We start from the raw sequence: 55327 nt of genomic DNA, 5'->3' as shown, positions 1-55327 counted from the left end.
CAGGGCGTCCGCGTCGTCGCGCATGGCCGCCAGTTCGGAGCGCTCCAGACGGCTCAGCGCCGTCCAGATGGTCTCGTTGAGGGCATCCCGATCGGTGGCCGCCTGAACCCGCATCAGCGACTCGGCGGCGGCGCGGTACTCGCCGATCTCGGCCAGCGCCTTGCCCTGGCGTTCACGCAGGATCAGGCTGGCGTCGCGCGGCAGCTCGAGCTCGTCGAGCAGTTGGCCGGCCTGGATCACCGCCGAGGGATCGCCCTCGGCCTCGCCGAGCTCGGAGAGCAGCATGGCCCAGCGCAGACGCTGATCGTCGGGAAGCTGGCGGTCGTCGAGCTGGCTGGCGATATCCAGTGCCTGGGTGCGCTGACCCTGGCGTGCTAGGATATCGGCCGCCTCGAGCCGGCTGATCGCCGCCTGCTCGGGCGCCTGGTCACGGGCCTGTTCGAGCAGCACGCTCGGGTCGTCGGGGAGGCGTTCGACCGGCCCGGGCTGGTAGGCGCAGCCGCCGAGCAGCAGCGCTGCGAACGCAGCGGCCAGCAGGCCGCGTGGCGTCTTGTCCATGGATACATGTCCCTTCGTCGTCTTCGCTTGCCGGGAGCCCTTCATGTCAGACTCGAGCTCAGGCTCATTGTACGTGGTCGCCACGCCGATTGGGAATCTGGACGACCTGAGTCCGCGGGCCGCCCGCGTGCTGGGTGAGGTGGCGGTGGTCGCTGCCGAGGATACGCGTCATACCGCGCGGCTGCTGCACCATCTGGGGCTTAGCGTGCCGATGCTGTCGCTGCATGAACACAATGAGGCGGCGCGCGTCGACCAGCTCGATGCCCGGCTGGTCGCCGGCGAGGATGTCGCCCTGGTCAGCGATGCCGGCACGCCGCTGATCAGCGACCCCGGCTTCGTGCTGGTGCGGGAATTGCGCGCCCGGGGGCGGCGCATCGTGCCGCTTCCGGGGCCCTGTGCCCTGGTGGCGGCGCTTAGTGCCGCCGGTTTGCCCACCGACCGCTTCCTGTTCCAGGGCTTCCTGCCGGCCAGGGGAAGCGCTCGTCGGGCCCGCCTGGAAGCGCTGGCGGGCCGCGAGGAGACCCTGGTGTTCTACGAATCGCCCCATCGCATCCGCCATACCCTGGCCGACCTCGATGCCTGCCTGGGCGAGCGTCGCCTGGTGCTGGCGCGCGAGCTGACCAAGGCCTTCGAGACCTTCCTCGATGGCACCGCGAGGTCGCTGCTCGCGCGGATGGATGACGACCCGGACCAGGCTCGCGGAGAGTTCGTGATCATGGTGGCGGGAGAGGCGCCGCGCGAGGACGAGGAGCGGGTGGCAGTGGAAGCAGAGGCGCTGCTCAGCGCCCTGCTGGCCGAGGGGGTCGGGGTCAAGCAGGCCGCAGCGGTGGCCGCCCGGCTGCTGGGAGGGGCGAAAAAACAGTGGTATGCCCGCGCCCAGGCCCTCAAGGAGCGGCACTCGAGGAGCGAGGAAAGTCGTTGAGGGGGGGCAGTGGCACTGGTATTCTTGCTCGCGGAGTCGGCCAGACGGTCGCCGCCGGTACCGATCCTCGCGATGGGGGCCGGGGGAGGAAAGTCCGGGCTCCACAGGGCAGGGTGCCAGGTAACGCCTGGGCGGCGCGAGCCGACGGAAAGTGCAGCAGAGAGCAGACCGCCTACGTCTCCTGCGGGAGGCCGGCAAGGGTGAAAGGGTGCGGTAAGAGCGCACCGCGCGCCTGGTAACAGTGCGTGGCACGGTAAACCCCACCCGGAGCAAGACCAAATAGGCCCCCAATGGTGTGGCCCGCACTGGGGGCGGGTAGGTTGCTTGAGGGCCGCGGTGACGCGGCTCCTAGATGAATGGCTGTCCCCGACAGAACCCGGCTTATCGGCCGACTCCCTCCGTATTTTCGCGCCGCGTCCCGGCCATCGCCTCCCGGCTCGTCGGGACGCGGCGCACCATGATCCTTGAATCGAGAAGCGCATGTCGTCATCCGCCCCTGAATCGGCCCCTCGCGGCTTTCGCCATGCCAGCGTGCTGCTCGACGGTGCCGTCGAGGCGCTCGTGCACGACCCGCTTGGCAGCTACCTGGACGGCACCTTCGGTCGTGGCGGCCATTCGCGGGCGATACTCGCGCGCCTGGCGCCCCAGGGGCGCCTGCTGGCCATGGACCGCGATCCCCAGGCCATTACCGAGGCCGCTGCCATCGAGGACCCGCGCTTCACCATTGCCCAGGACGAATTCGCCCGGCTGGGCGACTTCGCCCGGCGGGAGGGGCTTCACGGCCGTCTTGCCGGCGTGCTGCTCGACGTGGGCGTCTCCTCGCCGCAGCTCGACGACCCCGAGCGGGGCTTCAGCTTCCTGCGCGACGGGCCGCTGGACATGCGCATGGATCCCAGCCGCGGCGAGAGCGCCGCCGACTTTCTGGCCCGCGCCAAGGAGGCCGAGATCGCCGAGGTCTTCAAGCGCTACGGCGAGGAGCGCTATGCCCGGCGCCTGGCGCGGGCGGTGGTGGCGCGCCGGGGCGAGCGCCCCTTCGAGCGCACCGCGGACCTGGCTGAGGTGATCAAGGCCGCACATCCGGCCTGGGAGAAGGGGAAGCATCCGGCAACCCGCGTCTTCCAGGCCCTGCGCATTCATGTCAACGGTGAGCTGGACCAGCTCGATGCGGCCCTCGCGGCGGCGCTGGAGGCGTTGGCGCCGGGCGGTCATCTGGTGGTGATCAGCTTTCACTCCCTGGAGGATCGCCGGGTCAAGCGCTTCATTCGCGAGCATGTACGCGGCGATACCCGGTTGCCACGCGGCATGCCGATCCGCGAAGATCAGATCGAGCGGCGGCTGGAGGCCCTGGGCAAGGCGCAGCGTCCGCACGCCGCCGAAGTCGACGCCAATCCGCGCGCCCGCAGCGCGGTGATGCGCGTAGCGCGCAAACGGGGCTAAAGCAGCGCATGACACAAGGACGATCCACTCCCGCCACCCTCCGCTTCGGCGGCTCCCTGCGCCAGCTGCTCAATGCCCGGCTGGTGGTGGTGGTCGCACTGGTGTTGGCGTGCCTGGTCAGCGCCACGGCGGTGGTCGGCACCAGTCATCTGACCCGTGAGCAGTACGCTCGCCTGCAGCAGCTCGAACGGGAGCGTGACCAGCTGCAGACCGAATGGGGGCAGCTGCTGCTGGAGGAGAGCGCCTGGTCGTCGCCAGCGCGTATCGAACGCCTGGCCGTGGAGCGTCTGGAGATGCGCCTGCCCGATGTCGATGAGGTCGAGGTGATCCGGCCATGAGGGCCGAGCCGCGCAGCGGCGTCACGCCGCGTGGACGCCCTCCGTCGGCGCCCATGGGGCAGGCGCGCTACCGGCTGGTGCTGGGGCTGGTGGTGATTGGCCTGCTGCTGCTGAGCGGGCGGATCGTCACCCTGCATGTCATCGATCGCCCCTTCCTGCAGGGGCAGGGCGATGCGCGCATCCTGCGCACCCAGGCCCTGAGCGCCCATCGCGGGATGATCAGCGACCGCCACGGCGAGCCGCTGGCCATCTCGACCCCGGTGGTGACCCTCTGGGCGAATCCCCAGGAGGTACCGGAAGACCCGATCCAGCGTCTGCAGCTGGCGCGCGCCTTGGCGCTCTCCCTGGACGATCTCGATGCGCGACTGGAGCGCTTCGCCTCCCGGGAATTCATGTACCTGCGCCGCCAGCTGACCCCGGACGCCGCCCAGCGGGTCATCGACCTGCGCGTGCCCGGCGTCTATGCCCAGCACGAGTACAAGCGCTACTACCCGGCCGGTGAGGTGGCCGCCCAGCTGCTGGGCGTGACCAACGTCGACGACAAGGGGCAGGAGGGGCTGGAGCTCGCCTACCAGCCCTACCTGGCCGGCACCCCCGGACAGCGCCGCGTGATGCAGGATCGCCGCGGTCGCCTGGTGCGTGACCTTGCGCTGCTGCGCGAGGCGCAGCCTGGCGGCGAGCTGACCCTGGCCATCGACCAGCGGCTGCAGTACATGGCCTATCGCGAACTCAAGGCCGCCGTGGCCGAGCATCAGGCGGATGGGGGCGTGGTGGTGATGATGGACGCCCGCACCGGCGAGGTGCTGGCCATGGCCAACCAGCCCTCCTACAACCCCAACAACCGCGCCGGCCTCGACCCGCGGGGGCTACGCAATCAGGCCATCGTCGATGTCTTCGAGCCGGGTTCGGTGGTCAAGCCGCTGGCCATGGCGGCGATCATGGAGAGCGGGCGCTTCGACCGCGATGTGGTCGTCGATACCTCGCCGGGCTGGATGATGCTGGACCGCTTCACCATTCGTGACATTCGCAACTACGGCGAGCTGGACCTGGCCGGTATCCTCGAAAAATCCTCGAATATCGGCATGTCCAAGCTGGTGCTGGAGCTCGACGAGCCCCTGGTGCCGGATCTCTATCGGCGCCTGGGCTTCGGCGAGAGCCCCGAGACCGGCTTTCCCGGCGAGTCCACCGGCACCCTGCCGGCGCCGGTGCGCTGGTCGCGCAGCCAGTGGGCCGCGCTCTCCTACGGCTACGGCCTGTCGACCTCGGCCCTGCAGCTGGCCAGCGCCTATACCGCCCTGGCCAACGGCGGGGTGCGTCTGCCCCCGTCGCTGCTCAAGCTGCCCGAGCCGCCGCCCGGCACCCAGGTCATCGACCCGGCGGTGGCCCACGATCTACTGCGGGTCATGGAAGAGTCCGTCCAGCCGGGCACCGGCGGCCGACGGGCCGGGGTGCCCGGCTATCGGGTCGCCGGCAAGACCGGCACGGTGCGCAAGACCTCGGCGCGGGGCTATGAGCGGGAGGCCTACCGGAGCCTGTTCGCCGGGGTAGCGCCGGTCTCCGACCCGCGCATCGTCACCATCGTGATGATCGATCATCCGCGCAGCGGCGACTACTTCGGCGGCGCGGTGGCGGCGCCGGTGTTCTCGCGAGTCACCGGCGGCGCCCTGCGGCTGCTCGACGTGCCCCCCGACCAGCGCTCGCGCTGAGCCTTCTCCCACTCCCGACAGAGGTGTCCTCATGCAGGTCAGTGCTTCCCGTCTCCAGACCGCGATCCACCGCTACTGGCCCAGCCTGTCCCGGTCCGCCGTCGACCTGGAGGGCAGCGTCGGGCTGGTGCTGGACAGCCGCCGCGTGACTCGGGGCGATGTGTTCCTGGCCGTGCCGGGGGTGGCCGCCGACGGTCGCGACTACCTGGAGGCCGCGCTGGAGCGCGGCGCCGCCTGCGTGCTCTACCACCTCGATCGCAATGAGTCGCTTCCCGAACCGGCTCAGGACCCGCGGGTGCTGGGCCTGCCCTTTCTGCGTCAGCGCCTCGGCGAGCTGGGCCATGACCTCTTTGCGGTACCCGCCTCGCTGGCGCTGATCGGGGTGACCGGCACCAACGGCAAGAGCTCGGTGACCCACTATATCGCCGAGCTGAGTACCGCCCTGGGCTGCGACGCCGGCGTGGTCGGCACCCTCGGGCACGGACGGCCGGGGGCGCTGAGCGGAGGAGAGCTGACCACTCCCGGGCCGCTGGTGCTGCAGGCCGCGCTCGGCGAGATGGCCGACGCCGGCCTGCGGCGGGTGGCCATGGAGGTCTCCTCCCACGCCCTGGAACAGGATCGCCTGGAGGGCTGCGAGGTGACCGCGGCGGTGTTCACCAACCTCAGTCGGGACCATCTCGACTACCACGGCAGCATGGCCGCCTATGCCGCGGCCAAGGCGCGCCTGTTTCGCCGCTCGGAGCTGTCGCTGGCGGTGGTCAACGGCGACGATCCCCTGGCGCGGCTGATGCTGGCCGGCGTGACGCCGGGGGTGCGCGTGCTGGCGGTAGGCGATGACCCGGCGGCAACGCTGCGGGTGGTCGACTGGCAGGCGAGCACCGAGGGCCAGCTGGCCCTGATCGCCACGCCCGAGGGCGAGATGCCGCTGGAACTGCCGCTGCTGGGCCGCTTCAGTCTCGACAACCTGCTGCTGGCTATCGCCACCCTCTATGGGCTGGGCGAGCCGCTGCCGGCGCTGTTCGACGCCGCCGCCCGGGTGAGCGCGGTGCCGGGACGCCTGCAGCCGCTGATTCGTCCGGGGTGCCCCACGGTGATCATCGACTACGCCCATACCCCCGACGCCCTGGAGAACGCCCTGCTGGCGCTGCGCGCCCATCTGCCCGGGAAGGGGCGCCTCTGGTGCCTGTTCGGCTGCGGCGGCGAGCGCGATAGCGGCAAGCGGCCGCAGATGGCGGCGGTGGCCGAGCGACATGCCGACCGCCTGGTGATCAGCGACGACAATCCCCGCGGCGAGGCGCCGGCCGCCATTCGCGAGCAGATCCTGGCCGGGCTGTCCCCCGAGGCCCGCGCCGCAGCCTGGAACCTCGAGGGGCGGGCCGCGGCCATCGCCCGTACCCTCGCGGCCGCGGCGCCGGACGACGTGGTGCTGATCGCCGGCAAGGGCCATGAGCGCTATCAGGAGGTCGCTGGCGTGCGCCACGCCTTCAGCGACCTCGCCGAGGCCGAGCAGGCGCTAGACGGCCGTGCCGGGGTGCGCTCATGAGCGCACCCGGGTTGGAGACGCTCGCCGCCGTGGCCCAGGCGCTGGGCGCCACGGCGGCGCTGCCCCCCGAAAGCGGCAGCCTGAGGGTGGGCGAGATCGTCACCGACTCGCGCCGCCTGGCCCCGGGCGCGCTGTTCGTGGCGCTGGTCGGCGAGCGCTACGATGCTCATGACTTTCTCGCCGCTGCCCGTGATGCCGGCGCCGTGGCGGCCCTGGTGGAGCGCCCGGTGGATGACCCGCTGCCCCAGCTGGTGGTGCCGGACACCCGGCTGGCGCTGGGGCTGCTGGGGCGCGCCCGACGCCGCGCCTGGGGACGGCCGCTGGTGGCGGTGACCGGCAACAGTGGCAAGACCAGCGTCAAGGAGATTCTCGCCGCGCTGCTGAGTCGCCGCGGGGCAACGCTAGCCACCCTCGGCAACCTCAACAACGACATCGGTGCGCCGCTGACGCTGCTCTCCCTCGACGCCGCGCATCACCAGGCGGTGGTCGAGCTGGGCGCCAACCACCTGGGCGAGATCGCCTGGACCACGACCCTGGCCGAGCCCCAGGTGGCGGTCATCACCAACGTGACCGGCGCCCACGTCGGCGAGTTCGGCGGCATGGGCCGCATCGCCCAGGCCAAGGCGGAGATACTCGCGGGGCTGCCCCTCGACGGCGTGGCGGTGCTCAACCGCGACGACGCCTATTTCCCGCTCTGGTCGCAGCTGGCCGGGTCCCGGGAGGTGATCGATTTCGGGCTGGGCGGGGACGCCCGGGTCGGCGCCACAGCGCTGGCCTGTGACGCCCTGGGACGCTATGCTTTCACGCTTGTCGTGGACGGGTACGAGGCGGGCCGGGTGCCGCTTGCGCTGCTGGGCCGCCACAGCGTGGCCAACGCCCTGGCAGCGGCGGCCGCGGCGCTGGCCCTGGGCGTACCGGCCGAACAGCTGCCGGAGGGCCTCGCGGCGGCGGTGCCGATGCCGGGCCGGCTCAGCCTGCTGGCCGGGATGCGTGGCACCCGCCTGCTGGACGACACCTATAACGCCAACCCCGGGGCGGTCAAGGCGGCGCTGGCGCTGCTTGCCGAACTCCCGGGGCCGCGCTGGTGCCTGCTGGGTGCCATGGGCGAACTGGGCGCTGATTCGGATCGGCTGCACGCCGAGATCGGGCGCCACGCACGGGAACTGGGAATCGACGTGCTCGGCACCTGCGGGGCGCTGGCAAAACCGGCCAGCGACGCCTTCGGGGCAGGCGGGTGCCATTTCAACGACCGCGAGGCGCTGACGCGCCATGTCCTGGACCAACTGCCCGCGGGGGCCAGCGTGCTGATCAAGGGCTCGCGAAGCGCCGGCATGGAACGGGTCGTGGCGGCGCTGAGCGCTGACGCATCAAGGTGAACGCAACACATGCTGCTTTTTCTGGCCGAATTTCTGGCGCAATTCCAGAGCGCCTTCAACGTTTTTCACTATCTGACCCTGCGCATGATCCTGGGCACCCTGACCGCTCTGCTGCTGTGCCTGTGGCTGGGGCCCTGGATGATTCGGCGGCTGGTCGAGCGCCAGATCGGTCAGGCGGTGCGCGACGACGGTCCCCAGTCCCACCTCTCCAAGGCCGGCACCCCGACCATGGGCGGGGCGATGATCCTGATGGCCATCGCCGTCAGCACCCTGCTGTGGGCCGATCTCGGCAACCACTATGTCTGGATCGTGCTCGTGGTGACCCTGGGGTTCGGCGCGATCGGCTGGGTTGATGACTACCGCAAGGTGGTGGAGAAAAATCCCCGCGGCCTGCCGGCACGCTGGAAGTATTTCTGGCAATCGGTGATCGGGCTGCTGGCGGCGGTGGTCCTCTACGCTACCGCCGGCAATCCCGTGGAGACCAGCCTGATCGTGCCGCTGTTCAAGGATATCGTGCTGCCGCTGGGGGTGTTCTACATCGTGCTCACCTACCTGGTGATCGTCGGCAGCTCTAACGCCGTGAATCTCACCGACGGCCTCGACGGCCTGGCCATCATGCCCACGGTGATGGTGGCCATGGGCCTGGCGGTGTTCGCCTACGCCAGCGGCAACGCGGTGTTCGCCAACTACCTGCAGATTCCCAATATCGTCGGCGCGGGCGAGCTGGCGGTGTTCTGCGCCACCATCGCCGGGGCCGGGCTGGGCTTTCTGTGGTTCAACACCTATCCGGCCCAGGTCTTCATGGGGGACGTGGGGGCGCTGGCGCTGGGCGCGGCGCTGGGCGTGGTAGCGGTGATCGTACGTCAGGAGATCGTGCTGTTCATCATGGGGGGGATCTTCGTCATGGAGACCATCTCGGTGATCCTCCAGGTGGGCTCCTACAAGCTCACCGGCCGGCGCATCTTCCGCATGGCGCCGCTGCATCACCACTATGAGCTCAAGGGCTGGCCGGAGCCGCGGGTCATCGTGCGCTTCTGGATCATTACCGTGGTGCTGGTGCTGGTCGGCCTGGCCACGCTCAAGGTTCGCTGAGCGGCGTCGAGCGACCGCGATGCTGTCCACAGGAGATGCGATGATCAAGGTGCCGAAGGGAACCACGCTGGTGGTCGGGCTCGGGGTCTCTGGGCGGGCCATCTGCCGACACCTGAGCCGCCTGGGCGTCCCCTACATGGTGGCCGACACCCGCGCGGTGCCGCCGGGCGTCGATGACTTCCATGCCGCCCACCCCGGCGTGACCATCCACTGCGGTCCGCTGACGGGACTCGATCTCAGCGAGGTGGAGGAGGTGGTGCTCAGCCCCGGGATCGACCCCCGGACCCCGGGGCTGGATGCCCTGGCCGGGCGGCAGCGCGAGGCCAACGGCGAGCCGCTGGTGATCGGCGAGATTGCGCTCTTCGTGCGCGCCTGCCACGCCCCCATCGCGGCGATCACCGGCTCCAATGCCAAGTCCACGGTGACCACCCTGCTTGGCGAGATGGCGCGCGAGGCGGGGCGCCGCGTCGCCGTGGGCGGCAACCTCGGCACCCCGGCCCTGGACCTGCTCGACGATGAGCCGGATGCCGACTTCTACGTCCTCGAGCTCTCCAGCTTCCAGCTCGAGACCACCCCGCGGCTGGGCGCCGAGACCGCGGCCTTTCTCAATCTCTCCGAGGACCACCTCGATCGGCACGGCGACATGGCCGGCTACCGGGCCGCCAAGCTGGGCATCTTTCGCGGTGCACACCACGGCGTGGTCAACGCCGAGGATCCCATGACCTGGCCGGAGCGGCGCCTGCCCGCCCAGGACAGCTTTACCACCCGGCCGCCGGAGTGCGGGGAGTGGGGCATCGCCCAGCGCGAAGGGCGCGACTGGCTGATGCACGGGGAGACACCGCTGATGCCTGCCGACGAGGTGCGCCTGGCGGGGCGCCACCACCAGGCCAATGCCCTGGCGGCGCTGGCCATGGGTGAGCGCCTGGAACTGCCCCGGGCGGCCATGTGCCGGGTGCTGCGCCGCTTTGCCGGCTTGCCGCACCGCGGGGAGGTGGTCGCCGAGATCGAGGGGGTGCGCTGGATCAACGACTCCAAGGGCACCAACGTGGGGGCCACTCTGGCCGCCATCGCCGGGCTGGGGCCCGCCCTGTCGGGGCGCCTGATTCTGCTCGCTGGCGGCGTGGGCAAGGGGGCCGACTTTCGCCCGCTCGCCGAGCCGCTGGCGCGCTACGGTCGTGAGGCGATCCTGTTCGGCCTGGACGGCGAACGCCTGGCGCGCGCCCTGCGCGACCGGCTGGCGGTGACCCAGGTCGACGACCTGGAGGCTGCCCTGGCGCGGGCCTGGGAGATCGCCGAGCCCGGCGACTGCGTGCTGCTGTCGCCGGCCTGCGCGAGTCTCGACCAGTTCGCCAACTATCAGGAGCGCGGTGAGGTCTTCCGGCGCTGGGTGACCCGACGCGCCCCGGAGGTGCAGGCATGAAGCGTCTCGCCGTCCTTCGCCAGCGGCTCTCCACCCGCGACCAGCCCTTCGACGGCTGGCTGCTGTTCGCGGCCCTGGCGCTGATGCTGGTGGGCTGGGTGATGGTCACCTCGGCCTCCACCGAGGTGGCGTCCGGGCTGACCGGCAACCCCTGGTACTTCAGCCAGCGCCACGCGCTGTTCATGGGCATGGCGCTGCTGGCCGCGGCGGTGGCCCTGCGCGTGCCGCTGGCCTGGTGGCGCGCCAACGGCCCGCTGCTGCTGCTGGTCGGCATCGCGCTGCTGGTGCTGGTGCTGCTGGTGGGCCGTGAAGTCAACGGCAGCAAGCGCTGGCTGTCGATCCCCGGCATCCCCTTCAACCTTCAGGCGTCGGAAGTCGCCAAGCTGTGCCTGATCGCCTATATGGCGGGCTATCTGGAGCGCTTCCTGCCCCAGGTGCGCCGCCAGTGGGGCGCCTTCCTGCGACCGCTGCTGGTGGTGGGGCTGATCGCGGTGCTGCTGATTCTGGCGCCCGACTACGGTGCCTCGGTGGTCATGGTGGGCTGCGTGATGGGCATGCTGCTGATGGCCGGTGCCCCCTGGGGGCGTTTCGTGCTGATCCTCGGCGCCGTCGGCCTGCTGGGGTTCTACCTGGCCATTGCCGAGCCCTATCGCCTGGCGCGGCTGACCAGCTTCGCCGATCCCTGGGCCGACCAGTTTGCCAGCGGCTACCAGCTGACCCAGGCGCTGATTGCTTTTGGCCGCGGCCACTGGCTGGGCATGGGGCTGGGCAACAGCGTTCAGAAGCTCTTCTACCTGCCCGAGGCCCATACCGATTTTGTCTTTGCGGTGCTGGCCGAGGAGCTGGGCCTGTTCGGCGCAGTGGGGGTGGTCGGGCTGTTCGGCCTGCTGATCTACCGGGCCATGGCGGTGGGGCGGCGGGCCGAGCTGGCCGGCCTCGCCTTCGCCGCCTATATGAGCTACGGCATTGCCCTGGTGGTCGGGGCCCAGGCCTTCATCAACATCGCCGTGAGCACCGGGATGCTGCCCACCAAGGGCTTGACCCTGCCGCTGCTCAGCTACGGCGGCTCCAGCCTGCTGGTCAGCGCCGTGATGATGGCGCTGCTGCTGCGGGCCGATATCGAAACCCGTCGGGTGGTCCGGCGCACCCGTCCCGCTGCCCCGCGCGAGTCGTCGAAGATGGCGCCTGGGACGCGCCTGGAGGAGCAAGGAGTGAGCAAGGAGTGAGCAAGTGAGCAAGGACGAGACCCGCCGCGTTCTGATCATGGCTGGCGGTACCGGGGGGCACGTGATGCCGGCCCTCTCCCTGGCCCGGGGACTGGCGGCCGAGGGCGTCGAGGTGCACTGGTTGGGCAGCCCCCGCGGCATCGAGAATCGCCTGGTGCCCGAGGCCGATATACCGCTGCATCGTATCGCCGTGAGCGGGCTGCGTGGCAACGGTGTGGCGGGCTGGCTGCTGGCCCCTTTCAACCTGACCCGGGCGGTGTGGCAGGCGGCCGGCATCGTTCGCCGCCTCGAGCCGGCGCTGGTGGTGGGCATGGGCGGTTTTGCCAGTGGCCCGGGCGGACTTGCCGCCTGGCTGCTGCGTCGCCCGCTGCTGATTCACGAACAGAACGCCGTGGCCGGGCTGACCAACCGGGTGCTGGCACGGCTGGCGCGGCGCCTCTACGCCGCCTTTCCCCAGGCCTTTGCCGGGCGCGGCGAGGTGGTGGGCAACCCGGTGCGCGAGGCGATTGCCGAGCTCGGCGAGTCACCGCGCCAGTCCGATGCCATGCGCGGCCGTCGGCTTCGCCTGCTGGTAGTGGGGGGCTCGCTGGGGGCCCTGGCGCTCAATCAGCGGCTCCCCGAGGCGCTGGCAGCGCTGCCGGCGGAGCGCCGCCCCGAGGTGCGCCACCAGGCCGGTCGCGACAAGGACACCGCGACCCGGGAGGCCTATGCCGCCCAGGGCGTGGAGGCCGAGGTGACGGCCTTTATCGAGGACATGGCGGCGGCCTACGGCTGGGCCGACCTAGTGGTATGCCGGGCGGGGGCCCTGACCGTGGCCGAGCTGGCCGCGGCGGCCAAGCCGGCGCTGTTCGTGCCCTTCCCCCACGCGGTGGATGATCACCAGACCGCCAATGCCCGCGCTCTGGTGGCGGCGGGAGCGGCCGAGCTGATGCCGCAGCATGACATGACGGCAGCGCGACTGGCCGAGCGGCTGACGGCGCTGCTGCAACCCGACACTCTTGCCGCCATGGCGACGCACGCCCGCGCGTGTGCGCACCTCGACGCCGTCGAGCGCCTGGTGGCCGGCTGCATGGAGACAGCGCGTGAGCGATAGCACTCTGGGACCGGTTCCCGGTCAGGCAACGCCACCCCGCCATGGGCGGGGCCTGGGCATGCGCCGCATCCGGCGCATTCATTTCGTGGGCATTGGCGGGGCCGGCATGTGCGGCATCGCCGAGGTGCTGGCCAACCAGGGCTACGAGGTCAGCGGCAGCGACCTCAAGGCGTCGCCGGTGGTGGCCCGGCTGCGCGAGCAGGGGCTCCGAGTGGCCATCGGCCACGCCGCCGAGAACGTCGTCGACGCCGATGTGGTAGTGGTCTCCACCGCGGTGGACGAAAGCAACCCGGAGATTCGCTGGGCCCACGAGCATCGCGTGCCGGTGGTGCGGCGTGCCGAGATGCTCGCCGAGCTGATGCGCTTTCGTCACGGCATCGCCGTGGCCGGCACCCACGGCAAGACCACCACTACCAGCCTCACCGCCACCCTGCTTGGCGAGGCCGGGCTCGATCCTACCTTCGTGATCGGCGGCCGACTGACCAGTGCCGGCACCAATGCGCGGCTGGGAGCGGGCGACTACCTGGTCGCCGAGGCCGACGAGTCCGACGCCTCCTTCCTGCATCTGCAGCCGATGGTGTCGATCGTCACCAATATCGATGCCGATCACATGAGCACCTACGGCGGTGACTTCGAGAAGCTCAAGGGCACCTTCATCGAGTTCCTGCACAACCTGCCGTTCTACGGTCTGGCCATCCTATGCATCGATGACGAGCATGTTCGCGGCCTGCTGGAGCGGGTGCACCGCCAGTTCGTCACCTACGGCTTCAGCGAAGATGCCGACTACCGGATCAGCGACTTCGTGCAGGAGGGCGGCGAGGTGCGCTTCACCGCGCTGCGCCCCGATGGGCTGGCGCCGTTGCCGGTGCGCCTGGCCATGCCGGGTCGCCACAATGCCCTCAATGCCCTGGCCGCCATCGTCGTGGCCACCGACGCCGGGGTTGACGATAGGGCCATCCTGCGCGGCCTGGCGGGGTTCGCCGGGGTGGGGCGCCGCTTCCAGGTGCACGGCCACTTTGCGCCGCCGGGCGGCCAAGGCGAGGTGATGCTGGTGGACGACTACGGCCACCATCCCCGCGAGGTCGAGATGGTGATCAAGGCGGTTCGTGCCGGCTGGCCCGAGCGGCGGCTGGTGATGGTCTATCAGCCGCACCGCTATTCACGCACCCGGGATCTCTATGAGGACTTCGTGCGGGTGCTCGCCGAGGTCGATACCCTGCTGCTGCTGGACGTCTACAGTGCCGGCGAGGCGCCGCTTCCCGGCGCGGATGGCCGTACCCTGGCCGGCTCGATCCGCCAGCGCGGCGAACTCGATCCGATCTTCGTGCAGCACAAGTCGGAGCTGCCCGGGCTGCTTTCCCGGGTGCTGCGCCCCGACGATATCCTGATCACCCAGGGGGCCGGCGACGTGGGCGGGATCGCTCTCGCCCTGGCCTCGAGTCAACTGAAGCTGGACGAGGTGACGCTATGACGGTGTCGGAAGCGGGACGGGTCGTGGTGCTCTACGGAGGAAGCTCCGCCGAACGCGAGGTGTCGCTGAAAAGCGGCGCCGCGGTGCTGGCGGCGCTGCGCCGCGCCGGGGTCGATGCCACCGGCTACGATCCCGCCACGGCCGGGTTGACCGGCCTCGAGGCGCTGGCCCCCGACCGGGTCTTCGTGGCTCTGCACGGCCGCGGCGGCGAGGACGGCACCCTGCAGGGGGCGCTGGAGCTGCTGGGGATTCCCTACACCGGCAGCGGGGTGCTGGCCTCGGCGCTGGGCATGGACAAGCAGCGTACCAAGCAGATTTGGCAGGCGAGCGGGCTGTCCACCCCCGAGTCGCTGATGCTCGATGCCGACGCCGACTGGGACGCGGTGGTAGCGCGACTCGGCCTGCCGCTGATCGTCAAGCCGGTCCACGAAGGCTCGACGCTCGGCATCAGCATCGTCGATAGCCGCGCCTCGCTGGAGGCGGCCTACCGCGAGGCCGCCCGCTTCGACGCGCGGGTCATGGCCGAGCGCTATATCCAGGGCGAGGAGTATACCGTGTCGCTGCTGGGTGACACCGTGTTGCCGGCCATTCGCGTCGAGGTCCCGGGAGGGTTCTACGACTATCAGGCCAAGTATGTCTCCAACGACACCCTCTACCACCTGCCCTGTGGGCTCGATGCCGCCGAAGAGGCCGAGCTGGGCGAGCTGTGCCGCCGGGCCTTCGAGGCCGTTGGCGGCGAGGGCTGGGGGCGCGTGGACGTGATGCGCGACGGCGCCGGCCGCTTCTGGCTGATCGAGGTCAATACCGTGCCGGGCATGACCGATCATAGCCTGGTGCCTCAGGCCGCGGCCTATGCCGGTATCGATTTCGACGCCCTGGTGCTGCGTATTCTCGCCACCGCCGGGCTGGCGTCGGTGCGGCAGTCGAGCCAGGCATGACCGGCCGCGGCTCGCTGCTGGGAGTGCTGCTGCTGGGGGTGCTGCTGCTGGCCGGCGGCCGCGCCCTGTGGCTTTGGTTGGACCGCCCCATCGAGCGGGTTTCGATCAGCGGTGAGCTGAGTCATGTGACCGCCGACTACCTGCGCGAGCAGCTGGCGCCGCTGGTGCGTGACGAGACCTGGCTGTCGGCGGACCTCCCGGCGCTGCGCGCGCGGGCGCGGGAGATCGGCTGGCTGGCCGAGGTGCGACTCGCCCGGGAGTGGCCCTATGCGCTGACCTTCGAGCTGGTGGAGCAGGTGCCGGTGGCGCGCTGGAACGATGACTATCTGCTGAATCCCGAGGGCGAGCCCTTCGCCTTCGGGCCGGTGTCGCCGCCCGGCGACCTGCCCGATCTCGCCGGGCCGGCCGACAGCGGGGCCGAGGTGCTGGCCTACCATGATCGCCTGGTGCCGCACTTCGCTACCCTGGGGCTGGAGATCACCCAGCTCCGGCTGGAACCACGCGGTGCCTGGCGCTTTCAGCTCGACGACGGGGTCTGGGTAATGCTGGGACGCAACGACCGTCAGGCCCGCCTGGCGAGGCTCGCCGCCGCCTGGCAGCGTGAGCTGGGGTCCCGTGCGTCGCATATCCGCTACATCGATTTGCGTTATCCCAATGGCGTCGCCGTCGCCTGGCACGGAGAAACCGAGGTCGAGGCAGAGAATAGCGAATAGGGTGATTTCTGGCGCTTGTCCAGGCGACAAGCGGTCTTGCGGTGTTCCTTTTGTGATCATTTCCCCGTATCGTGATCGTTGTTTTTACCATTACACTGGTGGTCCAACGCTAGTTGTTCCTATAATGGGCGCTATGGCCATTTGCATGTTTAATGGACTTTCCAGCGGGTCAAGTTTTAGGAGATACCCCGGCTCATGGCAGTCACTTCCAACGCATCCGGCATGGTAGTCGGGCTGGATATCGGAACATCCAAGGTGGTGGCGATCGTCGGCCAGCCGACCGATGATGGCGGCATCGAGATTGCCGGTATCGGGTCGCACCCTTCACGCGGCATGAAGAAGGGCGTGGTGATCAATATCGAATCCACGGTTCAGTCCATTCAGCGTGCCGTGGAAGAGGCCGAACTGATGGCGGGCTGTGACATCCATTCCGTCTATGTGGGTGTTGCCGGTAGCCATATCAGCTCAATGAACTCTGACGGCGTGGTGGCCATCAAGGAGCGTGAGGTCACGCCGTCCGACATTGACCGGGTGATCGATTCGGCGCGGGCCCGGGCTATCTCCGAAGGGCAGCGGGTGCTGCACGTGCTGCCCCAGGAGTACTCCATCGACACCCAGGGCGGCATTCGTGAACCGCTGGGCATGTCGGGGGTGCGTCTCGAGGCGCGGGTTCACCTGGTCACGGCGGCACTCAATGCGGTGCAGAACATCGACAAGTGCGTGCGTCGCTGCGGGCTCGAGGTCGACGCCATCATTCTCGAACAGCTGGCCTCCAGCATGGCGGTGCTCACCGAGGACGAGCGCGAGCTGGGCGTTTGCATGGTCGACATCGGCGGGGGCACCACCGACATCGCCGTGTTCACCGAAGGGGCCATTCGCCACACGGCGGTAATTCCCATTGCCGGCGACCAGGTCACCAACGATATCGCCATGGCCCTGCGCACGCCGACGCAGCACGCCGAGGAGATCAAAGTCAAGTATGCCTGTGCGCTGACTCAGCTGGCCGCCAGCGACGAGATGATCAAGGTGCCCAGCGTGGGGGACCGCCCATCGCGGGACCTGTCGCGCCAGTCGCTGGCCGAGGTGGTCGAGCCCCGCTACGAGGAGCTGTTCACCCTGGTACGCGATGAGCTGCGGCGCAGCGGCTTCGAGGACCTGGTGGCCGCCGGCGTGGTATTGACCGGCGGCACCTCGCGCATGGAGGGCGTGGTGGAGCTCGCAGAGGAGATCTTCCATATGCCGGTGCGCATCGCCTGTCCCCATAACGTGCGAGGACTGGCGGACGTGGTGCGCAATCCGATTTATTCCACCGGCGTCGGTTTGCTACATTACGCCCTGCAGGAGGCCCGTCAGGGGCATGGTCGAGAGGGCACGGTGGTGACGGCGCAACCCAGGCGTAACGACGTCTCCCAGCGGGGAATCCGAGAGGCGATTCCGGCGCTGGCTAAGATCAAGGGCTGGTTCAAAGGAAATTTCTGACAGGGCCGCGGTGCGGTCCAGGAGACGGGGCTTATGTTCGAACTGGTAGATAGTGCACCCTCGAGCAGTGCGGTCATTAAGGTCGTCGGCGTGGGCGGTGGCGGCGGCAATGCTGTCAATCACATGGTGGAAAGCAGCATCGAGGGCGTGGAATTCATCTGCGCCAACACCGATGCTCAGGCACTCAAGCGGGTGGCGGCCAAGACCGTGCTCCAGCTAGGCAATGAGATCACCAAGGGACTCGGCGCCGGGGCCAGCCCCGATGTGGGTCGCCAGGCGGCCATGGAGGATCGCGACCGCATCGCCGAGCTGATCAGCGGTGCCGACATGGTGTTCATCACCGCCGGGATGGGCGGCGGCACCGGGACCGGCGGTGCGCCGGTGGTGGCGCAGGTGGCCAAGGAGCTGGGCATCCTCACCGTGGCCGTGGTCACGCGACCCTTCCCCTTCGAGGGGCCCAAGCGCATGCGCGTGGCCGAAGAGGGCATGAAGGAGCTCTCCGAGCACGTCGACTCCCTGATCACCATCCCCAACGAGAAGCTGCTCTCGGTGCTGGGCAAGAACGCCAGCCTGCTGACCGCCTTCAGCGCCGCCAATGACGTGCTGCTGGGGGCCGTGCAAGGGATCGCCGAGCTGATCACCAGCCCCGGTATCATCAACGTCGACTTCGCCGACGTGCGCACCGTGATGTCGGAAATGGGCATGGCGATGATGGGCACCGGCGGCGCCACCGGCGAGAATCGCGCCCGCGAGGCCGCCGAGAAGGCGATCCGCAGCCCGCTGCTCGAGGATATCGATCTCCACGGTGCCCGCGGCATCCTGGTCAACATCACCGCCGGCCCGGATCTCTCCATCGGCGAGTTCAACGACGTGGGGGCCACCGTCCAGGAGTTCGCCTCCCAGGACGCTACCATCGTGGTGGGGACCTCGATCGACATGGAGATGTCCGACGAGCTGCGCGTGACCGTGGTCGCGGCAGGCCTGGAGGGGCAGGCGCAGAAGAGTGCCGGGCGTGAGACGGCCAAGCGTCCCGAGGGCGGCGAGTATCGTAGTCGGCTGCAGCAGCCGGCCGCCGTGCGCCAGGCGTCGGCAGCGGCCAAGGCCGAGCCCCAGGAGGCGGCCAAGCCGCAGCCCGAGAAGCGCCGTTCGCCTCAGGAGATGGACGACTACCTCGACATCCCGGCTTTCCTGCGTCGTCAGGCCGATTGAGTACGGCTATTCGGTGAATAGGTAGGGCCAGGAGATGTTTTTTTGTTGAAACATGCGTTCGGTGTTATAGTGAACGGTGTTTGATAACTTACAACCGCCTGGCCGCTTCCCATGATCAGACAACGCACCCTGCAGAATACCATTCGCGCCACCGGCGTCGGCCTTCACTCCGGTAAGAAGGTCTATTTGACGCTGCGCCCGGCACCGGTGGATACCGGCATCGTTTTCGTGCGCACCGACCTCGACCCCGAGGTGCAGGTGCCGGCGAGTGCCGCCCTGGTGACCGATACCACCCTGTGCACCGCGCTTTCCCAGAATGGCGTCAAGGTGGCCACCGTGGAGCATCTGATGTCGGCCCTGGCGGGGCTGGGCATCGACAATGCCTACGTGGATGTCAGCGCTCCCGAGGTGCCGATCATGGACGGCAGCGCCGGCCCCTTCGTGTTCCTGATCCAGTCGGCGGGCATCGCCGAGCAGGAGGCACCCAAGAAATTCATCCGCATCAAGCGTGACGTGCTGGTGCGTGAGGGGGACAAGGAGGCGCGCTTTTTGCCCCACCAGGGCTTCAAGGTGTCGTTCGCCATCGAGTTCGATCACCCGGTGTTCGAGGACCAGAAGCAGACCGCGGTGGTCGACTTCTCCACTACCTCCTTCGTCAAGGAGGTCTCCCGGGCCCGCACCTTCGGGTTCATGCGCGATCTCGAGCACCTGCGCGCCAACAATCTGGCGCTGGGCGGCAGCCTGGATAACGCCATCGTGGTGGACGATTACCGCATCGTCAACGAGGGTGGCCTGCGCTACGACGACGAATTCGTCAAGCACAAGGTGCTCGACGCCATTGGCGACCTCTACCAGCTCGGCCACAGCCTGATCGGCGAGTTCCGCGGTATCAAGTCCGGCCATGCGCTCAACAATCGGCTGTGCCGCGAACTGCTCGCCCAGCCCGACGCCTACGAGATCGTCACCTTCGAGGACGAGCGTCAGGTAGCGCCCATCTCCTATGCCGCTCCCGCCATGGCCTAGCGCCGGGCACCCCATGTCTTTAGTTCTTTGCACTTGAGCGTGAACATCTTTGGCAGGCTTTATGGTGGGAGGCCGGCTCTGCCGGCGGTTCGACGCTTCGACGAAGGCGCCGCAGGCGCCCCATAGGTAGCGCTGCGCGCTACTTCGCGAGCTGAAGCTCCCTCCCACAGTGCCTGAAGCTCCCTCCCGCAGTGCCATGTCTTTTGTCTGATCTCTTGCCGCCCTCCCAGGAGGGCGGCTTTTTCGACGCCGGATGGTTGTCGGCTTACCGAAACCACCCCTTCATGACATCGGTGATCCGGCGCATCTCGGCCGCCGAGGTGATATAGGCGGGCATGGTGTAGAGCCAGCGGCCGATGGGGCGCAGCCAGACCCCCTGATCGCGCGCCCAGGCGCCCACGCCGCGAAGCTGCTCGGCGCTGCGGGTCTCGATCACCGCGGTGGCGCCCAGCACCCGCACGTCGGCGACGGCGGGGTGGTCGGCCAGGGCCGCATCGTCGAGCAGCGTCTCGCGCAGCACGGCGTTTAGCCGGGCGATCTTGCCCAGGTAGTCCTCCTCCTCGAATACCGCCAGGCTCTCCAGTGCCACCCGACAGGCCAGCGGATTGCCCATGAAAGTGGGGCCGTGCATAAAGGCGTGCATGGGCGAATCACCGATGAAGGCGTCATGCACCCGGTCGGTGGCCAGTGTCGCCGCATGGCCGAGATACCCCCCAGTGAGCCCCTTGGAGAGCACCATGATGTCCGGCGTGACAGCGGCGTGGTCGGCGGCGAATAGCTTGCCCGTACGGCCGAAGCCGGTAGCCACTTCGTCGAAGACCAGCAGCACGTCGAACTCGTCGCACAGCGCGCGGGCGCCGGCAAGATAGTGGGGCGAGGTCATGTTGAGCCCGCCGGCGGCCTGTAGCAGCGGCTCCATCAGCAGCGCGGCGATCTCCTGGTGATGCGCCTCGAGGACGCCGCGCAGCGCAGCCAGATCCTTGGCTACCGCCTCGGGCGGGGCGTCGAAGGCGGCGGTGGGGGCCGGAGCAAAGCGGTGCTGGGGCAGATAGCCCGAGAACAGCGAGTGCATGCCTTCTTCCGGGTCGCAGACGGCCATGCAGCCCGCGGTGTCGCCGTGGTAGGCCTTCATCAGCGAGAGCAGGCGATGCTTGCCCGGGCGGCCTTGGAGCTGGTGGTACTGGACGGCCATTTTCATCGCCACCTCCATGCCCACCGAGCCGCTATCGGAGAAGAAGACATGGTTGAGACCCTCGGGCGTGACCCGGACCAGCTCGCGGGCCAGGCGGTCGGCGGGCTCGTGGGTCAGGCCGCCCAGCATCACGTGGCAGAGCGTCTCGGCCTGCTGCTGTATGGCCGCGACCAGCCGAGGATGACGGTAGCCGTGGATCATGCACCACCAGGAGCAGGTGGCGTCGAGCAGCGACTCGCCGTTCTCCAGGGTGAAGCGTGGGCCCTCGCCGCCGACCACCTTGGGGGCGGGGGACTGGGTCTTGAGGTGGGCATAGGGGTGCCAGACGGGGGACGTCATGGGGCCTCCGTTGGGTAGCGGTGGGACTGGGGCTGCCTCGATCGAGGGCGCGATAGGCACGGCAAGACGCCGCGACGCATCCTGGCGAGGCGGAGGCGCGCAAAGGCGCATGAAAACGTCGGAAAAGCGAGGGGATGGTGCGGATGGGGAGACTTGAACTCCCACGCCCGAAGGCACCAGAACCTAAATCTGGCGTGTCTACCAATTCCACCACATCCGCACGAACGGGCAGGCGTCCACATTGTACGGACGCGTCCTCGCAAGTCAATCGTCATCGGGCAGGGCCAGATGATCGGCGGCGGCCTCGGCCAGCGCCAGGGGCGCGGTTGCCGCCAGACGCGGCACCACCCCCAGGCAGGGGCCGGGCAGGTGCTGGCGCAGGGTAGCCAGATTGTCCTGGTAGAGGGCGCTGTCGGCGGCGAAGTCGGGGTCGAGGAGGCTGCCCACCCAGCCCGCCAGTCGGTGCCCGTCGGCGCCGATGGCCGCGGCGCTGAGCCGGGCGTGGTTGAGACAGCCGAGCTTGAGGCCCACCACCAGGATCACCGGCAGGTCGAGGCGGCCGGCCAGGCCGGCCAGGTCCTCGTGGTCGTTGAGCGGTACCCGCCAGCCCCCGGCTCCCTCGATCAGGGTGAGGTGTCGGTCCAGGGCGAGCAGCGGGCGAGCGTGGGCCTCCAGCGCGTCCAGCCTCAGGTCGACGCCGTCCCGGCGGGCCGCCAGATGGGGGGCGACGGCCGGGGCAAAGGTGTAGGGGTTGATCGTCGGGTAGCGCATGGCCGGGTGACTCTGCGCCTGCAGTGCCAGGGCATCGGCATTGACAAGCGGCTCGTCGGGGGCGCGGCGCGTGCACCCGGAGGCGATCGGCTTCAGCCCCAGGGTGGTCAGGCCGCGTCGCCTCGCCAGGGCCAGCAGGCCGGCGGTGACCAGGGTCTTGCCGGCATCGGTGTCGGTGCCGGTGACGAAATAGGCAGGCATCTCAGCGAGTCAGCTCCAGGGTCAGCAGATGGTAGGTGACCGGCAGACCCGCGGGCGTGCGCAGCCGTTCGTAGCGTCTCGCGGCCCGCCCCAGGTCGGCCCGGGAGAGCCGGGCGCCGGGGCGGGCGGTCTGGGCCCCAACCCCCTTGATGGAGGCCATCACCGCCGGGAGATCCGGGTAGTGAAAGCGCTCTGGGCGTGCCGCTACCTCGACCCTCGCGAAGCCAGCCAGATTCGCCGCGGCCAGGTGCCGGGCGCGGGAGCGAAATTCCAGCAGCGCCTCGGGGCTGGCCCAGGCGTGACCCACTTCCGTCAGGGTGCCGGGCGCCAGGCTGTTGATCAGAGCGCGACCGCCGGGACGCAGCACCCGGTGGAGCTCGGCCAGGGTGGCGTCCAGGTCGGGGCACCACTGGATGGCCAGGTTGGAGAACACTAGGTCCACCCCGGCATCCGGCAGCGGCAGCGCCGCGGCGTCGGCACACAGCCAGCTGGCAGTGTCGCCGTGGCCGGCGCGTGCGGTCTGGAGCATGCCCGAGGCCAGGTCCAGGCCGAGTACCCGGCAGTCGGGGCCGAAGCGCTCGGCGAGTCGCGCGCTCCAGTGGCCGGGCCCGCAGCCCAGGTCGAGCACCCGGTCGGCCCGGGCCGGCAGCCGCGCCCAGAGCGCATGGCCCATGGTGAGCTGCGCCTGGGCCCGTCGGGCATAGTGTGGCGCGGCACGGGAGAAGGCGCGTGCCACCCGACGCTGCCAGTCGGGGGAGGGCGTCACCGGCTGTGAGGCGGTCGAGGCGTTCATGGTGGCGTCTCCGTCGAGAGAGGGTGGGCGGCGTGGGCGATCTCGCTGAGGGTCGCCGCCAGCTCGGCGGGACACGACAGCATCGGACAGTGGCCGGCCTCCGCGAAGGCATGATCCAGGGCCCGGCGGTTCCGCTCGCCGAGCAGCGGGTCCCGCTTGCCGGCCAGGCGAACTATCGGGCAGGGGGGCGCGTCCAGGGTGGCGCGGTTGTCCAGGCTGGCCAGCTGGACAAGGCCTTGCGCCAGCGTGGCCGGGCTCGCGCTTGGCCGTCGGCCGATCAAGTCCTGCAGGCGGCGCAGCGCGGCTCCCCGGCCGGGCTCGCCCTGCAGCTGCCAGCGCAGGAAGTGCTGCCAGGTGGCCGTGGGTGAGCGGTTGAAGGCGTGGCGAAAGGCCCTCAGCTCGGCGGGGGTGACGCCGTCATCGCCGCAGAAGCGCCCCCCCATGCCCAGCAGCACCAGCGCCCGCGGAGGCGGTAGATGCGTTAGCAGGCGGGCGGCCAGCAGGCCACCCAGCGACCAGCCTACCCAGACGGCCTCTGCCGGCAGCGACGCCGCCATGCGCTCGGCCAGTTGCGCTGGGTCGTCGGCGCCGTCCAGGGGCTCGACGCCACCGTAGCCGGGCCAGTCGGGAGTGCTGATCGCCAGTGCTGACGGCCAGTAGGGTGCCAGGGGGTGCCAGATGCGAGCATCGATTCCCCAGCCCGACAGCAGCACCAGCGGCATCATGCGGTGGATGCCTCGTCCTGCAGGCGTGCCAGGGCCACCAGCAGACGGTCGAGCTCGGCCTCGGTGTGGGCGGCGGAGAGGGTGAGGCGCAGCCGCGCCTGGCCCCGGGGCACCGTGGGCTCGCGGATGGCGCCGACCAGCAGGCCGGCCTCGCGCAGTTGAGCCGCCCAGTGCATGACGCGGGCGCCGTCGCCCAGCACCAGCGGCTGGATGGGCGTGGGCGAGGGGGCCAGCGGCAGGCCCAGGCGGGTGGCCTCGCTGCGAAAGCGCGCTATGTGATCATGCAGCCGTCGGCGGCGCTCCGGTTCGCTGGCGAGAATGTCCAGGGCCTTCAGCGTCGCGGTGGCCACCGCCGGGGGCTGGGCGGTGGTGTACACATAGGGACGGGCGAACTGGAGCAGGTGTTCGATCAGCTCGCGGCTGCCGGCGACGAAGGCGCCGGCCGTCCCCAGCGCCTTGCCCAGGGTGCCGACCAGCACCGGGACGTCCGCCACGCCGTGGCGGCGGCCCACACAGCCGTCCCCCCGCTCGCCCAGCACGCCGAGGCCGTGGGCGTCGTCGATCATCAGCCAGGCGCCATGGCGGCGCGCCACCGCGGCGAGGCCGGCCACGTCGGCCACGTCGCCGTCCATGCTGAAGACCCCATCGCTGACCACCAGCTTGAGGGGCTCCTCCGGGGCGCGGTCCAGGATGCGGGTCAGGTCGTCGAGGTCGCCGTGGTGGAAGCGCCGCGAGCGAGCCCCGGCCAGGGCCGCGCCGTCGAGCAGCGAGGCGTGGTTGAGTCGGTCCTGGAAAATCCGGGTGGTGCCGTCGCAAAGCGCCTGCAGGACGCCCAGGTTGGCCATGTAGCCGGTGGAGAACAGCAGTGCCGCCGGCCGGCCGGTGAGCTCGGCCAGGCGTGACTCCAGCGCCTCGTGGGCGGCAAGGTGGCCGCTGACCAGGTGGGACGCGCCGGCGCCGGCACCGTGGCGGCGAGCCCCGTCGGCCTGGGCCTCGGCCAGGCGCGGGTCACGGGCCAGGCCGAGGTAGTCGTTGCCGGCGAAATCGCATAGCGACCCATCACGCGCATGGAGCCGGCGCTCGCGCCATAGCCCGGTCTGTCGTCGGGCGGCCGCCCGCTGGGCAAGGCGACTCGGCCAGGGGCTCAGGTCAATGCCCATGGCACGCCTCAGGCCCCGCTGGCGTCGTAGGCCAGCTCGGCGGCGTGGACCCGGCCGGCCCGACGCGCCATGGCGCTTTCCAAACTGGCCTGCTGTCGCTGATCGTCGACGCAGGTGTCACGACGCTCCGGATGCAGGCCGAGCTTGGCGAACAGCGCCCGGTCGCGCTCTACCTGGGGGTTCCCCGTGGTCAGCAGCCGGTCACCGTAGAAAATCGAATTGGCCCCGGCCAGGAAGGCCAGCGCCTGGGTGGATTCCTCCATCTGCTCGCGGCCGGCGGAGAGGCGCACATGGCTTTCGGGCATCAGGATGCGGGCCACGGCAATGGCGCGAATGAACTCGAGGGGGTCCAGGTCTTCCACTTCCGCCAGCGGCGTGCCCGGCACCTTGACCAGCATGTTGATCGGCACCGACTCGGGGTGTGGCTCGAGCTTGACCAGCTGCTGGAGCAGGGCGGCACGGTCGCGTGGCGCCTCGCCCATGCCCAGTATCCCCCCGGCGCAGACCTTCATGCCCGCCTGGCGAACGTTGCCCAGGGTCTCCAGGCGGTCCGCGTAGGTGCGGGTGGTGATGATCTCGCCGTAATACTCCGGGGAGGTGTCCAGGTTGTGGTTGTAGTAGTCGAGTCCGGCCTCGGCCAGGCGGCTGGCCTGGTCGGCGTCGACCATGCCCAGCGTCATGCAGGTCTCGAGCCCCAGCGCCTTGACCCGCTCGACCATGGCCAGCACCACCTCGAGGTCCTGCTCACGCGGGCTCTTCCAGGCGGCGCCCATGCAGAAGCGGCTGGCGCCAGCCTGTTTGGCGGCGCGGGCCTGCTCCACCACCTTGTCGATCTCCAGCAGTTTCTCCTTGGGGAGCCCGGTGTTGTAGTGCCCGGACTGCGGGCAGTACTTGCAGTCCTCGGGACAGGCGCCGGTCTTGATCGACAGCAGCGTGGAGACCTGCACGGCGTTGGCATCGAAGTGGCGACGGTGCACCTGCTGGGCGCGAAACAGCAGGTCGTTGAACGGCAGGGCGAAGAGCGCCTCGATCTCGGCCAGCGACCAGTCATGGCGCACGTCGGCATTGCCGGCTAGGGTCAGATCAGGTGCGCCGGAAGCGCAGGAGGCTGAGGTCATGGCAGGCTCGCTTAAAGTCAACATGGATCACTTTGGAAAGTTGACGACCAGCATAGGGCGTGGCGCCGGCTTGTCAACCCTGGGCCTTGGTGTGGTTGACCGAGCCCTGCGCCATGCGCTGCCGGGCCGCTGTGCCTTCTGTCTGGCGCCAGGCGCGGCGGGGCAGCCCTGGTGCTCGGCCTGCTTCGAGACGCTTCCCTGGAACCTGCCGGCCTGTCCCTGCTGCGCCGAACCGCAGCCGGCCGGCGCGCTTGCCGGTCGCCGCTGCGGGCGCTGTCTCGCCCGGCCGCCGGAGTTCGACCGCACCCTGGCGCCACTGCGCTATCAGGGCGAGGTGGCGGCCCTGATGCAGCGCTTCAAGTTCCACGCCTCGCCGCGGGCCGGCAGCGTGCTGCTGGCCCTGTTCCTCGCACGCCTGGTGCTTGCCGAGCCGCCGCAGGTGCTGCTGGCGGTGCCGCTGCATCCGCGGCGAGCCCGTGAGCGGGGCTTCGACCAGGCCGATTGGCTGGCGCGGCGCTTGGCGCGGCGTCTGGGGGTTCCGCTGATACGCGCTCGGCGCCGGCGCGATACGCGCTCCCAGCGTGGGCTCGACCGTCTCGAGCGCGGTCGCAACCTGCGCCAGGCTTTCGTCGTCGATAAGCGGCTGCCGCCCCGGGTGGCGCTGGTGGATGATGTCATGACCACCGGGGCGACGCTGAATGCGCTGGCGGTGGCTTGCCGCCGCGCCGGTGCCGAAGATATCGAGGCCTGGGCCATGGCGCGCACGCCGGGGTAACAACTCTGTTAGCATGCCGGCAGTTACCGCAACACCGGAGGTATCATGCAGGCGACCCACCCCTTTGCCAGGCTCGAGCCGGCGCGGATTGTTGCGGCCGTGGAATCGCTGGGCCTGTGGCTGCCGGGCGAGCCCTTCGCGCTCAACAGCTACGAGAATCGCGTCTATCTGGTCCACGATGACGAGCGCCGTCGCTGGGTGGTCAAGTTCTACCGCCCCGAGCGCTGGAGCGATGCCCAGATCCAGGAGGAGCACGACTTCCTGACGGAGCTGGCCGCCGGCGGCGTGGCGGTGGCGCCGCCCTGGCGAGACGCGGCGGGCCGCAGCCTGCATCATGCCGAGGGCTTTCGTTTCACGCTCTTTCCCCAGCTGCCGGGGCAGGCGCCGGAGCTCGAGAACCCGGTCCACCTGTTCGCGCTAGGCGAACTGATCGGCGCGGTGCATGCGGTAGGCGAGCGTGCCCGCTTCATGCATCGCGGCACCATGGACCTGGATGCCATGGTGGTCGAGGCGCGGGAGCGGGTGCTGTCGAGCGACTGGCTGGATCGCCATCAACGGCGAGCCTATGAGCGCATCACCGCGGCACTGCACGATGATCTGGCACCCCACGCCTGGGCCGCCGAACAGGCGATCCGCGTGCAGGGCGACTGCCACCTGGGCAATATCCTGGGGCGCGACGAGCACTTTGCCCTGGTCGACTTCGATGACTGCCTGATGGCGCCGGCGGTACAGGATCTGTGGATGCTGTTCACCGCCGAACGCGACGATGAGCTGCAGATGCAGCTCTCCGAGGTCCTTGAGGGCTATGAGCAGCATCGCGACTTCGACCGCCGGGAGCTGGCGCTGATGGAGCCGCTGCGCACCCTGCGGCTGATGCGCCACAGCGCCTGGCTAGTGGCGCGCTGGTCGGATCCTGCCTTTCCTCCGGCCTTTCCGTGGCTGGCGGACGCCGGTTACTGGGAGGGGCATATCCGGCTGCTGGAGCAGCAGCGTCAGGTCCTGAACCGGGGGCCGCGCTGGCTGGCCTGATCGCGGCCCGGCAGCCGAGGGGGAGTGGGGGAGCGAGCGCCCCAAGGGCGCTCGGTGTCTCGTGTGCCGGGCCCTTAGAGGTTCACTGATCCGGGTCGGGCCGCTCGGCGGGGAGGGGGTTGGCGACGCCGGTGCCATCCGCCTGACGACGCTGGATGTTGATCTGCTCGGCGGGATTCTCCTGCTCCTCGATGGCCAGTTCGCTGGCCAGCTGCAGCTGGAAGGCGTGGTTGGGGCCGAGCTCGCAGCGACCCGCGTCGCAGGCGGCCACGCCGAAGCTGCCGTCGGCTTCGTAGGCGGCGGCGGAGAACTCGCCGCTGTAGATCTCACTGTCGCCTCCCTCGGTTTCGATGCAGGTCAGCGAGTCTGCCGTGATGCGCAGGCGCTCGCCGTCGATCCGGGCGTTGCCGACCAGTACGCAGTACTCCGGCAGGGCGTGGGTGGCCTCGGGGTAATCGCTGACCGGGCGCATCAGGATGTCGTCGCGACGGTCGCTGTCGGCGTCGAGGACCAGTTCGTCGATCACCTGAACGGCAACTCGGGCATCGGCAGGCAGCGTCAGGGTGGCGGCCGACGCGGGCAGGGCCAGCAGGGCCAGCCCGGCGGCAGTCAGCATCGCGGTAGGGTTCTTGATCATGTCGTGCTCTCGATGAAGACGGCTGCGCTATGCGCAGTGAATTGACTTACGCCATTTTACCACAGCTCCCCACGGTCGGCAGCGCTGTCGGCTTGTCTGCCGTGGGCACGAAAAGGCGGCGAGCCGACCTGCGGCGAGGCGCCGCTTGCGCTAGAATGACCCTTTTAGATAACTCAATATTGTACGAAATGTTTTTACTGTATATATTTTGTACATGAGGTGGTGGCGCATGCCATTACCATGCAATGCCTAATGAAGACTGGCACGGGGCCCGATCATGACCGAAGAACTCGCCAACCACTACCGCAGGATCATCCTGGAACTGGGAGAGGACCCCGACCGCGAGGGCCTGCAGGACACCCCCAAGCGAGCGGCCAAGGCCATGCAGTTTCTGACTCGCGGCTATGCCCAGACGCTAGAGGAGATCATCAACGGCGCGGTCTTCGAGTCCGAGACCGACGAGATGGTGCTGGTCAAGGACATCGAGCTCTATTCGATGTGCGAGCATCACCTGCTGCCCTTCATCGGCAAGTGCCATATCGCCTATCTGCCTAGCGGCAAGGTGCTGGGGCTCTCCAAGTTTGCGCGAATCGTCGACATGTATGCTCGCCGCATGCAGATCCAGGAGAACCTCACCCGCCAGATTGCCGAGGCGGTGTTGCAGGTGACCGATGCCCGCGGGGTGGCAGTGGTCATCGAGGCGCGCCATCTGTGCATGATGATGCGTGGCGTGGAGAAGCAGAACTCGAGCATGACGTCTTCGGTGATGCTGGGCGCCTTCCGCGACAACCAGCCGACGCGGCAGGAGTTCCTGACCCTGGTCAACGGGCGTTGACGCCTTCGACGACTGGCCGCATCGGGATCGGGTAGCCTGCGGTCACCGCTCTTTCCCCTCACTCTGGAGCCCCGACCATGCCCCTGCACGCCCTGGATGATCAGCACTTCGATCATGACCTTGCCACCATTCGCATCAAGAACCTGCGATTGCGCACCCATATCGGTATCAAGGAAGAGGAGATCAACAACCGCCAGGACGTCGTCATCAATGCGGTGATCCGCTATCGAGCCGACCAGGCGGTGGCCTTCAATCATATCGAACAGGCGCTCAACTACCGCACCATCACCAAACAGGTGATCGCCCATGTGGAAGAGAATCGCTTCCTGCTGCTCGAGCGCATGACCCGCGAGGTGCTGGATCTGATCATGACCCACGAGCCGGTCCTGACGGCCCAGGTGGAGATCGACAAGCCTCATGCGCTGCGCTTTGCCGACTCCGTCTCGGTGACCCTTTCGGCGTCACGCGAGCCGCGACGGCCTCGCTGAGCGACGCTTGCCACCCTGGCCGAGTGGCGCTGCCGGGGCAGCGCCGACGCTTTGAGCACGGCCGGCTTTGGGCGTAGCATGGATAGGGTAAATGCCGCCGTAGAGAGAATTCGTCGTTGGACAGTGACAGTTCCCCGCAAGCGTCATCGCGTCGACGCTACTCCCCCTGGGCCCTGACAGCCATCGTTACCGCGCTCTTCGCGCTATTGCTGCAGGGCAGTCTGCCGCCGGTGAATATCGCGGCGGCCATCTTCGCCCTGATGGGACTGCGCCAGATACGGCGTATGCCCGACCGTTACATCGGTCGCGCATTCTGCTGGCTGGCCATTGCGCTTGCCCTGATACTGGCCATACTGACGGCCATGGTTCAGCCCCCTGAGGCGGCCCTGGTCGTGGACCAGGGTGCCAATGCCGTGCAGTGATGCCATCGCCAGTGCCCAGCCTACTCTGACAACGAGGCCGCCGAGCGGCCGGGAGACGACCATGGAAGCCCTCAAGGAAACGCAGCTCTATTGTCCCTTTGCCTATATCGACGGCAGCTGGGTCGCCGCCGACAGCGGCGAACAGATCGATGTCATCAATCCTGCCACCGGTGAGGCCTTCGGCAATGTGCCGCGGCTGGGACGCGCCGAGACCGAGCGCGCCATCTCTGCCGCCGAGCTGGCGCTGCCCGGCTGGAAGGCGCTCTCGGCGCTGGAGCGCGCCGACATCCTGATGAAATGGCACGACCTGATGCTCGAGCATCAGGACGATCTGGCCATGATCATGACCCATGAGCAGGGCAAGCCCCTCAAGGAGGCTGCCGGCGAGATCGCCTATGCGGCGAGCTTCCTGCGCTGGTTCGCCGAGCAGGGGCGACGCATCTATGGCGAGACGATTCCCGCCGCCAAGGGTAACCAGCGTATCGTGGTGACCAAGCAGCCGGTAGGCGTGGTGGGGGCCATCACCCCCTGGAACTTCCCGGCGGCGATGATCACTCGCAAGGCCGGCGCGGCGCTGGCCGCGGGCTGCACCATCGTGGTCAAGCCGGCCAGCCAGACGCCGTTCTCGGCCACGGCGCTGGCGCTGCTGGCCGAGCGTGCCGGCGTGCCCCGCGGCGTGTTCAACGTGGTGCCCGGGCGTGCCAGCGAAATCGCCTCGGCCATGACCGAGTCGGCGGCAGTGCGCAAGATCACCTTCACCGGCTCCACCGAGGTGGGTCGTGAGCTGATGGCCAACGCCTCTCGCCATATCCAGAAGATCTCCCTGGAGCTGGGCGGCAACGCCCCCTTTATCGTCTTCGAGGATGCCGATCTGGACGCCGCGGTGGAGGGGGCCATGGCGGCCAAGTTCCGCAATGCCGGCCAGACCTGCGTGTGCACCAACCGCTTCCTGGTGCAGTCCAGCGTGGTCAACGCCTTCTGCGAGAAGCTGGCGGTGGCCATGAACAGCGAGCTCAAGGTCGGGGACGGCACCCAGCCCGATATCAATATCGGCCCGCTGATCGACGAAAACGCGGTGGCCAAGGTCAGCGAGCACGTCCAGGACGCCGTGGACAAGGGCGCCGAGCTGCTGCTGGGGGGGCACCCCCACCCCCTGGGCGGAAGCTACTTCACCCCCACCCTGATCAGCTTCGCCAACGATCAGATGAAGGTCGCTCGGGAAGAGACCTTTGGCCCGCTGGCGGCCGTCTTCCCCTTCGATGATGAGGAGACGGCCGTGCGGATGGCCAACGACACCGAATACGGTCTTGCCGCCTACTTCTATTCCCGGGACCTGGGCCGTGTGTGGCGAGTCTCCGACGCCCTGGAGTACGGCATGGTGGGCATCAACACCGGGCTGATCTCCAATGCCGCCGCGCCCTTCGGTGGGGTCAAGGCGTCGGGGCTCGGCCGCGAGGGCGGCCACCAGGGGCTGGAGGAGTTCCTGGAGACCAAGTACCTCTGCATCGATCTCGGCTGACCGGGCTTCGCCCGGAGCTGTAAGCCATAAGCCTTAAGCCGTAAGAAATGAAAACCCCGTCGGCCATGGCCGACGGGGTTTTCTGATTATGGCGACGCTATCCACGCTGTGCTTACAGCTTACAGCTTACAGCTTACAGCTTACAGCTCGCCGCAGGCGCAGCCGTCAGTGCCTGAAATGGCGCATGCCGGTGAAGACCATGGCGATGCCCGCCTCGTTGGCGGCGTCGATCACTTCCTGGTCGCGCATGGAGCCGCCGGGTTGGATCACCGCGGCGATGCCGGCGGCGGCCGCGGCGTCGATACCGTCGCGGAAGGGGAAGAAGGCGTCGGACGCCATCACCGAGCCGGGCACCGAGAGGCCCTCGTCGGCGGCCTTGATGCCGGCGATCTTGGCCGAGTAGACGCGGCTCATCTGACCGGCACCCACGCCGATGGTCTGGCCGTTCTTGGCGTAGACGATGGCGTTGGACTTGACGTACTTGGCCACCTTCCAGGCGAACGCCAGATCGCGCATCTCCTGTTCGGTGGGCACCCGCTCGCTGACCACGGTGAGCTCATCGCGGCCGACCATGCCGAGATCGCGGTCCTGCACCAGTAGCCCGCCGGTGACGCGCTTGATGTCATGGGCATGCTCCCGCTCACCGGGCCAGTGCGCGCCCACGTCGAGCAGTCGCACGTTCTGCTTTTCGGCAACGATCGGCAAAGCGTCCTCGTCGACTCCGGGGGCGATGATCACTTCGACGAACTGGCGGTCGATGATGACCCGTGCGGTCTCGGCGTCCAGCGGCACGTTGAAGGCGATGATTCCGCCGAAGGCGCTGGTGGGGTCGGTGGCGAAGGCCTTGTCGTAGGCCTCGCGCGGGGTGGCGCCCACCGCCACGCCGCAGGGGTTGGCGTGCTTGACGATCACGCAGGCGGTGTCGGTGAAGGCCTTGACGCACTCGAAGGCGGCATCGGTATCGGCGACGTTGTTGAACGATAGCGCCTTGCCCTGCCGCTGGGTGGCGGTGGCCACGCTGGCCTCACGCGCGTTGGCCTCAACGTAGAAGGCGGCGTTCTGGTGCGGGTTCTCGCCGTAGCGCATGGCCTGCTTCTTCTCGAACTGCAGGTTGTAGGTGCGCGGAAACCCGTCCTCGCCGCCGGGCACTCGGCTTCCCAGATAGTCGGCGATGGCGGCGTCGTAGCCGGCGGTGTGCTCGAAGGCCTTGACCGCCAGGTCGAAGCGGGTGGCGTCACTTACCGCGCCGTCGTGAGCGGCGATCTCGCCCAGCACCCGAGCATAGTCCGCGGCATTGACCACGATGGTGGTGTGGGCGTGGTTCTTGGCACAGGCGCGCACCATGGTGGGGCCGCCGATGTCGATGTTCTCGATGGCATCCTCGAGTCGGCAGTCGGGCCGGGCCACGGTCTGGGCGAAGGGGTAGAGGTTGACCACCACCATGTCGATGGGGGCGATATCGTGCTCGGCCATCACCGCATCGTCCTCGCCGCGGCGTCCGAGGATGCCGCCGTGGATCTTCGGATGCAGCGTCTTGACGCGGCCGTCCATGATCTCCGGGAAGCCGGTATGCTCGGAGACCTCGGTGACGGTGACGCCGTGCTCCTGGAGCAGGCGGAAGGTGCCGCCGGTGGAGAGCAGCTCGACGCCGCGCTCGGACAGGCCGCGGGCGAAGTCGACGATACCGGTCTTGTCGGACACGCTGATCAGGGCGCGGCGGACCGGCTGGGATGAGGGAGTATCGGCCATGGTGCAACTCTTGCTGAAGGTGACGGGAAGGGGCGCCGGGCGGCCGGGCGGCCGCTCCGGTCAGATCAGGTCATGCTGCTTGAGCTTCTTGCGCAGGGTGCCGCGGTTGAGGCCGAGCAGTTCGGCCGCGCGGGTCTGGTTGCCCTGGGTGTAGTCCAGCACGCTGGCCAACAGCGGCGCTTCGACCTCGGCCATCACCATGGCGTAGAGGTCGGTCGCGGTGCCGCCGTCCAGATGGTCGAAGTAGCGTCGCATGGCGGCGTCGACGGCCTCGCGAAGGGGCTGCTCTCCGGGCCGTGTCGTTGCCAGGGACGCGGGGCCGTCGGGATCCGCCAGCTCGTTACCGGGGCCGGCGTCAAGACCCGACAGGTCGGGGTTGGGAGTGAAGACGTGTCGGTTCATGCGGCACTGATTCCATTCGCTGTCCCGACCCCGGTGCGGCAGACTGCCGGTCCGGGGCCGGAGGAAAAGAGTTCGTCGACGAAATGATACTGCTCGTCCGGGTGTTCCAGGCCGTTGAAGGCGGCCCTTAGCTCACGCTGTCGTGCGGATGTCAGGCGGCGGTCGGCGGCCAGGTACCAGCCGAGGTGCTTGCGCGCGATACGCACGCCCATCGGCATGCCGTAGAAGTCGTGCAGCGCCGCCAGATGCCCGAGCAGCACCTCGGCACGCTCGCCATCGTCGGGTTCCGACAGCCGCTGCCCGTGGCGAAGATAGTGGTCGATCTCGCGGAAGATCCAGGGGTTGCCCTGGGCGCCGCGACCGATCATCACCGCATCGGCACCAGTATAGTCGAGAACGAAGGCGGCCTTCTGGGGCGTGTCGATATCGCCGTTGGCAAAGATCGGCAGGGTGACCGCCGACTTGATGGCGGCGATGGTGTCGTATTCGGCGGTGCCGTTGAAACGCTGCTGGCGATGGCGCCCGTGCACCGCCAGGGCCTGGATGCCGGCGGCCTCGGCCAGGCGCGCGATACGCACGCCGTTGTTGCTCTCGGCGCACCAGCCGGTGCGGATCTTGAGCGTGACCGGCACGTCGACCGCGGCCACGACCGCCTCGAGGATCTCGGCCACCAGCGACTCGTCGCGCAGCAGGGCAGAGCCGGCGGCCTTGTTGCAGACCTTCTTGGCCGGGCAGCCCATGTTGATGTCGATGATCTCGGCGCCGTGGTCGGCGTTGAGCCTGGCCGCCTCGGCCAGCATTGCCGCATCACCGCCGGCGATCTGCACCGTGCGAGGGCCGGGCTCGCCGCGATGGTCCAGGCGCTGACGCGACTTGCGGGTATGCCACAGCGCGGGGTCCGAGGTGACCATCTCTCCGACGACCAGCCCCGCACCCTGGCGGCGGCAGAGCTGCCGGAAAGGGCGGTCGGTGACGCCGGCCATGGGGGCCAGAATCACCCGGTTGGGCAGGCGGTGTCGGCCGATCTGGGGCAGAGGGCGAGTCTCGGTCATGGTCGGGTCAGCTGGCTTGGAGGCTGCATATCATACGCGTCTGGGGAGGGATGGTGAAGGCGCCAGCCGGCGCGATTCACGCCGGGCGCCGCCCGCTGAGCCGGACCCAGCCTTCGCGAACCGCCGGCGCGTCCATGTGCATTCCCTGTTCGCGATAGGCGTCGAGCACCGCCTCGGCCTGGGGCTCGAGAATCCCGGAGAGTGCCAGGCGCCCCTCCGGCGCAACGTGGCCGGCGATCATCGGCGCCAGTTCGACCAGCGGGCCGGCAAGAATGTTGGCCACCACGACGGGAAAGCGCTCGGCGTCGTCGAGCTGCTCGGGATAGCAGAGCCGGAAGTCCGCCTCGACGATGCCGTTGCGCTCGGCGTTGTCGCGGCTGGCGGTGAGCGCCTGGGGATCGATATCGGTGCCGATGGCGCTGCGGGCGCCGAGCCGGAGGGCGGCGATGGCCAGGATCCCCGAGCCGCAGCCCACGTCGAGCACGCGGCCCTCGGCCAGCTCGCCCTTGACGGCCAGGTCGTCGAGCCAGGCCAGGCAGAGCGCCGTGGTGGGGTGGGTGCCGGTGCCGAAGGCGAGCCCGGGGTCGAGGTGCAGGTTGACCGCGCCGGGCTCCGGTGGCTCATGCCAGCTCGGCACGATCCACAGCCGCTGGCCCATCCGCAGCGGCTGGAAGTCTTCCATCCACTCGCGCTCCCAGTCGCGGTCGGCGAGCAGCTCGTAGTCGATCTCGGGGCAGGGCTCGCCGGGCAGGGTCTCGGCCCAGGCGGCGGCGAGCCGCTCGAGCATCGCCCCGACGCCCTCCAGGTCGTCGTAGAGGCCGGTGAGCACCGTCTCGCGCCACAGGGGGGTGCTGCCCCGCTCGGGCTCGAAGACCGGGTCGTCATGGGCGTCCTGCAGGGTAATGGCGGTAGCACCCTCGTCGAGCAGCAGCTCCTCGAGGATCTCGGCCTGTTCCGGGGCGATATGGGCCTTGAGTTGCAGCCAGGGCATGGGGGCCTCGCATTGGGCAGAAGGGTCGGGGATGAACGCAAGCGGGGCGGCCGTGGCCGCCCCGCTGGAGAGGAGGAGTCGCGGCCTACTGGGCCAGCTTCTTCTCCAGGTAGTGGATGTTGATGCCACCCTGCCGGAAATAGCCGTCCCGTACCAGGTCCTTGTGCAGGTCGGTGTTGGTCTTGATGCCCTCCACCAGCAGCTCGTCCAGGGCATTACGCATGCGCGTCAGGGCGGTCTCGCGGTCGGCGCCCCAGGTGATCAGCTTGCCGATCAGCGAGTCGTAGTGGGGCGGCACCGTATAGCCGGTATAGACGTGGGAGTCCATGCGTACGCCCAGGCCGCCCGGCGGATGGTAGAGCGTGACCTTGCCCGGCGAAGGCATGAAGGTGCGCGAGTCCTCGGCGTTGATGCGGCACTCGAAGGAGTGCCCGTTGAGCGTGACCTCCTCCTGGCTGACCGAGAGCGGCAGGCCGGAAGCGATGCGCAGCTGTTCGCGGACGATATCCACGCCGGTGACCATTTCGGTGACCGGGTGCTCCACCTGGACGCGGGTGTTCATCTCGATGAAGAAGAACCGGCCGTCCTCGTAGAGAAACTCGAAGGTGCCGGCGCCGCGATAGCCGATGGTGATGCAGGCCTCGCGGCACGCCTCGAGGACTTCGGCGCGGGCGGTCTCGTCGATCCCCGGCGCCGGGGCCTCCTCGATCACCTTCTGATGGCGCCGCTGCAGCGAGCAGTCGCGATCGAAGAGGTGAATGGCGTTGCCCTGGCCGTCGGCGATCACCTGGACCTCGACATGACGCGGGTTCTCGAGGAATTTCTCCATGTAGACGGTGCCGTCGCCGAAGGCCGAGTGGGCCTCGGTGCGGGTCACGGTGACCGCCGAGAGCAGATGGGCCTCGGTGTGCACCACGCGCATGCCGCGCCCGCCGCCGCCGGCGGCGGCCTTGATGATCACCGGATAGCCGATGCGCTTGGCGATGGCGACGATCTCGCCCTCGTCGTCTTCCGGCAGCGGGCCGTCGGAGCCGGGCACCGTTGGCACGCCGGCCTTCTTCATCGACTCGATGGCGCTGACCTTGTCGCCCATCAGGCGGATGGTCTCGGCACGCGGGCCGATGAAGGTGAAGCCGGAGCGCTCGACCTGCTCGGCGAAGTTGGCGTTCTCGGAGAGAAAGCCGTAGCCGGGGTGGATGGCGCTGGAGTCGGTGACTTCGGCAGCGCTGATCAGCGCCGGAATGTTGAGGTAGGACTGGGCCGAGGGCGCCGGTCCGATGCACACGGCCTCGTCGGCCAGGCGCACGTGCATCAGCTCGCGGTCGGCCTTGGAGTGGACCGCGACGGTCTTGATGCCCAGCTCCTTGCAGGCGCGCAGGATGCGCAGGGCGATCTCGCCGCGATTGGCGATGAGAACCTTGTCCAGCATGATGGGGTCCGCCAGTATCAGTGGAAAGATCAGGAGATGACGAGCATCGGCTGGTCGAACTCGACCGGCTCACCGTCCTCGACCAGGATCGCTTCGATCACGCCGTCGCGATCGGCCTCGATCTGGTTCATCATCTTCATGGCCTCGATGATGCACACCGTGTCCCCCTTCTTGACGCTGGAGCCTACCTCCACGAAGGGCTTGGAGCCCGGGGCGGGGCTGCGATAGAAGGTGCCGACCATCGGCGAGGTGACCGCGTGGCCCTGCGGAGCCGCGGGCGCCTCTTCGGCCGGCTCCTGAGCCGGGGCGCTGGGCGCGGCCGCCGGGGCGGGCTGGGGCATCGCCATCGGCTGGGGCATCGGCGCCTGCTGCCAGCCGGCGCCATTGGGGTGGCGGCTGATACGCACCGACTCCTCGCCTTCCTGAATCTCGATTTCGCTGATGTTGGATTCTTCGAGCAGCTCGATCAGTTTCTTGACCTTGCGGATATCCATGACGTGTCTCGATCGGTGGGTAGTTGGCGGCCGCCGGGAGCTGTTAACCCGGCTTCAAATTAGATAGATACCGGCAAGATGGTGAACATTGCCGACGCTATCGGCCGTTAATAAGCGTTGTCGCGGGAGTTTGCCTAAAATCAAAGGGGATGTCCAGCGCCCGGGAACAGCGTTCGATGACGCTCGCCGAGCGCGCCAGGGTGGCAGTCGGGAGGGGGCTCAGCTGCGGCGGCCGTTGAGCCAGTCGAGCACCCCGTTGAGATGGCTGGCGAACTCCCCGGCACGTACCTCGCCTTGAATCCGCGCCTCGCGAATCTCTTCGTCACCCTCGAAGAACATCAGGCTGGGCGGGCCGAACAGCCCGAAGTGGTCCAGCAGCTCGCGGGTCGCCGCGTTGCTGCGGGTCACGTCCACGTTGATGCGGGCGAACTCGGCCAGCGGCTCGGCCACGCCGGGCGCCGGGTAGACGCTGCGCTCCATCTGCTTGCAGGAGATGCACCAGTCGGCGGTGAAATGGACGAAGGCGGGGCGGCCCTCGTCATGGCTGGCGAGCAGGGCGGTTTCCAGCTCATCGAGCTGGGTCACGGTGGTGATCTCGACGCTCTCAGCGCTGCCGGACTGGGCCAGAGGGGCGGCCAGCGGGCGCAGCGGGTCGTGGGCGCCGCGGGCCGCACCGATCACCAGGGCAATGCCCCAGGCCAGCAGCAGCAGTCCTGCCGCCTGGCGAACCCTGGGCCAGCCCTGGGGCAGGTTCAGGGTCAGAGCGCCCAGGGCCAGAGCGGTGGCGATGGCGAGTGCCGCCCACAGCAGCAGCGCTACCGGACCGGGCACCAGGCGTTCGACCAGCCAGATCGCTACGCCCAGCATCAGGATGCCGAAGGCGATCTTGACGCCGTTCATCCAGGCGCCGGTGCGCGGCAGGGCGGTGGTGCCGTAGGTACCCACCAGCAGCAGCGGCACGCCCATGCCGAGTCCCAGGGCGAGCAGGGCGCTGCCGCCCATCACGGCGTCGCCGGTGGTGGAGATGAATACCAGGGCGCCGGCCAGCGGTGCCGAAACGCAGGGGGACACCACCAGCACAGAGAGCGAGCCGGCACCGGCCAGGCCCAGCGGGCCGCTGCGCTGAGCGCGGGCCTGCCAGGCATCGACGCGTCCGGCCAGCCGAGGCGAGAGCCGCAGGTCGAAGGCGCCGAACATGGCCAGGGCGAAGAGCACGAAGAGGATGGCGAAGACGATCAGTACGGGCGGCGACTGCAGGTGGGCCTGCAGGTTCAGGCCGGCGCCGAACAGGCCCATCAGCACCCCCACGACCGCGTAGGTCAGGGCCATGCCGGCAACATAGCTGAGCGAGAGCACGAAGGCGCGGGGCCGGCTGGGATTCTGGCCGACGATGATTGAGGAGAGGATCGGCACCATCGGCAGCACGCAGGGGGTGAAGGTCAGCCCCAGCCCGGCGAGGAAGAACAGGCCCAGCGCCAGCGGCAGGCTGGCCTCGCGAATCAGGGCGTTGAAACGGCCATCCTCGCTCAGCGGGGCGGCCGGGGCGGCGGTGCTCGCGGCCCCCCCATCGCCCGAATCGCGCCAGCTGATGAAGGCCGCGGGCATGGCCCCCTGGTTGGCCTGCAGGTCGACCTGTTCGGGCGGATAGCAGAGCCCGGCATCGGCGCAGCCCTGGAAGCTCACCGTGATAGCCAGCGGGCCCTCGGCGCCGTTCTCGATGGGCGCCTCGAAGACCACCCGGTCGTAGAAGACGTAGACATCGCCCAGGAACTCGTCGGACTTGAACTCGCCCGATGGAATGCTGGGCTCGCCCAGCGCCAAGGCGCCATCGGCACCCTCGACGTCGAGCCGGTGACGATAGAGGTAGTAGCCCTCGGCATTTTCGAATCCGATATAGAGGGTGTCGCCGTCATGCCAGGCGCTGGGCTGGAAGGCCTCCATCACCGGCAGGAAGTCGCCCTGGTTGCTCGACGAGGAGGAGAACCACTGGGCGTGGGCGGCCAGCGGCAACAGCAGGGTCAGCAGCAGGGCGCAGAGGCGGGCAAGGTGGCGAACGGTCAAGACGGTCATCCTTTTCGAAGCAGAACCGGTGCGCTGCTAAGACCCGGCGAGGCTGGCCGAGTTCAGCGGCAAAGAGCGCACGAGGACGTTGCCCTCAAGGATACCCCACCTGGCAGCGGCTGTTGACCACCCCTGGGTGCGCGCCTTTGTCGCGCCTCGCCCACAACGGCAACGGGCCGCCCCAGAGGGCGGCCCGTCTCGTGAGGCGCTGGTGCTGGCTCAGGCTTTCTCGTAGGCGGCAACGGCCTTCTCGATGGCCTTGCGGGCGGCCTCGGCGCCCTCCCAGGACTCGACCTTCACCCATTTGCCCTTCTCGAGATCCTTGTAGTTCTCGAAGAAGTGGGCGATCTGCTGGCGCAGCAGCTCGGGCAGGTCGGTGATCTCATTGACATCGTCGTAGAGGCTGGAGAGCTTGGCGTACGGGACGCAGACCAGCTTGGCGTCTTCACCCGCCTCGTCGGTCATGTTGAGAATGCCTACCGGGCGGGCGCGGATGATGGCGCCGGCCTGCACCGGGCAAGGTGTCACCACCAGGGCGTCCAGGGGATCGCCGTCGTCGGCCAGGGTGTGGGGGATGAAGCCGTAGTTGGCCGGGTAGAACATCGGCGTGGCGAGGAAACGGTCCACCAGCAGCGCGCCCATGTCCTTGTCGATCTCGTACTTGATCGGCGAGTGGTTGGCGGGGATCTCGATCGCCACATAGACGTCGTTGGGCAGATCCTGACCGGCGGGAATCTTGTCGAAGTTCATGATCGCTTCCTTCGGTTGGCGAAAGGGGATGGGCCGGAAATTTGGCAGGATTATACGGAGCCCGTCTGGGGATTACCAATGCGACATAGGTGAGAGCCGGCTTGGGCTTTGGTTGACAAGCTGGTGATGCGCCAAGGGTGTATCATGGCCCGCGCGAGGGAGCGCCCGGCTGCGCTGCGGCGGGCGCGGACGAATCCGCGGAATCATAAGGAGCGTGTCTTGGCATCTTCCCAGCTGGCATTGAGCGTTGGACAAGCCTTCGTGGCACCGGACCGGCGTCGCCACCGCAGCTCCATGTCGGTGCGTATCCCCGATGACAGCGGCCAGCTGGCGGCCAAGGGGGCCTGCGCGCTGATCAGCGATACCAGCTCCCGCAACGCCATCGCCAAGCAGGCCGGCGATCTCAGCGTGCGCGGCTTTCTCGCCGACTACTTCTCGACCCCGGACCACTGGGACGTCAAGACCTCGGCGACACGCGTGCTGCGTGCGCTGAACGGCTGGTGCTACAGCCAAAGTCACTATGTCGAGGGCGGCAGCTATGTCGCGGCGCTGTCGGCGATGGTCTACCGCGCCCATGATGCCCACCTCTTCCATATGGGCGATACCCTGGTGTTTCGCCTGCGTGGCGCCGAGTTCGAACAGCTCTCCCGCGACCACATCACCGACCTGGGCGGCTACCGCTACCCCTCGCGGGCGCTGGGGCTCGACGGCAGTATCGATATCGACTACCTGCGTCTGCCCCTCAAGCAGGGCGATATCTTCCTATTCACCACTCAGGCGGTGCGCGGGACGCTGATGCCCTCGGACTATGTGCGGCTGATACGCCAGGATGCCAGCGACCTGGACGCGGCCTGCGAGCGCCTGGCCCAGGCGGCACGGGAGCGCGCTCAGTCCCGGGGCTACGGGGCCGATCAGTTCTGCTTTCAGCTGGTGCGAATCGACCAACTGCCCGAGGCCGAGCAGGATCATCCCGGACGCATCTATGGCGACCTGCCGATTCCCCCCGAGCTCTCTCCGGGGGAGCGCATCGACGGGCTGGAGATCCAGGAGGTGCTGTCGCGTACCGCCCAGTCGCGGGTCTATCGCGTTCGCGATACGCGTACCGAGCGCGAGATGGTCATGAAGGCGCCGAGTCCGGAGCTCTCCAATCGCAACGCCTATCTCGAGCACTTCCTGCTGCAGCAGTGGGTCGTGGAGCGGGTCAAGTCGCCCTTCGTGGCGCGGGTGATGGAGCCCTCGCGGCCACGCCGCCACCTCTACTACCTGATGGTCTACGTCGAGGGGGAGACCCTCACCGCCTGGGCGCGCCGCCATCCCCAGGCGAACCTGGCCCAGCGGTTGGATATCGCCGTCCAGCTGGGCAAGGCGGTGCAGGCGCTGCACCATCGCGACCTGCTGCACCAGCGCATCCACCCCGACAACGTGCTGATCGATGCCCATGGCCAGGTGGTGCTGTCCGACTTCAGCGCCTGCCACATGCGCGACGTGGACGGGCACCGTCGCTCCCGGGAGCTGGCGCGCCAGGTGGGACTCAGCGAGCACAGCGCCCCGGAATATGCGCTGGATGATCCGGTGGGGCGGCGCAGCGACCAGTACTCGCTGGCCTCGACCATCTACTGGCTGCTGACCGGCGAGCTGCCTTATGCCCTGGCACCCAACCGGCTGCGCAGCCATACCGACCTGGAGCAGCTGAGCTACCGCAGTGCCCGCACCCGCAATCCCGAAGTGTCTCCGGCGCTGGATGATACCCTGCGGCGGGCCCTGGACCCGCAGCGTTCGCTGCGTTTCCGGCGCATGTCGGAGCTGCTCTATGCGCTGCGCCATCATGATGGCCAGAAGGCCGACCCGCCCGGCGGCTCTCGGCTGCTGCGAGAGCCGGCCAACTTCTGGCAGGGTGTGGCCGGTATTCTGCTGCTGCTGCTGGTGCTGTCCTGGCTGCTTCGATGACGCCCTTTGCAGGTTCGAGGTTCGAGGGCCTTGCGTCTCGTTCCTCGCGCCTCGCTTCTCGCCCCTCGCCCCTCGTACCTAGTCCCTCGCTCCTGTCAGATCTTGAACTCGGGCAGTTTACGTTCCGCCTTGGCCAGCTTGAGATGGGCGACCTTGGGCAGGCCGTTCTCGAAAGGCGGGAAGTCCTCGCCCTGGATCAGCGGCGAGAGGTACTGGCGGCAGGCGTCGGTGATGCCGAAGCCGTCCTCGCGAATGAACTCGCGTGGCATGAACTTCTCGCGGTTGGCAACCTCGGCCAGGGGGGCGGCCTCGATGGCCCACTCGTAGGGGCTATCGCTGGTGCGCTTGATCGCCGGCATCATGGCGTTCTTGCCCTCGATGGCCAGCTCCACCGCTTTCTCTCCCACGGCGTAGGCCTGCTCCACGTCGGTCTTCGAGGCCAGGTGGCGGGCGGCGCGCTGCAGGTAGTCGGCCACTGCCCAGTGGTACTTGTAGCCCAGGTCCTGCTTGACCATGCCGGCCAGCGTCGGGGCCACGCCGCCTAGTTGACGGTGGCCGAAGGCGTCGGTGTTGCCGGAGTCGGCGAGGAAGGTGCCGTCCTCGTAGCGGGCGCCCTCGGAGACCACGATCACGCAGTAGCCGTACTTCTGCACCGCCTCCTCGACCCGCGCCATGACCGCCTCGCGGTCGAAGGCCACCTCGGGGAAAATTACCAGGTGGGGCGGCTCGCCTTCACCCTCGCCGGCCAGCGCTCCGGCGGCGGCGATCCAGCCGGCGTGGCGTCCCATCACCTCGAGCACGAACACCTTGGTGGAGGTGGCGCACATGGAGGCGATGTCCAGGGAGGTTTCCAGGGTCGAGGTGGCGATGTACTTGGCCACGCTGCCGAAGCCCGGGGAGTTGTCGGTGATCGGCAGGTCGTTGTCCACGGTCTTGGGCACGTGGATGGCGGTCAGAGGATAGCCCAGCTTCTCGGAGAGCTGGGAGACCTTGAGGCAGGTGTCGGCACTGTCGCCGCCGCCGTTGTAGAAGAAGTAGCGGATGTCGTGAGCGCGAAAGACCTCGATCAGCCGCTCGTACTGGGTGCGGTGAGTCTCGATGTCCTTGAGCTTGTAGCGGCAGGAGCCGAAGGCGCCGCCGGGGGTATGGCGCAGGGCGGCGATGGCCTCGTCGGACTCCTGGCTGACGTCGATCAGGTCCTCGGTGAGGGCGCCGATGATGCCGTTGTGACCGGCATAGACCTTGCCAATGCGGTCGGAATGCCGGCGGCAGGCCTCGATCACGCCGCAGGCGCTGGCATTGATCACGGCGGTAACACCGCCAGACTGGGCATAGAAGGCGTTATGCTGGGCCATGGGGCTTGCGTGCTCCGGGTCGCGTGCAGGGGGATGGGCGGTTTTCACGGGTCGGTGAAACGGCGCAATAGTCTAGCCGAAAGCGGCCGAGGCTGCATCCAGCCTCCCTCTCGCTGTAGGCAGTGGGCCACTCGGTGCTTATCTGGCGACAAGCCTTCGAGGAGGCGCTGTGAATACTTCCCTGTACGCTACCGATTCCCTGCTTCGCTCTCGCGTCCCGCTCCGCTTGCAGGACCGGTGCTGGCCATCCATGGCCAGCCCGTTCGAAGCAGTGCTTCTCACCCCTGGAATCGGACCTCCTCTTCAGCTTGCCCCCAGCGCCCTCGTTTTCTCAATTGCGCGAGACCGGTGGACGATCTTGCTGCTCGCTGGCCGCTGGAGGGGCTCCCGGTGCCATGCTAGTCTCGCCTCACCCTGCCGCGGTGGGAGGCCGCGGCGCAAGTAGGCAGTCAGGAGAGCGCATGCACGTCCATATCCTCGGTATCTGTGGCACCTTCATGGGCAGTCTGGCGCTTCTGGCGCGTGAGCGGGGCTTCACGGTCAGCGGCTCGGATGCGGGCGTCTATCCGCCCATGAGTACCCAGCTCGAACAGGCCGGTATCGCGCTTTGCGAGGGCTATGCCGCCGACAATCTGAGCCCGCGCCCGGACCTGGTGGTGATCGGCAATGCGCTCTCCCGGGGCAACCCCGAGGTGGAGGCGGTGCTCGATCTCGGCCTGCCCTATGTCTCCGGGCCCCAGTGGCTGGCCGAGCAGGTGCTGCCCGGGCGGCGGGTGATCGCTGTGGCCGGTACCCACGGCAAGACCACCACGGCGAGTCTTCTCGCCTGGCTGCTGGAATCCGCGGGGCTGGCGCCTGGCTTTCTGATCGGCGGCGTGCCGCGCAATTTCGGCGTTTCGGCCCGCCTCGGCGCGCCGGGTAGCCCCTTCGTCGTGGAGGCCGATGAGTACGATACCGCCTTCTTCGACAAGCGCTCCAAGTTCGTCCACTACCGCCCCGAGGTCGCCGTGCTTGGCAATCTCGAGTTCGACCATGCCGATATCTTCCCCGACCTCGCCGCCATCGAGCGCCAGTTCCACCACCTGGTGCGCACCGTGCCCGGCAAGGGGACGCTGCTGGTGGCCGACGGCGAGTCGGCGCTCGAGCGGGTGCTCGAGCAGGGCTGCTGGACGCCGGTGGTGCGCTTCGGCAGCGAGGCCGAAAGCCCCTGGCGCTTCGCGCTGGAGCGCGAGGACGCCAGCCGCTTCCGGGTCATTCACCAGCAGGGGGAGGGCGCCGGGCGCATCGACGAGGATGCGGTGGTCGACTGGCCGCTCACCGGCGCCTACAACGCCCGCAATGCCCTGGCCGCCCTGGCGGCGGCACATCTGTGCGGCGTCGACCTGGCGCGGGGCTGTGCGGCGGCGGCCCGCTTCGAGACCCCCCGGCGACGCCAGGAGGTGCGCGGCGAGATCGCCGGCATCCAGGTGATCGACGACTTCGCCCATCACCCAACGGCCATCGCCGCCATCCTCTCGGGCCTGCGTGCGGCCACCGCCCGGGGTCGGCTGCTGGCAGTCATCGAGCCGCGCTCCAACACCATGCGCCTGGGCACCCTGAGCGCGCGACTGGCCGAGAGCGTTGCCGCTGCCGATGCGGCCTTCTGGTATCAGCCGCCGGGGCTTGACTGGTCGCTGGCGCCGGTGGTCGAGGAGAGCCCGGTGCCGGCACGCCTGACCCAGGACCTGGAGGCCCTGGTGGCGGCGCTGGTGGCCGAGGCGCGTCCCGGTGACCGCATCGTGGTGATGTCCAACGGCGGCTTCGGCGGCATTCACGAGAAACTCATCGCTGCCCTGGAGGTGGCTCATGGCTGACGAGAGAGAGGCGGCGGGCTTCGAGGAACCGGTGACCGTGGCCCTGACCGGCGCCTCCGGTGCCCAGTATGGCCTGCGCCTGATCGAGGCGCTGGTGGCGGCCGATCACGAGGTCTGGGTGATGATCTCCAAGGCCGCGCACCTGGTGATTGCCACCGAGACCGATAGTGAACTTCCGGCCCGTCCCGAACGGCTGGCCGAGGCGCTCGCCGAGCGCAGCGGCGCCGCCCCGGGACAGATCCGCTGCTTCGGGCGCGAGGACTGGATGGCGCCGGTGGCCTCCGGCTCCGGCGCGCCCTCGGCCATGGTCATCTGTCCCTGCTCCACCGGCACCCTCTCGGCGGTGGCCTGTGGTGCCAGCAACAACCTGATCGAGCGCGCCGCCGACGTGGCCCTCAAGGAGCGTCGCCGGCTGATCCTGGTGCCGCGGGAGACGCCGCTCTCGGCCATTCACCTTGAGCATATGCTCACCCTGAGTCGCCTCGGGGCGGTGATCCTGCCCGCCGCGCCCGGCTTCTACCACCGGCCGCGGGGGGTCGAGGACCTGGTCGACTTTATCGTGGCACGCATCCTCAACCAGTTGGGGATCGGGCACCGCCTGATGCCGCGCTGGGGGGAGCCCGGCGCGAGCCGCTGAGTCGCGCGGGCCTACGTTGCGACGAGCGCGGCTCGCTATTGACATCAGGCAGTAACGCCACCCGGCTAGCCTGCCGATTCTCAAGGATGAAAGGATGAGGTGCTGAGGATGATCAAGCTGTCGCTGCTGTCGGTGTTCGTGCCGACCTTCCTGTTCGTATCGCTGACCCCCGGCATGTGCATGACCCTCTCGATGGTCCTGGGCATGACGCAGGGGGTGCGGCGCACCCTGTGGATGATGGCCGGCGAGCTGATCGGGGTGGGGCTGGTGGCCCTGGCGGCAGGGGCCGGCGTCGCCGCCCTGATGCTGCGTCAGCCGGAGCTGTTCGCGCTGTTCAAGTGGGCCGGCGGCGCCTATCTGGGCTATCTCGGGGTGATGATGTGGCGCTCCCGGGGGCGCATGGCGATTCCCCTCGAGCGCGTCGAGCTCCCCCGTGCCTCCCGCGGGCAGCTGGCCCTGCAGGGGTTCGTCACCGCGGTGGCCAATCCCAAGGGCTGGGCCTTCTTCGTGGCGCTGCTGCCCCCCTTTCTCGACGCCTCACGCCCGCTCGCCGGCCAGCTGATGGTGCTGGTCGGGGTGATCCTGGCCATCGAGTTCCTCTGCCTGCTGCTCTATGCCGCCGGCGGCCAGGGGCTTCGGCGGCTGCTCGGCGACAGCGGCAATCTGCGTCTGCTCAACCGTATCGCCGGCTCGCTGATGGTGGGGGTCGGGCTCTGGCTGGCGCTGGGGTGACCCGGCTTCGCCGGGAACTATAAAAGACTCTTCGCAGACTGGCGTGAACTGGCCTGTGGGAGGGAGCTTTAGCTCGCGAAGTAGCGCGCAGCGCTACCCAAAGGGCGCCTGCGGCGCCTTCGCCCGGCAGAGCCGGCCTCCTAGTGCGCCCGAGAAGGCGTGCACACAGTGCGGTGAGAGTCCGCATCGGGGTAAGCCATGGCCCCGTAGCCAAAGGTAACTGCGTCGTCGCGAGGCGGGGTGGGGAGCAACCGGAGGCGAACTGGCGGTCCGTAGGATGACGAACTCGATTCGGCCGGGTCAGGTGGCGAGCTCGCTGGGAGATAGCGAAGCCTGAAACTCACCCGTCGCGCTGGCATGGCGGACAAAGCGACGACGGGACCTGCCAGGTGGTTGGAGGCGGAACGTCAGGAAGGGTGTACGAGATAATCGGGGAGACCTGGCGGCCGAGGTGACGGCGGCCAGGAGTCAGAGCCTTCATAGTACCGGCGTGCGGATCACGCCCTGGCCACGGCTCATCCCGGCGAAAGCCGGGATCGAGAGATGCTGGAGCGCGGACTCTGCCTACCGCCAAGGCGCCGCACAGGAGGCGCAGAGAACAGAACCTGCGTCGAGGGAAGGGAGGCAGGAAGATGGATGCGAGAGACGACCAGAGATGAGCGAACGCGACAGCACAGCATCGACAGTGCCCCACGATGGGGCTAAACAAGATGCGTCAACACCCGCCACGATGGCAGGGATTGACCGCTCGATCTGGACGGACCGCATGTTGGCGGCGCTGGATAACGGCGTCAAAGGACGTAAGTGGTTCAGTCTGATCGACAAGGTATACCGCTCGTCGACCCTGGTCAGTGCCTGGCTGCAGGTCTACCGCAACCAGGGAGCGGCGGGTGTCGATCGGCAAAGCGTGTCCCGCTTTGCGTCGCAGGCCGAACGCTACCTTGAGGAGCTCCAGGCCGACCTGGCAGCGGGGTGTTACCGCCCGCAAGCGGTGCGACGCGTCGAGATCCCCAAGGGCAACGGCAAGATGCGCCCGCTGGGCATTCCGACCGTCAAGGACCGTATTGTCCAGGCAGCGGTCAAGCGCGTGATCGAACCGATCTTCGAGCATGAGTTCCTGCCGATGAGCTACGGCTTCCGGCCGGGCAGAGGCTGCAAGGATGCCCTACGAGACGTTGATGAGGCGCTCAAGGCGGGCATGACCTGGGTGGTGGATGCGGATCTGCAAGGCTATTTCGATAGCATCCCGCACGACCGCCTGATGGCCCGCGTCGAGGGACGGATCAGCGACGGTCGACTGCTGGCCTTGCTACGAAGCTGGTTGAACCAGGATATTGTCAGCGACATGAGCCGATGGACCCCCACGTCAGGGACGCCACAAGGAGCGATCATTAGCCCCTTGTTGGCGAACGTCTACCTGCATCCGCTGGACCAGGAAGTGACACAGCACGGCTACCGTATGGTGCGGTATGCCGATGACTTCGTCATTCTCTGCCACAGTGAGCAGGAGGCCCGACAAGCCCTGGCCCACGTACAGGAATGGGTGGCGGCGAATGGCCTGACCCTGCACCCTGACAAGACCCACGTCGGCGATTGCCGGCAGAAGGGACAGGGTTTCGACTTCCTAGGCTACCGCTTCGAGGCGGGCAGGCGCTGGGTGCGTAAGAAGAGCCTCAAGGCGTTCAAGGACAAGGTGAGAAGCAAGACGCGGCGGACGGAAGGCAAGAGCTTGCGGCACGTCATTGCCTCGCTGAACCCCATGCTGAGAGGCTGGTTCGGCTACTTCCAGCATGCCTATCGGACGACGTTCCGGCCTCTGGATGGCTTCATTCGTCGACGTCTTCGGGCCATGCTGCGCAAGCAGGAGAAGCGCCCGGGGCGTGGTAACACCCGGTCGGACACATGGCGCTGGTCGAATACGTTCTTCGCGACCGCAGGGCTCTTCACCCTAGCCGGAGCCTGGCGGTACGCGAGCCAATCCCGATGAGGAAAACCATCGACTGGAGAGCCGTGTGCGGGAGAACCGCACGCACGGTTCGGAGGGCGGGGAGGGCACAGCCCTTCCCGACCCCTATCCTTGAAGCTTGCCAAAGATGTTCACGCTAACGTGCGACGAACCTTATAAAAGGCCATAAGCGTTAAGCTGTGAGTGAAACCATTTCTGCGTCGAGGTTGGAGAGCAGCCTCATTGCTTACGGCTTACGGCTTACGGCTTACGGCTTACGGCTTACGGCATACGGCATACGGCATACGGTTCATACCGGCGGTAGCCAGGCGATACGCGCCGACACCAGCACCAGCGAGGCGGCGGCCAGCGCCACCCAGGGGCAGGGAGTGAGCGTCGGCCGGACCCGGCGCAACCAGGCTAGCCGCACCAGGGCGCAGACCACCAGGCCGAGCAGCGCCCCGCCGATGAGATCGCTGAGCCAGTGCACCCCGATCACCAGGCGCGATAGCGCCATGGGCACGGCGAGGGCGATGGCCGCCCAGTAGGCCCAGAAGCGCAGACGATGGGGCAGCTCCTGGGCGATGAAGGCGGCGGCCAGTCCGTAAAGCACGACCGCGGTGGAAGCGTGGGCGCTGGGGTAGGCCAGCGAGCCGGTCAGGTAGTCCGGGGTCTCGGGGCGTGGGCGGCCGATCAGCGCCTTGCCCAGGGTGTTGAGGGCGGCGATGGCGCCGAGCCCGGCGCCGAGGTGCAGCAGGGCATCCCGTCGCCGCCTGGTCAGCAGCCACAGCGACCACGGCAGAATCAGCGCCACGATACCGTAGGTGTCGCCGATGCGCGCCAGTCCCTGTCCGGCGGCGTCCAGCCAGGGGAGGGTCAGGTCCGCAAACAGGGCATGCACCGTCAGATCCATGCTGAAGGGGCCGGCCTGTCGGATGACCGCGATGGTCCAGCCCGAGAGCGCCGCCAGCGACACGATCAGCAGCAGCCAGGAAGCCAGCGGGACTTCGTTGCGTGGACCGCGGGTCATCGCTAGCCACAGGCGCCGAGCGGCGGGGTGGCGGCCGGCCAGGCGGGCCAGGCCGCGGTAAGTGGCGCCGGCCCGGGTGACCTGATGGCGCAGCCAGGAGAAGGCCACTGCCAGGGCGACCACCAGCAGCCCCAGGCCGATCAGCCACATCTCCAGGCCCGGGGGGAGGTCGAGCAGCTGCTGCCAGGTCTGGCCCAGCAGGTAGCCCGGCAGCACATAGGCCGGCGCCCAGATCAGCGCCGAGGCCACATTAGCCCAGGTGAAGGCGCGCGGCGACATCTGCAGCATGCCGGCAATCAGTGGGATCACCGGTCGCACCGGGCCGACGAAGCGCCCGAAGAACACCGACAGGGTGCCGTAACGCTGGAAGAAGCGGGCGCCGCGGGCGAGCCACTCCGGGTGCTGGCGAAAGGGCCACAGGCGCGGCACCCGCTCTCGCTGGGTGTAGCCCAGTGCAAAGCTCAGGCCGTCGCCGACCACCGCGCCCACGAAGGCGGCCAGCAGCACGGCGGGAATGGCCAGCTCCTGGTGGCCGGCCAGGGAGGCGGCGGCGGTGATCAGCACCACGCCGGGAATCAGCAGGCCTACCACGGCCAGCGACTCGAGCAGGGCGATGATGCCGATGATCAGCAGCAGCATGCCGGGGGAGGGGGTGAGCTGGTACAGGAAGTCGGTCAGGCTCAAGCGTTAGCTCCTTGGGGGAAACTCTGCCGAAGGGAGGGGTCAGGCATCGGCGAGGCGCCGGGTGGTGGCGACCAGGCGCTGCTCGAAGCGCGGCCAAGCCTCGCCGGGCAGGCGCTGGCAGAGCTCCGTGGGGGCCTGCAGTGGTCCGGTATCCACCAGCACGGTGTGCGCCACGGCCTGCTTGATCCGTTGCTGAACCAACTGCGCCCCGCTCTCGCTGGTGTCCGGTAGCACCAGCCAGAAGCTGGCCGGGCCCTGGCGGCCGAGGAAGTCGTGGCGACGAGAGCAGCGGTTGACCTCTCGGCACAGGGCGTCGATCAGCGTCTGGTGCGTTCGAGGCCCGAACTGCTCACCCGCCATTTCCAGCTGCGGCAGATGGATGGCCAGCACGGCGAGCGGCTGATGGAGGAGCTCCGTGCGCTGGAACTCGCTGGCCAGCAGCTCGCGCAAGGCGGCCTTGGTCAGGGCGTTGCAGTGGGGATCACGGGGGTCGGTGGCCTCGACCAGTGCCTGCTGACGACGCTGTTCCCAGGGGATCAGGGTGGCGACCACCATCAGGGCCAGAAACCCCAGCGCCAGCTCGGCGTCGAGCTGGTCGTCGCCCAGCAGCATGAGCCAGATCGGCACCATCACCACGTTGAGCAGCATGGCGGAGGCCAGCGGCAGCAGCAGCAGGGTCAGCAGCGGTGCCAGGCCGAGCCACAGCGCCCCGGCATCGCCGATGTGGGGCAGTTCCAGGGCGAGCATCAGGTAGCCGGCGATCAGAACCAGGTAGGCCGAGGGCCTGGCCCGGCTAGCCAGCGCCAGGCGCAGCAGGGCCGCGACCAGCATCAGCAGTGCCAGTACCGCCGGCACCAGAATGCGTGCGTAGTCCCCCATCAGGTAGTGCCAGAAGGCGTAGCCTGCCACCAGCAGCGCACCGACGGCGTAGGCGGCGGCAAAGCGCCGGGCCGCCCACTGTTCATCTTCCGCCATGGCCGATCTCCATGTCGGTGGGGGCCTCGATCTCCAGCGAGGTGTCTTGGCGTTCGAGTCGCTGCAGCTGCTCCTTGAGGCTGCTGGCAGCGTTCAGGCTGACGAAGCGAGCCTTGGTCGGTGCCCGTAGCCGTTCCAGCAGCCCCCGGCGGCGCTGCGCGGCCTGGTTGACGTCACGGCTCAACAGCAGGGCCGCCAGGGTGCGATGGTCAAGGCGATAGCAATTCTCGAAGCCGTGGGTCTGGCGGCACAGCTCCTGGGCCGATGACCACAGCAGATGGCGCGGCGTCCTGATCAGCAGCAGCTCGCCATGCACGCCCTCGCGACGGCAGCGAGCGCGCTCCCGCTGCAGGTCGGCGCTGAGCTGCTGGGCCGACCAGAGCGAGAGCCCGGGAATGAGCCTGGCGCGTTGACGGGCCGCCAGCCGCAGCGGTTGGAGCTGGCGGTGATGGGCCATCCCGAGCAGCATCAGCGTCGCCAGCACCAGCCCCGAGAGTAGCGCCTGCTCGAAGCCCCAGAGGTCGTAGAGCGACCACCAGGTCAGGGTGGCCAGGGCGATGCTGAAGGCCAGCATCCAGCTCGGCTGGGGAAGCATCAGCAGGGCGGGCCAGACCCAGATCCACAGCGCATGGCGATGCGGGTCCGTCCACAGCAGGCCGGCCAGCAGCAGGCTCGGCAGCAGCTGCCAGGGGATCGTCGCCGGACGGCGGTGGCTGAATTCCAGCAGCGCCGCCGTCACCGTCAGCCAAGCCACCGCCAGCCATAGCAGCAGGGCGCTGGAGGCCAGCTCAGAACGGTAGGCCAGCACGGCCAGCAGCAGGGCCGCGGCCAGCAGGTTCAGCCGCATCCGGCCGACTTTGTACTTGCTTTGCATGGTGCCTTACTATGGAGCTCAACTCAGAGTCGCGCCAGTATAATGCCCGCCGCGCCGGATGGCGCCGCGGCCAAGGAGATTTCTTACCGCATGTCCGCTCACGTCACAGACACTCAAGGTTTCGCCGATGCCCAGGGTACCGGCGATGTCGACGCTTATATGACCCGCCTCGGCCAGGCGGCGCGCCAGGCCGCCACCCGTATGCGTCGCGCTGCCACCGCCGACAAGAACGCCGCCCTGCTGGCCATGGCCGAGCGGCTCGATGAAGCGCGCTCGGCGGTGCTGGCGGCCAACGCCGCCGATCTGGCGCGGGGGCAGGACGCTGGCCTCGAGGCGGCCCTGCTCGATCGCCTGGCCCTCGACGAGGGGCGCCTGGACGCCATGATCGAGGGCCTGAGGCAGGTCGCGACGCTGCCCGACCCGGTCGGCGAGATCGACGGGCTGCGTGCGCGTCCCAGCGGCATCCAGGTGGGGCAGATGCGGGTGCCGCTGGGGGTGATCGGCATCATCTATGAGTCGCGGCCCAACGTCACCCTGGAAGCGGCCAGTCTGTGTCTCAAGTCGGGCAATGCCGCCATCCTACGCGGTGGCTCAGAGGCGCGCGAGTCCAACGCCGCCATCGCTGCCTGCATCGATGCCGGGCTGCACGATGCCGGCCTGCCCGAGGCGGCAGTGCAGGTGGTGGCGACCACCGACCGCGCCGCCGTGGGGCGCCTGATCGCCATGCCCGAGTTCGTCGACGTGATCATCCCGCGTGGCGGCAAGTCGCTGATCGAGCGCATCAGTCGTGAGGCGCGGGTGCCGGTGATCAAGCACCTGGACGGGGTCTGCCACGTCTACATCGATGCCAGCGCCGATCCCGACAAGGCGCTGAAGATCGCCGTGAACGCCAAGACGCAGCGCTATGGCACCTGCAACACCATGGAGACGCTGCTGGTCGACGCGCCGGTGGCCGAGACGCTGCTGCCGCGCCTGGCCGAGGCCTACGCCGCCCACGGCGTCGAGCTGCGCGGCTGCACCCGCACCCGGGCGGTGCTGCCCCAGGCGGCCGAGGCCGGCGAGCAGGACTGGCACGCCGAATACCTGGCGCCGGTGCTGTCGGTGCGGGTCGTGGATGGCATCGAGGCGGCGATCGAGCATATCGAGCGCTATGGCTCCCACCATACCGATGCCATCGTCACCGAGCACTATGGCTTGGCGCGGCGCTTCATGGCGGAGGTCGATTCCAGTTCCGTGATGGTCAACGCCTCGACCCGCTTCGCCGACGGCTTCGAGTATGGCCTGGGTGCCGAGATCGGCATCTCCACCGATAAGCTCCATGCCAGGGGGCCGGTGGGCCTCGAGGGGCTCACCACTCGCAAGTACGTGGTCTACGGCGACGGCCAGGTACGCCAGTGAGCCAGAGGCCTCTGCGGCCCGTGGGCGAGCCACCTTGTGCACCGCGTGTCGCCATGCTCGGCGGCACCTTCGACCCGGTGCACCTGGGGCATCTGCGCAGCGCCGTGGAGCTGCGCGAGGCGCTGGCCCTGGATCGGGTCCATATGATCCCGGCCGCCATGCCGCCGCTGCGCGGCGAGCCCCGGGTGGCCCCCGAAACGCGTCTGGCGCTGCTCGAGGCGGGGATCGGCGACACCCCAGGCCTCGTCGCCGATTCTCGCGAGCTCGACCGCGACGGCCCCTCCTACAGCGCCGATACCCTGGCGGCCCTGCGCGACACCTACGGTCCCGAGGCCAGGCTGGTGATGGCCTTGGGCGTCGATGCCTTCCTGCGCCTGGCCGACTGGCACGCGCCACAGCGACTCTTCGCCCTGGCCCATCTGGTGGTGATCGACCGCCCCGACTACCAGGCGTCGCTCTCTGCGCCCCTGGCCGAACTGATCCAGGGGCGCGAGGTCGATAGCGTCGAGTCCCTGATGCGGCACCCGGCGGGCGGGCTGCTGCGGCTGCGGCTTCCCACGCGAATGGCGATCTCCGCCACCGAGGTGCGGCGTCGACTGGCCAGCGGCGCCAGCGTGCGCTATCTGCTCCCCGAGGCGGTGGAGACGCGGATCCAGCGCCAAGGCCTCTATCGCAGCCCTTGAACGCTGCCAGCCGTGCCACAAGACGATACAATGGTCGCTGACCATGACTTCCCGTTGACGAGGGACTATGCACATCGATTCGCTCAGGACTCTGGTGGTGGACGCGCTGGAGCAGCTCAAGGCCAAGGACGTGGCGATGTTGGACGTATCGCACCTCACCAGTGTCACCGACCTGATGGTAGTGGCCAGCGGCACCTCCACCCGCCATGTGGCGGCGCTGGCCAACAATGTGGTCGAGGTGGCAAAAGCCGAGGGACTTCAGCCTCTCGGCGTGGAAGGGGAGGCCGGCGCCGACTGGGTGCTGGTGGATCTGGGAGACCTGGTGGTGCATGTCATGCTGCCCGAGACCCGTGAGCTCTACGACCTCGAGCGCCTCTGGGCCGACCTGCCCAGCGATAGCGAGCGAGAATCGGAGCGCGGCGGGGCATGAGGGTTCGCCTGCTGGCGGTGGGAACACGGATGCCCGCCTGGGTGAACGAGGGGGTGGAGACCTATCGCAAGCGCCTGCCCCGGGACTTTGCCCTGGAGATCGAGGAGATCGCGCCCGGTCAGCGGGGGAAGAATGCCGACGTGGCGCGTGCCGTCTCACTCGAGGCGCAGCGCATTCGCGAGCGCCTGCGCGATGACGATATCACCGTGGCGCTGGAAGTTGGCGGCAAACCCTGGAGCACCGAGCAGCTGGCCCAGCAAGCCGAAGGCTGGCGATTGGCGGGGCGCGACGTGGCCCTGCTGGTAGGC

General features: G+C 68.6%; 51 protein-coding genes, 1 tRNA gene and 1 other RNA gene (2 of these 53 cut by a window edge). 32 read left to right on the top strand and 21 right to left on the bottom strand.

Going from position 1 to position 55327, the window contains the following annotated elements:
• On the bottom strand, window positions 1-558 hold the beginning of the coding sequence (locus ACZIYR_RS11800; protein ID WP_483526833.1) for a penicillin-binding protein activator. 1269 nt of this gene lie to the left of the window's left edge; only the first 558 of its 1827 coding nucleotides appear in the window; the start codon lies at window positions 556-558; the stop codon falls past the left edge of the window.
• A 43-nt stretch (window positions 559-601) separates the two neighbouring features.
• On the opposite strand from ACZIYR_RS11800, the gene rsmI reads away from it, so the two are divergent.
• The 17 genes from rsmI (at window position 602) to lpxC (ending at window position 19544) form a co-directional block, all read left to right on the top strand.
• On the top strand, window positions 602-1480 hold the full coding sequence (gene rsmI, locus ACZIYR_RS11795) for a 16S rRNA (cytidine(1402)-2'-O)-methyltransferase (protein WP_483526832.1): 879 nt from the start codon (window positions 602-604) through the stop codon (window positions 1478-1480).
• A 32-nt stretch (window positions 1481-1512) separates the two neighbouring features.
• Window positions 1513-1880: RNase P RNA component class A (gene rnpB, locus ACZIYR_RS11790), an RNA gene on the top strand.
• A gap of 80 nt (window positions 1881-1960) precedes the next feature.
• Window positions 1961-2917, top strand: coding sequence for a 16S rRNA (cytosine(1402)-N(4))-methyltransferase RsmH (gene rsmH / locus ACZIYR_RS11785; RefSeq protein ID WP_473033966.1), 957 nt, complete (start codon window positions 1961-1963; stop codon window positions 2915-2917).
• 8 nt (window positions 2918-2925) lie between these two features.
• On the top strand, window positions 2926-3255 hold the full coding sequence (ftsL, locus tag ACZIYR_RS11780) for a cell division protein FtsL (RefSeq protein WP_473033965.1): 330 nt from the start codon (window positions 2926-2928) through the stop codon (window positions 3253-3255).
• A 53-nt stretch (window positions 3256-3308) separates the two neighbouring features.
• Complete coding sequence (locus ACZIYR_RS11775; RefSeq protein WP_483529076.1) at window positions 3309-4961, top strand: peptidoglycan D,D-transpeptidase FtsI family protein; 1653 nt, start codon at window positions 3309-3311, stop codon at window positions 4959-4961.
• 31 nt (window positions 4962-4992) lie between these two features.
• On the top strand, window positions 4993-6504 hold the full coding sequence (locus ACZIYR_RS11770; protein ID WP_483526831.1) for a UDP-N-acetylmuramoyl-L-alanyl-D-glutamate--2,6-diaminopimelate ligase: 1512 nt from the start codon (window positions 4993-4995) through the stop codon (window positions 6502-6504).
• Window positions 6501-7880: a UDP-N-acetylmuramoyl-tripeptide--D-alanyl-D-alanine ligase gene (locus tag ACZIYR_RS11765; RefSeq protein WP_483526830.1), complete on the top strand. Its 1380-nt coding sequence runs from the start codon at window positions 6501-6503 to the stop codon at window positions 7878-7880. The genes ACZIYR_RS11770 and ACZIYR_RS11765 overlap by 4 nt, the downstream gene beginning before the upstream one ends.
• Before the next feature lie 9 nt (window positions 7881-7889).
• The gene (mraY, locus tag ACZIYR_RS11760) at window positions 7890-8972 is read left to right on the top strand and encodes a phospho-N-acetylmuramoyl-pentapeptide-transferase (protein WP_483526829.1); all 1083 of its coding nucleotides are present in this window, start codon (window positions 7890-7892) and stop codon (window positions 8970-8972) included.
• Between the two features lie 40 nt (window positions 8973-9012).
• Window positions 9013-10392 (top strand): UDP-N-acetylmuramoyl-L-alanine--D-glutamate ligase, encoded by a 1380-nt coding sequence (gene murD, locus ACZIYR_RS11755; RefSeq protein WP_483526828.1) that lies wholly within the window; start codon window positions 9013-9015, stop codon window positions 10390-10392.
• Entirely contained in the window at window positions 10389-11618 is a 1230-nt protein-coding gene (gene ftsW, locus ACZIYR_RS11750; RefSeq protein WP_483526827.1) for a putative lipid II flippase FtsW, read from the top strand. The genes murD and ftsW overlap by 4 nt, the downstream gene beginning before the upstream one ends.
• Before the next feature lie 37 nt (window positions 11619-11655).
• Window positions 11656-12711, top strand: a complete 1056-nt coding sequence (gene murG, locus ACZIYR_RS11745; protein ID WP_483529075.1) for an undecaprenyldiphospho-muramoylpentapeptide beta-N-acetylglucosaminyltransferase — start codon at window positions 11656-11658, stop codon at window positions 12709-12711.
• Between the two features lie 58 nt (window positions 12712-12769).
• A complete protein-coding gene (gene murC, locus ACZIYR_RS11740; protein WP_483529074.1) occupies window positions 12770-14182 on the top strand; it encodes a UDP-N-acetylmuramate--L-alanine ligase in 1413 nt (470 codons plus the stop codon).
• Entirely contained in the window at window positions 14179-15120 is a 942-nt protein-coding gene (locus ACZIYR_RS11735; protein ID WP_483526826.1) for a D-alanine--D-alanine ligase, read from the top strand. Before murC ends, ACZIYR_RS11735 begins: the two co-directional genes overlap by 4 nt.
• Window positions 15117-15833, top strand: a complete 717-nt coding sequence (locus ACZIYR_RS11730) for a cell division protein FtsQ/DivIB (RefSeq protein WP_473033962.1) — start codon at window positions 15117-15119, stop codon at window positions 15831-15833. The genes ACZIYR_RS11735 and ACZIYR_RS11730 overlap by 4 nt, the downstream gene beginning before the upstream one ends.
• A 195-nt stretch (window positions 15834-16028) precedes the next feature.
• Window positions 16029-17312: a cell division protein FtsA gene (gene ftsA, locus ACZIYR_RS11725; RefSeq protein WP_483526825.1), complete on the top strand. Its 1284-nt coding sequence runs from the start codon at window positions 16029-16031 to the stop codon at window positions 17310-17312.
• 33 nt (window positions 17313-17345) lie between these two features.
• A complete protein-coding gene (ftsZ, locus tag ACZIYR_RS11720) occupies window positions 17346-18521 on the top strand; it encodes a cell division protein FtsZ (RefSeq protein ID WP_473033961.1) in 1176 nt (391 codons plus the stop codon).
• A gap of 111 nt (window positions 18522-18632) precedes the next feature.
• A complete protein-coding gene (gene lpxC, locus ACZIYR_RS11715) occupies window positions 18633-19544 on the top strand; it encodes a UDP-3-O-acyl-N-acetylglucosamine deacetylase (protein WP_473033960.1) in 912 nt (303 codons plus the stop codon).
• A gap of 265 nt (window positions 19545-19809) precedes the next feature.
• Here lpxC and bioA read toward each other — a convergent pair whose 3' ends face one another.
• The 7 genes from bioA to bioB all read right to left on the bottom strand — a co-directional run bounded on the left by bioA (window position 19810) and on the right by bioB (window position 25843).
• Window positions 19810-21075: an adenosylmethionine--8-amino-7-oxononanoate transaminase gene (gene bioA / locus ACZIYR_RS11710; protein ID WP_483526824.1), complete on the bottom strand. Its 1266-nt coding sequence runs from the start codon at window positions 21073-21075 to the stop codon at window positions 19810-19812.
• 135 nt (window positions 21076-21210) lie between these two features.
• Window positions 21211-21295 (bottom strand) — tRNA-Leu (locus ACZIYR_RS11705).
• A 44-nt stretch (window positions 21296-21339) separates the two neighbouring features.
• Window positions 21340-22047, bottom strand: a complete 708-nt coding sequence (gene bioD, locus ACZIYR_RS11700; RefSeq protein ID WP_483526823.1) for a dethiobiotin synthase — start codon at window positions 22045-22047, stop codon at window positions 21340-21342.
• Window position 22048: 1 nt separating this feature from the next.
• Window positions 22049-22840, bottom strand: coding sequence for a methyltransferase domain-containing protein (locus ACZIYR_RS11695; protein WP_483526822.1), 792 nt, complete (start codon window positions 22838-22840; stop codon window positions 22049-22051).
• Window positions 22837-23565, bottom strand: coding sequence for an alpha/beta fold hydrolase (locus tag ACZIYR_RS11690; protein ID WP_483526821.1), 729 nt, complete (start codon window positions 23563-23565; stop codon window positions 22837-22839). The genes ACZIYR_RS11695 and ACZIYR_RS11690 overlap by 4 nt, the downstream gene beginning before the upstream one ends.
• On the bottom strand, window positions 23562-24725 hold the full coding sequence (gene bioF / locus ACZIYR_RS11685; protein WP_483526820.1) for an 8-amino-7-oxononanoate synthase: 1164 nt from the start codon (window positions 24723-24725) through the stop codon (window positions 23562-23564). The genes ACZIYR_RS11690 and bioF overlap by 4 nt, the downstream gene beginning before the upstream one ends.
• A gap of 8 nt (window positions 24726-24733) precedes the next feature.
• Entirely contained in the window at window positions 24734-25843 is a 1110-nt protein-coding gene (gene bioB, locus ACZIYR_RS11680; protein ID WP_483526819.1) for a biotin synthase BioB, read from the bottom strand.
• A gap of 91 nt (window positions 25844-25934) precedes the next feature.
• Here bioB and ACZIYR_RS11675 point away from each other — a divergent pair, with 91 nt between their 5' ends.
• Window positions 25935-26618 carry a double zinc ribbon domain-containing protein gene (locus ACZIYR_RS11675; RefSeq protein ID WP_483526818.1) on the top strand — a complete coding sequence of 228 codons (684 nt, stop codon included), beginning with the start codon at window positions 25935-25937 and terminating at the stop codon, window positions 26616-26618.
• A gap of 45 nt (window positions 26619-26663) precedes the next feature.
• On the top strand, window positions 26664-27647 hold the full coding sequence (locus tag ACZIYR_RS11670) for a serine/threonine protein kinase (RefSeq protein ID WP_483526817.1): 984 nt from the start codon (window positions 26664-26666) through the stop codon (window positions 27645-27647).
• Between the two features lie 82 nt (window positions 27648-27729).
• Here the strand turns inward: ACZIYR_RS11670 and ACZIYR_RS11665 are convergent, their stop codons facing one another.
• Window positions 27730-28284, bottom strand: coding sequence for a hypothetical protein (locus tag ACZIYR_RS11665; protein WP_473033954.1), 555 nt, complete (start codon window positions 28282-28284; stop codon window positions 27730-27732).
• 277 nt (window positions 28285-28561) lie between these two features.
• Between ACZIYR_RS11665 and folE the strand changes: the two genes are divergently transcribed.
• The 4 genes from folE to ACZIYR_RS11645 all read left to right on the top strand — a co-directional run bounded on the left by folE (window position 28562) and on the right by ACZIYR_RS11645 (window position 31548).
• Window positions 28562-29119 carry a GTP cyclohydrolase I FolE gene (gene folE / locus ACZIYR_RS11660; RefSeq protein WP_473033953.1) on the top strand — a complete coding sequence of 186 codons (558 nt, stop codon included), beginning with the start codon at window positions 28562-28564 and terminating at the stop codon, window positions 29117-29119.
• A gap of 77 nt (window positions 29120-29196) precedes the next feature.
• Entirely contained in the window at window positions 29197-29607 is a 411-nt protein-coding gene (folX, locus tag ACZIYR_RS11655) for a dihydroneopterin triphosphate 2'-epimerase (RefSeq protein ID WP_473033952.1), read from the top strand.
• A 116-nt stretch (window positions 29608-29723) separates the two neighbouring features.
• Window positions 29724-30029, top strand: a complete 306-nt coding sequence (locus tag ACZIYR_RS11650; RefSeq protein WP_483526816.1) for a hypothetical protein — start codon at window positions 29724-29726, stop codon at window positions 30027-30029.
• Between the two features lie 61 nt (window positions 30030-30090).
• On the top strand, window positions 30091-31548 hold the full coding sequence (locus tag ACZIYR_RS11645) for an NAD-dependent succinate-semialdehyde dehydrogenase (RefSeq protein ID WP_483526815.1): 1458 nt from the start codon (window positions 30091-30093) through the stop codon (window positions 31546-31548).
• A 165-nt stretch (window positions 31549-31713) separates the two neighbouring features.
• On the opposite strand, the gene purH is transcribed toward ACZIYR_RS11645, so the two are convergent.
• The 8 genes from purH to ppa form a co-directional block, all read right to left on the bottom strand.
• Complete coding sequence (gene purH, locus ACZIYR_RS11640; protein WP_483526814.1) at window positions 31714-33297, bottom strand: bifunctional phosphoribosylaminoimidazolecarboxamide formyltransferase/IMP cyclohydrolase; 1584 nt, start codon at window positions 33295-33297, stop codon at window positions 31714-31716.
• Between the two features lie 60 nt (window positions 33298-33357).
• A complete protein-coding gene (gene fis / locus ACZIYR_RS11635) occupies window positions 33358-33699 on the bottom strand; it encodes a DNA-binding transcriptional regulator Fis (protein ID WP_473033950.1) in 342 nt (113 codons plus the stop codon).
• Entirely contained in the window at window positions 33696-34751 is a 1056-nt protein-coding gene (dusB, locus tag ACZIYR_RS11630) for a tRNA dihydrouridine synthase DusB (protein WP_483526813.1), read from the bottom strand. The genes fis and dusB overlap by 4 nt, the downstream gene beginning before the upstream one ends.
• Before the next feature lie 76 nt (window positions 34752-34827).
• The gene (gene prmA, locus ACZIYR_RS11625) at window positions 34828-35742 is read right to left on the bottom strand and encodes a 50S ribosomal protein L11 methyltransferase (protein ID WP_483526812.1); all 915 of its coding nucleotides are present in this window, start codon (window positions 35740-35742) and stop codon (window positions 34828-34830) included.
• Window positions 35743-35827: 85 nt separating this feature from the next.
• Complete coding sequence (accC, locus tag ACZIYR_RS11620; RefSeq protein WP_483526811.1) at window positions 35828-37171, bottom strand: acetyl-CoA carboxylase biotin carboxylase subunit; 1344 nt, start codon at window positions 37169-37171, stop codon at window positions 35828-35830.
• A gap of 29 nt (window positions 37172-37200) precedes the next feature.
• The gene (gene accB, locus ACZIYR_RS11615; protein ID WP_483526810.1) at window positions 37201-37665 is read right to left on the bottom strand and encodes an acetyl-CoA carboxylase biotin carboxyl carrier protein; all 465 of its coding nucleotides are present in this window, start codon (window positions 37663-37665) and stop codon (window positions 37201-37203) included.
• A gap of 219 nt (window positions 37666-37884) precedes the next feature.
• Complete coding sequence (dsbD, locus tag ACZIYR_RS11610; RefSeq protein ID WP_483526809.1) at window positions 37885-39735, bottom strand: protein-disulfide reductase DsbD; 1851 nt, start codon at window positions 39733-39735, stop codon at window positions 37885-37887.
• A 210-nt stretch (window positions 39736-39945) separates the two neighbouring features.
• A complete protein-coding gene (gene ppa, locus ACZIYR_RS11605; RefSeq protein ID WP_473033946.1) occupies window positions 39946-40476 on the bottom strand; it encodes an inorganic diphosphatase in 531 nt (176 codons plus the stop codon).
• Between the two features lie 219 nt (window positions 40477-40695).
• Between ppa and ACZIYR_RS11600 the strand changes: the two genes are divergently transcribed.
• A complete protein-coding gene (locus ACZIYR_RS11600; RefSeq protein ID WP_483526808.1) occupies window positions 40696-42423 on the top strand; it encodes a bifunctional protein-serine/threonine kinase/phosphatase in 1728 nt (575 codons plus the stop codon).
• A 95-nt stretch (window positions 42424-42518) separates the two neighbouring features.
• Here ACZIYR_RS11600 and ACZIYR_RS11595 read toward each other — a convergent pair whose 3' ends face one another.
• Window positions 42519-43778 carry a 6-phosphofructokinase gene (locus tag ACZIYR_RS11595; RefSeq protein WP_473033945.1) on the bottom strand — a complete coding sequence of 420 codons (1260 nt, stop codon included), beginning with the start codon at window positions 43776-43778 and terminating at the stop codon, window positions 42519-42521.
• A gap of 461 nt (window positions 43779-44239) precedes the next feature.
• Here ACZIYR_RS11595 and mpl point away from each other — a divergent pair, with 461 nt between their 5' ends.
• The 4 genes from mpl (at window position 44240) to ltrA (ending at window position 48987) form a co-directional block, all read left to right on the top strand.
• A complete protein-coding gene (gene mpl, locus ACZIYR_RS11590; RefSeq protein WP_483526807.1) occupies window positions 44240-45631 on the top strand; it encodes a UDP-N-acetylmuramate:L-alanyl-gamma-D-glutamyl-meso-diaminopimelate ligase in 1392 nt (463 codons plus the stop codon).
• Window positions 45624-46268: a flavin prenyltransferase UbiX gene (locus ACZIYR_RS11585; protein ID WP_483526806.1), complete on the top strand. Its 645-nt coding sequence runs from the start codon at window positions 45624-45626 to the stop codon at window positions 46266-46268. The genes mpl and ACZIYR_RS11585 overlap by 8 nt, the downstream gene beginning before the upstream one ends.
• 108 nt (window positions 46269-46376) lie before the next feature.
• Window positions 46377-47000 carry a LysE family translocator gene (locus ACZIYR_RS11580; protein ID WP_483526805.1) on the top strand — a complete coding sequence of 208 codons (624 nt, stop codon included), beginning with the start codon at window positions 46377-46379 and terminating at the stop codon, window positions 46998-47000.
• Between the two features lie 655 nt (window positions 47001-47655).
• Entirely contained in the window at window positions 47656-48987 is a 1332-nt protein-coding gene (ltrA, locus tag ACZIYR_RS11575) for a group II intron reverse transcriptase/maturase (protein ID WP_483526804.1), read from the top strand.
• A gap of 268 nt (window positions 48988-49255) precedes the next feature.
• Here the strand turns inward: ltrA and ACZIYR_RS11570 are convergent, their stop codons facing one another.
• The 3 genes from ACZIYR_RS11570 to ACZIYR_RS11560 are packed head-to-tail and all read right to left on the bottom strand — an operon-like array spanning window position 49256 to window position 52508.
• Window positions 49256-50659 (bottom strand): bifunctional DedA family/phosphatase PAP2 family protein, encoded by a 1404-nt coding sequence (locus ACZIYR_RS11570; RefSeq protein ID WP_483526803.1) that lies wholly within the window; start codon window positions 50657-50659, stop codon window positions 49256-49258.
• Window positions 50660-50698: 39 nt separating this feature from the next.
• Window positions 50699-51634 (bottom strand): diguanylate cyclase domain-containing protein, encoded by a 936-nt coding sequence (locus tag ACZIYR_RS11565; RefSeq protein ID WP_483526802.1) that lies wholly within the window; start codon window positions 51632-51634, stop codon window positions 50699-50701.
• On the bottom strand, window positions 51621-52508 hold the full coding sequence (locus tag ACZIYR_RS11560; RefSeq protein WP_483526801.1) for a hypothetical protein: 888 nt from the start codon (window positions 52506-52508) through the stop codon (window positions 51621-51623). The genes ACZIYR_RS11565 and ACZIYR_RS11560 overlap by 14 nt, the downstream gene beginning before the upstream one ends.
• A 90-nt stretch (window positions 52509-52598) precedes the next feature.
• On the opposite strand from ACZIYR_RS11560, the gene ACZIYR_RS11555 reads away from it, so the two are divergent.
• The 4 genes from ACZIYR_RS11555 to rlmH all read left to right on the top strand — a co-directional run.
• A complete protein-coding gene (locus ACZIYR_RS11555; protein ID WP_483526800.1) occupies window positions 52599-53906 on the top strand; it encodes a glutamate-5-semialdehyde dehydrogenase in 1308 nt (435 codons plus the stop codon).
• A gap of 53 nt (window positions 53907-53959) precedes the next feature.
• Complete coding sequence (gene nadD, locus ACZIYR_RS11550) at window positions 53960-54589, top strand: nicotinate-nucleotide adenylyltransferase (RefSeq protein WP_473033936.1); 630 nt, start codon at window positions 53960-53962, stop codon at window positions 54587-54589.
• 67 nt (window positions 54590-54656) lie between these two features.
• Entirely contained in the window at window positions 54657-55019 is a 363-nt protein-coding gene (rsfS, locus tag ACZIYR_RS11545; protein ID WP_473033935.1) for a ribosome silencing factor, read from the top strand.
• Window positions 55016-55327, top strand: the 5' portion of a protein-coding gene (gene rlmH, locus ACZIYR_RS11540; protein WP_483526799.1) for a 23S rRNA (pseudouridine(1915)-N(3))-methyltransferase RlmH. Its footprint extends 156 nt past the window's final position; only the first 312 of its 468 coding nucleotides appear in the window; its start codon is at window positions 55016-55018; its stop codon lies off the right edge, out of view. The genes rsfS and rlmH overlap by 4 nt, the downstream gene beginning before the upstream one ends.

This window comes from Billgrantia sp. NRB1 (assembly GCF_056921725.1).
Note: the sequence above shows the minus strand (reverse complement) of the source record. Positions and strands in the feature narration are given on the sequence as shown.

What these genes read in the sequence shown, in the direction of transcription:
- mpl (WP_483526807.1), top strand. Translation starts at nt 44,240, where the DNA reads ATGCACGTCCATATCCTCGGTATCTGTGGCACCTTCATGGGCAGTCTG.
- mraY (WP_483526829.1), top strand. Translation starts at nt 7,890, where the DNA reads ATGCTGCTTTTTCTGGCCGAATTTCTGGCGCAATTCCAGAGCGCCTTC.
- ACZIYR_RS11695 (WP_483526822.1), bottom strand. Translation starts at nt 22,840, where the DNA reads ATGAACGCCTCGACCGCCTCACAGCCGGTGACGCCCTCCCCCGACTGG.
- murD (WP_483526828.1), top strand. Translation starts at nt 9,013, where the DNA reads ATGATCAAGGTGCCGAAGGGAACCACGCTGGTGGTCGGGCTCGGGGTC.
- ACZIYR_RS11765 (WP_483526830.1), top strand. Translation starts at nt 6,501, where the DNA reads ATGAGCGCACCCGGGTTGGAGACGCTCGCCGCCGTGGCCCAGGCGCTG.
- ACZIYR_RS11665 (WP_473033954.1), bottom strand. Translation starts at nt 28,284, where the DNA reads ATGATCAAGAACCCTACCGCGATGCTGACTGCCGCCGGGCTGGCCCTG.
- prmA (WP_483526812.1), bottom strand. Translation starts at nt 35,742, where the DNA reads ATGCCCTGGCTGCAACTCAAGGCCCATATCGCCCCGGAACAGGCCGAG.
- ACZIYR_RS11555 (WP_483526800.1), top strand. Translation starts at nt 52,599, where the DNA reads ATGTCCGCTCACGTCACAGACACTCAAGGTTTCGCCGATGCCCAGGGT.
- ACZIYR_RS11645 (WP_483526815.1), top strand. Translation starts at nt 30,091, where the DNA reads ATGGAAGCCCTCAAGGAAACGCAGCTCTATTGTCCCTTTGCCTATATC.
- nadD (WP_473033936.1), top strand. Translation starts at nt 53,960, where the DNA reads ATGCTCGGCGGCACCTTCGACCCGGTGCACCTGGGGCATCTGCGCAGC.
- ACZIYR_RS11690 (WP_483526821.1), bottom strand. Translation starts at nt 23,565, where the DNA reads ATGATGCCGCTGGTGCTGCTGTCGGGCTGGGGAATCGATGCTCGCATC.
- lpxC (WP_473033960.1), top strand. Translation starts at nt 18,633, where the DNA reads ATGATCAGACAACGCACCCTGCAGAATACCATTCGCGCCACCGGCGTC.
- bioA (WP_483526824.1), bottom strand. Translation starts at nt 21,075, where the DNA reads ATGACGTCCCCCGTCTGGCACCCCTATGCCCACCTCAAGACCCAGTCC.
- ACZIYR_RS11730 (WP_473033962.1), top strand. Translation starts at nt 15,117, where the DNA reads ATGACCGGCCGCGGCTCGCTGCTGGGAGTGCTGCTGCTGGGGGTGCTG.
- purH (WP_483526814.1), bottom strand. Translation starts at nt 33,297, where the DNA reads ATGGCCGATACTCCCTCATCCCAGCCGGTCCGCCGCGCCCTGATCAGC.
- folX (WP_473033952.1), top strand. Translation starts at nt 29,197, where the DNA reads ATGCCCCTGCACGCCCTGGATGATCAGCACTTCGATCATGACCTTGCC.
- ACZIYR_RS11735 (WP_483526826.1), top strand. Translation starts at nt 14,179, where the DNA reads ATGACGGTGTCGGAAGCGGGACGGGTCGTGGTGCTCTACGGAGGAAGC.
- bioF (WP_483526820.1), bottom strand. Translation starts at nt 24,725, where the DNA reads ATGGGCATTGACCTGAGCCCCTGGCCGAGTCGCCTTGCCCAGCGGGCG.
- dusB (WP_483526813.1), bottom strand. Translation starts at nt 34,751, where the DNA reads ATGACCGAGACTCGCCCTCTGCCCCAGATCGGCCGACACCGCCTGCCC.
- ACZIYR_RS11560 (WP_483526801.1), bottom strand. Translation starts at nt 52,508, where the DNA reads ATGCAAAGCAAGTACAAAGTCGGCCGGATGCGGCTGAACCTGCTGGCC.
- ppa (WP_473033946.1), bottom strand. Translation starts at nt 40,476, where the DNA reads ATGAACTTCGACAAGATTCCCGCCGGTCAGGATCTGCCCAACGACGTC.
- rsmH (WP_473033966.1), top strand. Translation starts at nt 1,961, where the DNA reads ATGTCGTCATCCGCCCCTGAATCGGCCCCTCGCGGCTTTCGCCATGCC.
- bioD (WP_483526823.1), bottom strand. Translation starts at nt 22,047, where the DNA reads ATGCCTGCCTATTTCGTCACCGGCACCGACACCGATGCCGGCAAGACC.
- ACZIYR_RS11585 (WP_483526806.1), top strand. Translation starts at nt 45,624, where the DNA reads ATGGCTGACGAGAGAGAGGCGGCGGGCTTCGAGGAACCGGTGACCGTG.
- ACZIYR_RS11595 (WP_473033945.1), bottom strand. Translation starts at nt 43,778, where the DNA reads ATGGCCCAGCATAACGCCTTCTATGCCCAGTCTGGCGGTGTTACCGCC.
- rsmI (WP_483526832.1), top strand. Translation starts at nt 602, where the DNA reads ATGTCAGACTCGAGCTCAGGCTCATTGTACGTGGTCGCCACGCCGATT.
- folE (WP_473033953.1), top strand. Translation starts at nt 28,562, where the DNA reads ATGACCGAAGAACTCGCCAACCACTACCGCAGGATCATCCTGGAACTG.
- rsfS (WP_473033935.1), top strand. Translation starts at nt 54,657, where the DNA reads ATGCACATCGATTCGCTCAGGACTCTGGTGGTGGACGCGCTGGAGCAG.
- murG (WP_483529075.1), top strand. Translation starts at nt 11,656, where the DNA reads ATGGCTGGCGGTACCGGGGGGCACGTGATGCCGGCCCTCTCCCTGGCC.
- ACZIYR_RS11775 (WP_483529076.1), top strand. Translation starts at nt 3,309, where the DNA reads ATGGGGCAGGCGCGCTACCGGCTGGTGCTGGGGCTGGTGGTGATTGGC.
- ftsW (WP_483526827.1), top strand. Translation starts at nt 10,389, where the DNA reads ATGAAGCGTCTCGCCGTCCTTCGCCAGCGGCTCTCCACCCGCGACCAG.
- ACZIYR_RS11770 (WP_483526831.1), top strand. Translation starts at nt 4,993, where the DNA reads ATGCAGGTCAGTGCTTCCCGTCTCCAGACCGCGATCCACCGCTACTGG.
- ftsA (WP_483526825.1), top strand. Translation starts at nt 16,029, where the DNA reads ATGGCAGTCACTTCCAACGCATCCGGCATGGTAGTCGGGCTGGATATC.
- murC (WP_483529074.1), top strand. Translation starts at nt 12,770, where the DNA reads ATGCGCCGCATCCGGCGCATTCATTTCGTGGGCATTGGCGGGGCCGGC.
- ltrA (WP_483526804.1), top strand. Translation starts at nt 47,656, where the DNA reads ATGAGCGAACGCGACAGCACAGCATCGACAGTGCCCCACGATGGGGCT.
- fis (WP_473033950.1), bottom strand. Translation starts at nt 33,699, where the DNA reads ATGAACCGACACGTCTTCACTCCCAACCCCGACCTGTCGGGTCTTGAC.
- ftsL (WP_473033965.1), top strand. Translation starts at nt 2,926, where the DNA reads ATGACACAAGGACGATCCACTCCCGCCACCCTCCGCTTCGGCGGCTCC.
- ACZIYR_RS11565 (WP_483526802.1), bottom strand. Translation starts at nt 51,634, where the DNA reads ATGGCGGAAGATGAACAGTGGGCGGCCCGGCGCTTTGCCGCCGCCTAC.
- bioB (WP_483526819.1), bottom strand. Translation starts at nt 25,843, where the DNA reads ATGACCTCAGCCTCCTGCGCTTCCGGCGCACCTGATCTGACCCTAGCC.
- accB (WP_483526810.1), bottom strand. Translation starts at nt 37,665, where the DNA reads ATGGATATCCGCAAGGTCAAGAAACTGATCGAGCTGCTCGAAGAATCC.
- ACZIYR_RS11580 (WP_483526805.1), top strand. Translation starts at nt 46,377, where the DNA reads ATGATCAAGCTGTCGCTGCTGTCGGTGTTCGTGCCGACCTTCCTGTTC.
- dsbD (WP_483526809.1), bottom strand. Translation starts at nt 39,735, where the DNA reads ATGACCGTCTTGACCGTTCGCCACCTTGCCCGCCTCTGCGCCCTGCTG.
- ftsZ (WP_473033961.1), top strand. Translation starts at nt 17,346, where the DNA reads ATGTTCGAACTGGTAGATAGTGCACCCTCGAGCAGTGCGGTCATTAAG.
- ACZIYR_RS11670 (WP_483526817.1), top strand. Translation starts at nt 26,664, where the DNA reads ATGCAGGCGACCCACCCCTTTGCCAGGCTCGAGCCGGCGCGGATTGTT.
- accC (WP_483526811.1), bottom strand. Translation starts at nt 37,171, where the DNA reads ATGCTGGACAAGGTTCTCATCGCCAATCGCGGCGAGATCGCCCTGCGC.